The sequence below is a fragment of the Streptomyces sp. NPDC037401 genome, assembly GCF_055602345.1.
In genome coordinates this window covers 1-55,283 of record NZ_JBVJWO010000035.1, presented here as the reverse complement: position 1 = coordinate 55,283, position 55,283 = coordinate 1, and the positions used below count along the sequence as shown (strand labels likewise).

Annotated in this window: 54 protein-coding genes (1 of these 54 running past the window's edge); 26 read left to right on the top strand and 28 right to left on the bottom strand. The window is 74.2% G+C overall.

The features are described 5' to 3' along the window. On the bottom strand, positions 1-129 hold the 5' portion of the coding sequence (locus ACZ7H1_RS30000) for an ABC transporter ATP-binding protein (RefSeq protein WP_470790933.1). The gene continues 813 nt to the left of window position 1, outside the view; only the first 129 of its 942 coding nucleotides appear in the window; its start codon is at positions 127-129; the stop codon falls past the left edge of the window. Positions 130-237: 108 nt separating this feature from the next. Here ACZ7H1_RS30000 and ACZ7H1_RS29995 point away from each other — a divergent pair, with 108 nt between their 5' ends. The 3 genes from ACZ7H1_RS29995 to ACZ7H1_RS29985 all read left to right on the top strand — a co-directional run bounded on the left by ACZ7H1_RS29995 (position 238) and on the right by ACZ7H1_RS29985 (position 3,317). Continuing rightward, on the top strand, positions 238-1,422 hold the full coding sequence (locus ACZ7H1_RS29995) for a sensor histidine kinase (protein ID WP_470790932.1): 1,185 nt from the start codon (positions 238-240) through the stop codon (positions 1,420-1,422). Positions 1,423-1,426: 4 nt separating this feature from the next. Beyond that, positions 1,427-2,077 (top strand): response regulator transcription factor, encoded by a 651-nt coding sequence (locus ACZ7H1_RS29990; RefSeq protein WP_470790931.1) that lies wholly within the window; start codon positions 1,427-1,429, stop codon positions 2,075-2,077. 85 nt (positions 2,078-2,162) lie between these two features. Then, a complete protein-coding gene (locus ACZ7H1_RS29985) occupies positions 2,163-3,317 on the top strand; it encodes an ROK family transcriptional regulator (protein ID WP_470790930.1) in 1,155 nt (384 codons plus the stop codon). Between the two features lie 109 nt (positions 3,318-3,426). Here ACZ7H1_RS29985 and ACZ7H1_RS29980 read toward each other — a convergent pair whose 3' ends face one another. Further along, positions 3,427-4,197 carry a GntR family transcriptional regulator gene (locus ACZ7H1_RS29980; protein ID WP_470790929.1) on the bottom strand — a complete coding sequence of 257 codons (771 nt, stop codon included), beginning with the start codon at positions 4,195-4,197 and terminating at the stop codon, positions 3,427-3,429. Between the two features lie 260 nt (positions 4,198-4,457). Beyond that, positions 4,458-5,348 (bottom strand): RNA polymerase sigma-70 factor, encoded by an 891-nt coding sequence (locus ACZ7H1_RS29975; RefSeq protein WP_470790928.1) that lies wholly within the window; start codon positions 5,346-5,348, stop codon positions 4,458-4,460. A 125-nt stretch (positions 5,349-5,473) separates the two neighbouring features. Between ACZ7H1_RS29975 and ACZ7H1_RS29970 the strand changes: the two genes are divergently transcribed. The 4 genes from ACZ7H1_RS29970 (at position 5,474) to ACZ7H1_RS29955 (ending at position 11,391) form a co-directional block, all read left to right on the top strand. Next, positions 5,474-6,361, top strand: a complete 888-nt coding sequence (locus tag ACZ7H1_RS29970) for an alpha/beta fold hydrolase (RefSeq protein WP_470790927.1) — start codon at positions 5,474-5,476, stop codon at positions 6,359-6,361. 89 nt (positions 6,362-6,450) lie between these two features. After that, positions 6,451-8,070 (top strand): alkaline phosphatase D family protein, encoded by a 1,620-nt coding sequence (locus tag ACZ7H1_RS29965; RefSeq protein ID WP_470790926.1) that lies wholly within the window; start codon positions 6,451-6,453, stop codon positions 8,068-8,070. Between the two features lie 111 nt (positions 8,071-8,181). Next, positions 8,182-9,651: a GNAT family N-acetyltransferase gene (locus ACZ7H1_RS29960; protein ID WP_470790925.1), complete on the top strand. Its 1,470-nt coding sequence runs from the start codon at positions 8,182-8,184 to the stop codon at positions 9,649-9,651. Positions 9,652-9,699: 48 nt separating this feature from the next. Next, a complete protein-coding gene (locus ACZ7H1_RS29955) occupies positions 9,700-11,391 on the top strand; it encodes a DUF885 domain-containing protein (RefSeq protein WP_470790924.1) in 1,692 nt (563 codons plus the stop codon). Positions 11,392-11,483: 92 nt separating this feature from the next. Here the strand turns inward: ACZ7H1_RS29955 and ACZ7H1_RS29950 are convergent, their stop codons facing one another. After that, complete coding sequence (locus tag ACZ7H1_RS29950) at positions 11,484-12,002, bottom strand: rhodanese-like domain-containing protein (protein ID WP_470790923.1); 519 nt, start codon at positions 12,000-12,002, stop codon at positions 11,484-11,486. A gap of 94 nt (positions 12,003-12,096) precedes the next feature. Between ACZ7H1_RS29950 and ACZ7H1_RS29945 the strand changes: the two genes are divergently transcribed. Then, positions 12,097-12,543, top strand: coding sequence for an Lrp/AsnC family transcriptional regulator (locus ACZ7H1_RS29945; RefSeq protein WP_470790922.1), 447 nt, complete (start codon positions 12,097-12,099; stop codon positions 12,541-12,543). A gap of 25 nt (positions 12,544-12,568) precedes the next feature. Here the strand turns inward: ACZ7H1_RS29945 and ACZ7H1_RS29940 are convergent, their stop codons facing one another. Next, positions 12,569-15,589: an AAA family ATPase gene (locus ACZ7H1_RS29940; RefSeq protein ID WP_470790921.1), complete on the bottom strand. Its 3,021-nt coding sequence runs from the start codon at positions 15,587-15,589 to the stop codon at positions 12,569-12,571. Continuing rightward, the gene (locus ACZ7H1_RS29935) at positions 15,586-16,752 is read right to left on the bottom strand and encodes an exonuclease SbcCD subunit D (protein ID WP_470790920.1); all 1,167 of its coding nucleotides are present in this window, start codon (positions 16,750-16,752) and stop codon (positions 15,586-15,588) included. Before ACZ7H1_RS29935 ends, ACZ7H1_RS29940 begins: the two co-directional genes overlap by 4 nt. A gap of 84 nt (positions 16,753-16,836) precedes the next feature. Between ACZ7H1_RS29935 and ACZ7H1_RS29930 the strand changes: the two genes are divergently transcribed. Together ACZ7H1_RS29930 and ACZ7H1_RS29925 are read left to right on the top strand one after the other, a co-directional pair. After that, complete coding sequence (locus ACZ7H1_RS29930; RefSeq protein ID WP_470790919.1) at positions 16,837-17,892, top strand: enoyl-CoA hydratase/isomerase family protein; 1,056 nt, start codon at positions 16,837-16,839, stop codon at positions 17,890-17,892. An 85-nt stretch (positions 17,893-17,977) separates the two neighbouring features. Further along, entirely contained in the window at positions 17,978-19,258 is a 1,281-nt protein-coding gene (locus ACZ7H1_RS29925; RefSeq protein WP_470790918.1) for a vanadium-dependent haloperoxidase, read from the top strand. A 67-nt stretch (positions 19,259-19,325) separates the two neighbouring features. On the opposite strand, the gene ACZ7H1_RS29920 is transcribed toward ACZ7H1_RS29925, so the two are convergent. Then, entirely contained in the window at positions 19,326-19,955 is a 630-nt protein-coding gene (locus ACZ7H1_RS29920; protein WP_470790917.1) for a YigZ family protein, read from the bottom strand. A 99-nt stretch (positions 19,956-20,054) separates the two neighbouring features. Between ACZ7H1_RS29920 and ACZ7H1_RS29915 the strand changes: the two genes are divergently transcribed. Together ACZ7H1_RS29915 and ACZ7H1_RS29910 are read left to right on the top strand one after the other, a co-directional pair. After that, positions 20,055-20,462: a CoA-binding protein gene (locus ACZ7H1_RS29915; RefSeq protein ID WP_470790916.1), complete on the top strand. Its 408-nt coding sequence runs from the start codon at positions 20,055-20,057 to the stop codon at positions 20,460-20,462. Positions 20,463-20,610: 148 nt separating this feature from the next. Then, positions 20,611-22,398, top strand: coding sequence for an FG-GAP repeat domain-containing protein (locus tag ACZ7H1_RS29910; RefSeq protein ID WP_470790915.1), 1,788 nt, complete (start codon positions 20,611-20,613; stop codon positions 22,396-22,398). A 77-nt stretch (positions 22,399-22,475) separates the two neighbouring features. Here ACZ7H1_RS29910 and ACZ7H1_RS29905 read toward each other — a convergent pair whose 3' ends face one another. After that, the gene (locus tag ACZ7H1_RS29905) at positions 22,476-23,231 is read right to left on the bottom strand and encodes an acyltransferase (protein ID WP_470790914.1); all 756 of its coding nucleotides are present in this window, start codon (positions 23,229-23,231) and stop codon (positions 22,476-22,478) included. A 129-nt stretch (positions 23,232-23,360) separates the two neighbouring features. Here ACZ7H1_RS29905 and ACZ7H1_RS29900 point away from each other — a divergent pair, with 129 nt between their 5' ends. Continuing rightward, the gene (locus ACZ7H1_RS29900) at positions 23,361-23,906 is read left to right on the top strand and encodes a gamma carbonic anhydrase family protein (RefSeq protein ID WP_470790913.1); all 546 of its coding nucleotides are present in this window, start codon (positions 23,361-23,363) and stop codon (positions 23,904-23,906) included. 22 nt (positions 23,907-23,928) lie between these two features. Here ACZ7H1_RS29900 and ACZ7H1_RS29895 read toward each other — a convergent pair whose 3' ends face one another. The 3 genes from ACZ7H1_RS29895 to ACZ7H1_RS29885 form a co-directional block, all read right to left on the bottom strand. Then, on the bottom strand, positions 23,929-24,681 hold the full coding sequence (locus tag ACZ7H1_RS29895; protein WP_470790912.1) for a DedA family protein: 753 nt from the start codon (positions 24,679-24,681) through the stop codon (positions 23,929-23,931). Between the two features lie 72 nt (positions 24,682-24,753). After that, positions 24,754-27,387, bottom strand: coding sequence for a beta-glucosidase (locus tag ACZ7H1_RS29890; RefSeq protein WP_470790911.1), 2,634 nt, complete (start codon positions 27,385-27,387; stop codon positions 24,754-24,756). Positions 27,388-27,638: 251 nt separating this feature from the next. Further along, positions 27,639-28,076, bottom strand: coding sequence for a DUF4442 domain-containing protein (locus tag ACZ7H1_RS29885; RefSeq protein WP_470790961.1), 438 nt, complete (start codon positions 28,074-28,076; stop codon positions 27,639-27,641). Between the two features lie 110 nt (positions 28,077-28,186). On the opposite strand from ACZ7H1_RS29885, the gene ACZ7H1_RS29880 reads away from it, so the two are divergent. After that, complete coding sequence (locus ACZ7H1_RS29880) at positions 28,187-29,278, top strand: DUF8017 domain-containing protein (protein ID WP_470790910.1); 1,092 nt, start codon at positions 28,187-28,189, stop codon at positions 29,276-29,278. Between the two features lie 70 nt (positions 29,279-29,348). Beyond that, positions 29,349-30,701 (top strand): MFS transporter, encoded by a 1,353-nt coding sequence (locus ACZ7H1_RS29875; RefSeq protein WP_470790909.1) that lies wholly within the window; start codon positions 29,349-29,351, stop codon positions 30,699-30,701. Here the strand turns inward: ACZ7H1_RS29875 and ACZ7H1_RS29870 are convergent. The 4 genes from ACZ7H1_RS29870 to ACZ7H1_RS29855 form a co-directional block, all read right to left on the bottom strand. After that, a complete protein-coding gene (locus ACZ7H1_RS29870; protein WP_470790908.1) occupies positions 30,663-31,508 on the bottom strand; it encodes a spermidine synthase in 846 nt (281 codons plus the stop codon). The genes ACZ7H1_RS29875 and ACZ7H1_RS29870 overlap by 39 nt on opposite strands. 63 nt (positions 31,509-31,571) lie before the next feature. After that, positions 31,572-32,456: a patatin-like phospholipase family protein gene (locus ACZ7H1_RS29865; RefSeq protein WP_470790907.1), complete on the bottom strand. Its 885-nt coding sequence runs from the start codon at positions 32,454-32,456 to the stop codon at positions 31,572-31,574. 101 nt (positions 32,457-32,557) lie between these two features. Continuing rightward, on the bottom strand, positions 32,558-33,742 hold the full coding sequence (gene tuf / locus ACZ7H1_RS29860) for an elongation factor Tu (protein WP_470790906.1): 1,185 nt from the start codon (positions 33,740-33,742) through the stop codon (positions 32,558-32,560). Between the two features lie 261 nt (positions 33,743-34,003). Further along, positions 34,004-34,741 (bottom strand): DNA alkylation repair protein, encoded by a 738-nt coding sequence (locus ACZ7H1_RS29855; RefSeq protein ID WP_470790905.1) that lies wholly within the window; start codon positions 34,739-34,741, stop codon positions 34,004-34,006. 49 nt (positions 34,742-34,790) lie between these two features. On the opposite strand from ACZ7H1_RS29855, the gene ACZ7H1_RS29850 reads away from it, so the two are divergent. From ACZ7H1_RS29850 to lnt, 5 genes are all read left to right on the top strand, one after another. Beyond that, positions 34,791-35,495, top strand: coding sequence for a TVP38/TMEM64 family protein (locus ACZ7H1_RS29850; RefSeq protein WP_470790904.1), 705 nt, complete (start codon positions 34,791-34,793; stop codon positions 35,493-35,495). Positions 35,496-35,544: 49 nt separating this feature from the next. Then, positions 35,545-36,420, top strand: coding sequence for an undecaprenyl-diphosphate phosphatase (locus ACZ7H1_RS29845; RefSeq protein ID WP_470790903.1), 876 nt, complete (start codon positions 35,545-35,547; stop codon positions 36,418-36,420). A gap of 132 nt (positions 36,421-36,552) precedes the next feature. After that, positions 36,553-36,732 carry a hypothetical protein gene (locus tag ACZ7H1_RS29840; RefSeq protein ID WP_226737656.1) on the top strand — a complete coding sequence of 60 codons (180 nt, stop codon included), beginning with the start codon at positions 36,553-36,555 and terminating at the stop codon, positions 36,730-36,732. A gap of 69 nt (positions 36,733-36,801) precedes the next feature. Beyond that, positions 36,802-37,287 carry a nuclear transport factor 2 family protein gene (locus tag ACZ7H1_RS29835; RefSeq protein ID WP_470790902.1) on the top strand — a complete coding sequence of 162 codons (486 nt, stop codon included), beginning with the start codon at positions 36,802-36,804 and terminating at the stop codon, positions 37,285-37,287. Positions 37,288-37,326: 39 nt separating this feature from the next. Beyond that, the gene (gene lnt / locus ACZ7H1_RS29830) at positions 37,327-38,928 is read left to right on the top strand and encodes an apolipoprotein N-acyltransferase (RefSeq protein ID WP_470790901.1); all 1,602 of its coding nucleotides are present in this window, start codon (positions 37,327-37,329) and stop codon (positions 38,926-38,928) included. On the opposite strand, the gene ACZ7H1_RS29825 is transcribed toward lnt, so the two are convergent. Then, positions 38,852-39,757, bottom strand: a complete 906-nt coding sequence (locus tag ACZ7H1_RS29825; protein ID WP_470790900.1) for a Gfo/Idh/MocA family protein — start codon at positions 39,755-39,757, stop codon at positions 38,852-38,854. The two genes, lnt and ACZ7H1_RS29825, sit on opposite strands and share 77 nt — an antisense overlap. Before the next feature lie 116 nt (positions 39,758-39,873). Between ACZ7H1_RS29825 and ACZ7H1_RS29820 the strand changes: the two genes are divergently transcribed. After that, positions 39,874-40,392, top strand: a complete 519-nt coding sequence (locus tag ACZ7H1_RS29820; protein WP_470790899.1) for a DinB family protein — start codon at positions 39,874-39,876, stop codon at positions 40,390-40,392. Positions 40,393-40,465: 73 nt separating this feature from the next. Next, positions 40,466-40,978: a hypothetical protein gene (locus tag ACZ7H1_RS29815; protein ID WP_470790898.1), complete on the top strand. Its 513-nt coding sequence runs from the start codon at positions 40,466-40,468 to the stop codon at positions 40,976-40,978. 67 nt (positions 40,979-41,045) lie between these two features. Here the strand turns inward: ACZ7H1_RS29815 and ACZ7H1_RS29810 are convergent, their stop codons facing one another. The 8 genes from ACZ7H1_RS29810 to ACZ7H1_RS29775 form a co-directional block, all read right to left on the bottom strand. Further along, positions 41,046-41,561 carry a hypothetical protein gene (locus tag ACZ7H1_RS29810; RefSeq protein WP_470790897.1) on the bottom strand — a complete coding sequence of 172 codons (516 nt, stop codon included), beginning with the start codon at positions 41,559-41,561 and terminating at the stop codon, positions 41,046-41,048. 85 nt (positions 41,562-41,646) lie between these two features. Beyond that, positions 41,647-42,324, bottom strand: coding sequence for a uracil-DNA glycosylase (locus tag ACZ7H1_RS29805; protein ID WP_470790896.1), 678 nt, complete (start codon positions 42,322-42,324; stop codon positions 41,647-41,649). Positions 42,325-42,436: 112 nt separating this feature from the next. Next, on the bottom strand, positions 42,437-44,020 hold the full coding sequence (locus ACZ7H1_RS29800) for an ABC transporter substrate-binding protein (protein ID WP_470790895.1): 1,584 nt from the start codon (positions 44,018-44,020) through the stop codon (positions 42,437-42,439). A 152-nt stretch (positions 44,021-44,172) separates the two neighbouring features. Further along, a complete protein-coding gene (locus ACZ7H1_RS29795) occupies positions 44,173-44,967 on the bottom strand; it encodes an SDR family oxidoreductase (protein ID WP_470790894.1) in 795 nt (264 codons plus the stop codon). A gap of 14 nt (positions 44,968-44,981) precedes the next feature. Further along, positions 44,982-45,743, bottom strand: a complete 762-nt coding sequence (gene fabG / locus ACZ7H1_RS29790; protein WP_470790893.1) for a 3-oxoacyl-ACP reductase FabG — start codon at positions 45,741-45,743, stop codon at positions 44,982-44,984. Positions 45,744-45,900: 157 nt separating this feature from the next. Next, a complete protein-coding gene (locus ACZ7H1_RS29785; RefSeq protein WP_470790892.1) occupies positions 45,901-46,284 on the bottom strand; it encodes a DUF3037 domain-containing protein in 384 nt (127 codons plus the stop codon). Further along, complete coding sequence (locus ACZ7H1_RS29780) at positions 46,281-47,120, bottom strand: HipA family kinase (protein ID WP_470790891.1); 840 nt, start codon at positions 47,118-47,120, stop codon at positions 46,281-46,283. The genes ACZ7H1_RS29785 and ACZ7H1_RS29780 overlap by 4 nt, the downstream gene beginning before the upstream one ends. Positions 47,121-47,129: 9 nt before the next feature. Beyond that, positions 47,130-47,753, bottom strand: coding sequence for a cysteine hydrolase family protein (locus ACZ7H1_RS29775; protein ID WP_470790890.1), 624 nt, complete (start codon positions 47,751-47,753; stop codon positions 47,130-47,132). 76 nt (positions 47,754-47,829) lie between these two features. Between ACZ7H1_RS29775 and ACZ7H1_RS29770 the strand changes: the two genes are divergently transcribed. Beyond that, positions 47,830-48,288, top strand: a complete 459-nt coding sequence (locus tag ACZ7H1_RS29770; RefSeq protein ID WP_470790889.1) for a pyridoxamine 5'-phosphate oxidase family protein — start codon at positions 47,830-47,832, stop codon at positions 48,286-48,288. 28 nt (positions 48,289-48,316) lie between these two features. Here the strand turns inward: ACZ7H1_RS29770 and ACZ7H1_RS29765 are convergent, their stop codons facing one another. Continuing rightward, a complete protein-coding gene (locus ACZ7H1_RS29765) occupies positions 48,317-49,225 on the bottom strand; it encodes a LysR family transcriptional regulator (RefSeq protein WP_470790888.1) in 909 nt (302 codons plus the stop codon). A 73-nt stretch (positions 49,226-49,298) separates the two neighbouring features. Between ACZ7H1_RS29765 and ACZ7H1_RS29760 the strand changes: the two genes are divergently transcribed. Next, positions 49,299-50,288, top strand: a complete 990-nt coding sequence (locus ACZ7H1_RS29760; RefSeq protein WP_470790887.1) for a DMT family transporter — start codon at positions 49,299-49,301, stop codon at positions 50,286-50,288. A gap of 78 nt (positions 50,289-50,366) precedes the next feature. On the opposite strand, the gene ACZ7H1_RS29755 is transcribed toward ACZ7H1_RS29760, so the two are convergent. Beyond that, the gene (locus tag ACZ7H1_RS29755) at positions 50,367-51,698 is read right to left on the bottom strand and encodes an aminotransferase class I/II-fold pyridoxal phosphate-dependent enzyme (protein WP_470790886.1); all 1,332 of its coding nucleotides are present in this window, start codon (positions 51,696-51,698) and stop codon (positions 50,367-50,369) included. A 34-nt stretch (positions 51,699-51,732) separates the two neighbouring features. Here ACZ7H1_RS29755 and ACZ7H1_RS29750 point away from each other — a divergent pair, with 34 nt between their 5' ends. Continuing rightward, positions 51,733-52,413, top strand: coding sequence for a pyridoxamine 5'-phosphate oxidase family protein (locus ACZ7H1_RS29750; RefSeq protein ID WP_470790885.1), 681 nt, complete (start codon positions 51,733-51,735; stop codon positions 52,411-52,413). Positions 52,414-52,505: 92 nt separating this feature from the next. On the opposite strand, the gene ACZ7H1_RS29745 is transcribed toward ACZ7H1_RS29750, so the two are convergent. After that, a complete protein-coding gene (locus tag ACZ7H1_RS29745; protein WP_470790884.1) occupies positions 52,506-53,456 on the bottom strand; it encodes a DMT family transporter in 951 nt (316 codons plus the stop codon). 169 nt (positions 53,457-53,625) lie between these two features. Further along, positions 53,626-54,618: an EamA family transporter gene (locus tag ACZ7H1_RS29740; protein WP_470790883.1), complete on the bottom strand. Its 993-nt coding sequence runs from the start codon at positions 54,616-54,618 to the stop codon at positions 53,626-53,628. Positions 54,619-54,777: 159 nt separating this feature from the next. Between ACZ7H1_RS29740 and ACZ7H1_RS29735 the strand changes: the two genes are divergently transcribed. Continuing rightward, the gene (locus ACZ7H1_RS29735) at positions 54,778-55,206 is read left to right on the top strand and encodes a type II toxin-antitoxin system Rv0910 family toxin (RefSeq protein ID WP_470790882.1); all 429 of its coding nucleotides are present in this window, start codon (positions 54,778-54,780) and stop codon (positions 55,204-55,206) included. Positions 55,207-55,283: the final 77 nt, after the last annotated feature.

The following is a 55,283-nucleotide window of genomic DNA, read 5'->3' as shown; positions in this document are numbered from 1 at the left end:
GGACTTGCCTGCGCCGTTGGGACCGAGGAATCCGGTAACCCGGCCGGGCCGCACGCTGAACGTGAGGCGGTCCACGGCCCGGGTGGTGCCGTACTCCTTGGTGAGTTCGCGGATCTCGATGCTGTTCATGGCTCCAGCGTGGCCGCCGCCCCCGCCTCGCCTCCTCCCCCGCACGGGGGGATCGTCTCCCCCGTGCGGGGGAGACGATCGCGATCACGCGCCTGGCACGATGACGGCATGTCCCGATTCCTGCGTGCACCGGCCCGGCCGGTCACCTATGCCCGCTGGCTGCACCTGGTCATTCCGACGTTCTTCATGTCCTTGTGGATGTTCGTCTTCACGACGTGGCCGTCGCAGTTGTACCCCCTCTTCCTGCTGGCTCCTCTCGGTCTGGTGCCGTGGGCGCGGGTTGCCGAGGGGGTGCAGGCAAGGCTCCTGCTCACCCCGCACGGCTCAGGGGAGGGCACGGACATATCCGAAGCCCCCGCGCGCACGTGGGCGGATCGCTGGCGCACGGTGCTCTGGCTGGAGATACGGCTCCTCCTCGCGGGCGTCACGACGGCAGCCACGGTCTGGCTGCCGGTCCTCACCGTCGATCTCGTCTTCTTCGCGGCCGGAGGCGGCGGGCCGGACTCCGTGGTGCCCCAGTGGCTGCCGAGGTGGGCGGCCGGGGCCCTCGCGCCCGTACCGCTCGTGCTGCTGCTCGGCCTGGTGATACTCCTCGGCGAGGTCGTCACGGCCGTGGCGCAGAAGCTGCTGGGGCCTTCGGCCGCCGAGCGGCTCACCGCGCTGGAGGCCCGGACGGAACGGCTGCTGGAGCGCACCCGGATCGCGCGGGAGCTGCACGATTCGATCGGCCACGCCCTCACGGTCGCCGTGGTCCAGGCGGGTGCGGCGCGGGCGGCCGGCGATCCGGAGTTCACGGAGCGGGCCCTGGCCGCCATCGAGGACACCGGGCGGGCGGCCCTGGAGGATCTGGAGCGGGTGCTGCAGGTGCTGCGGGAATCGAACCCGGCGCCGTCGAAGGGGCCCACGCTCGCGGAGGCGGACCGTCTGCTGGAGTCCGCGCGCGGTTCCGGGTCGGAGGTGGCGGCCCAACTGTCCGGCCCGCTGGACCGCTTGCCCGGTGCGGTGAGCCGGGAGGGGTACCGGATCCTGCAGGAGGCGCTCACCAACGTCCTGCGCCACTGCGGACCGGTACCGGTCCGCGTGCGGGTGGAAGTGTCCTCCGGACAGCTGGACTTGGAGGTCACGAATCCCTTGCCACAGGGGGAGGAAGGAGACAGGAGCGGCGGCCGTGCGGGCAGCGGGCTGCGGGGAATGCGCGAACGGGCCGCGCTGCTGGGCGGGATGGCGCACACCGGGCCGGCCTCGGGCGAGTGGCGGGTGCATGCCCGGCTCCCGCTGGAGCGCATACCCTGACCGGATGCCGGTTACCGTTCTGCTCGTCGACGACGAACCCCTCGTGCGCGCCGGACTGCGCGCGGTACTCGAAGCACAGCCCGACATCGAGGTGGTGGGCGAGGCCGCCGACGGGGCGGCGGTGGTTCCGCTGGTGCGGCAGCTGCGGCCGGACGTGGTCGCGATGGACGTGCGGATGCCGCTGCTGGACGGCATCGAGGCCACGCGGGCGGTGCTGCGGTCGGTGGACGCGCCGCCGAAGATCCTCGTCGTCACGACGTTCGAGAACGACGAGTACGTGTACCAGGCGCTGCGGGCGGGGGCGGACGGCTTCCTGCTGAAGCGGGCCCGGCCGTCGGAGATCGTGCATGCCGTGCGGCTGGTCGCCGAGGGCGAGTCGCTGCTCTTCCCCGCGGCGGTGCGGGCGCTGGCGTCCGAGTACGGGAACAAGGCCGCCCGCGCGGCCCTGGAGCGGGCCGGCATGACCGAGCGGGAGGAGGCGGTGCTCAGGCTGATGGCGCGGGGCCTGTCGAACGCCGAGATCGCGGAGCAGATGTTCGTGGGCACGGAAACCGTGAAGAGCCATGTCAGCGCGGTGCTGGCGAAACTGGGGGCGCGCGACCGCACGCAGGCCGTGATCGCGGCGTACGAGTCGGGCTTCGTGGCACCGGCCTGAGCACGGCAGCACCCCTGCTCCTCGCCGCCGCCGCGGCGGCGCAGTACGATCCGGCTGACAGGTGCACGAGCTGGGAGGACACACGTTGGGGCAGCTGACCGGCGGGGATCCCTCTCTGCTCCGGCGGATCAATTCCGCCGTGGTACTGCGCGCACTGCGCGCGGCGGGTTCACCGACACTCACGGACCTGACCCGGGTGACGGGGCTGTCGCGGCCCACCGTCGAGGGTGTGGTCGAAGGGCTCATGGCCTCCGGGCTGGTGGTCGAGGCCGTCGCCGAGGAGGGCGCCCGCAGGCAGGGGCGGCCCGCGCGCCGTTTCCGGTTCCGGACCGAGGCGGGGCATCTGCTCGGCATAGAGATCGGCTCGCACCGGGTGGCCGCGCTGCTGTCCGGGCTGGACGGGCGGGTCATCGGCGCCGGGACCAAGGAGGTCGCGGAAACCGCCTCCAGCGACGAGCGGCTGGAGAAGGTGCGGGCGACCGTGGCCGACCTGCTGCGGCGCGCCGGGGTGCCCCGTGACTCGCTGCGCGCCGTCGGCGTCGGCAGTCCGGGCATCGTCGAGGCGGACGGCACGGTCCGGCTGGGCACGGCGCTGCCCGGGTGGACGGGGCTGCCGCTGGGCGACCGGCTGCGCCGGTCGTTCCGGTGCCCGGTGCACGTGGAAAACGATGCGAACGCCGCCGCGGTGGCCGAGCACTGGAAGGGCGCCGCCCAGGACACCGACGACGTGGTGTTCGTGATGGCGGGGCTCAGCCCGGGGGCCGGTTCGCTGATCGGCGGGCGGCTGCACCGCGGCTTCGGCGGGGCGGCCGGCGAGATCGGGGCCCTGCACCTGCTGGGCCGCGGGGTGACCCCGGAGCGGCTGCTGTCCACCACCGGTGAACCGCTGCACCCGCTCGACGAGCAGGCCGTCGCGAAGGTGTTCGCCGAGGCGCGGCGGGGTGACGAGCGGGCCGTGGCCGCGGTCGAGCGGTTCATCCAGCGGCTGGTGCACGACGTGGCGGCCCTGGTGCTCGCCATCGACCCCGAGCTGGTGGTGGTCGGCGGATGGGCCGCCGGACTGGACGGCGTACTGGAACCGCTGCGGCAGGAGCTCGCGCGCTACTGCCTGCGTCCGCCGCGGGTGGCCCTGTCCCTGCTGGGCGAGGCCGCGGTGGCCACGGGTGCGCTGCGGCTCGCGCTGGACCACGTGGAGGAAGAGCTGTTCGCCGTGGAGAAGACGGTGACGGCCCGCCGCTGAGTGCGGCGGGCCGTCGGGGTCCGTACCGGGCGGGCGGCCGGGCCGCCGGGAGTCCGCTGCCCCACGGCGGCACCCCGGAGGGTGCCGGTCCGGGGCCCTGCGGGCGCCTCTAGGAGGCGCGGCGCTCGTCGTGCTCGGCGTTGGCGTGGATCTCGACGTCGCCCGAGGCGCCGAAGGTGAGGCGGCAGGTGTCGGCGCGGTAGGTGGCGATGGAGACGGCGGCGGTGCCCCCGGCCGTGAAGTACCGGGTCGTCACCAGCAGGACGGGGGCTCCGGGCAGCCGGTCCAGTTCCTTGGCGTCGTCCGCGCGGGCGGAGCCGAGCTCGACGGAGCGGTCCTGGCCCAGCAGCTCCAGGCGCTGGAGTTCGCGGAGCACGGCGCGGGCGCGGGCCGGTCCGGCGGGGGCGTCTATCCCGGAGAGGCCGGGTACCGAGGCCGCGGGGACGTAGAGCAGTTCCGCGGCGACCGGCTGGCCCTGGGTGACGCGGGTGCGGCGGACCGTGTGGACGGCCTCGGCCGAGCTGACGCCGAGCAGCCGGGAGACCGCTGCGGACGGCAGGATCTCGGCGACGTCGACGGGCTGCCAGCCGTCGCCGGCCTCGCCGGGCCAGCCGTGCCGGGTGCTGCCGACGTCCACGCCGACGCGCGGCGGGGCGACCGTGGTCCCGACGCCGCGGCGGCGCTGGAGCCGGCCTTCCAGCTCCAGCTGCTCCAGGGCCTGGCGCAGCGTCGCCCGCGCCACGCCGAAGCGGGCGGCGAGCTCACGTTCGTTGGGCAGGACCTCGCCCACGGCGAAGTCCTGGTCGAGCGCCTCGCTGAGCACGGTCTTGAGGTGCCAGTACTTCGGCTCCGGTACCGATTCGAGCTGCGTGGTCCCCACCCTGACTCCTCCTGCAGTCGCCGTGTTCCAGCGGCAGTTTCGCGCCTTTGTTTATTAAAGGTTCCTGCACTATCCCTGCGACCTTAGGGCGGCGCACCCCCTTGGTCAAGACCAATCCTCATCCCTTTGCCGGGCAGACCGGGCATACGTATCAGGCCGTTCACAGGATGTTCTTACGGAGTGCAAACGTGTTGAAATCGCCGTGCCCTGCGTCACACGAGACGCAGGGCACGGCGCGGTTACACGAGCACAGGGGAGGATCACACGGCGATCAGCGCCAGCTTGTCCGGATTTCGCAGGATGTAGACACGCTGGATCCGGCCCTCGCCGATGTCGACCTGGAAGACCGTGTCGGGCTTGCCGCCGGAGAGCACGAGCACGGCCGGGCCGCCGTTCAGCTCCACGATGCGCAGCGACATGTCCGGGACGGGCCTGCCCGCGGCGCCCAGCAGGAAGCGTCCGACCTTGTCGGCGCTCTCGATGACGCGCAGCGGCGCCTTCGACTTGCCGCCGCTGTCCCCGACGAGGACCACGTCCGGGGCGAGGAGGGCCATCAGCCCCTCCAGGTCGCCGCCGCCGGCCGCGGCGAGGAAGCCCTCGGTCAGGGCCTGCCGCTGCGCCGGGTCCACGTCGAACCGCGGCTTGCGCTCCTCCACGTGCCGCCGGGCCCGGGCGGCGAGCTGCCGTACGGCCGGCTCGCCGCGGTCGAGCGCCGTCGCGATCTCGGCGTACGAGAACCCGAAGGCCTCGCGCAGGACGAACACGGCCCGTTCCAGCGCGGAGAGGGACTCGAGCACCACGAGCACGGCCAGCGAGACCGATTCTGCGAGGAGGGCCCGTTCGGCCCCGTCCGGCGCGGCCGCCGCACCGGACGCGTAGTCCGTGGCCAGCGGTTCGGGCAGCCAGGGGCCGACGTACGACTCGCGGCGCGACTGGAGCCGGCGCAGCCGGTCGATGGCGAGGCGGGTGGTGATGCGCACCAGGTACGCGCGCGGCTCGCGCACCTGCCCCCGGTCGGCGCCGGACCACCGCAGCCAGGCCTCCTGGACCACGTCCTCCGCGTCGGCCACGCTGCCGAGCATGCGGTAGGCGACGCCCGTCAGCAGGGGACGGTGCCCTTCAAACGAATCGGTCGCCGTGTCGATATCCATCCGATCATCCTGCCTCTTGTCGCCAACCTACCCAGCGGTAATCATTGTTGACGGTACGTATCACGCGGGCGCAACCGCCGCCGGCGGAGCCCCTCCCCCTTCTTCTCCCGCCGAGGAGCAGCAGCATGACCGCCACGGTTTCCTTCCCGATCGACTCCCCGCTCGGCCCCCGCACCGCGAAGGTCGCGTACGAGCGCCTCGGCTCCGGCGAACCGCTCCTGCTGCTGCACGGCATCGGCCACCACCTCCAGGCCTGGCACCCGGTGACGGACATCCTGGCCGCGGACCACGACGTGGTGGCCGTCGACCTGCCCGGCTTCGGCGCGTCCGACCCGCTGCCGCCCGGCGTGCCGTACGACCTGGAGACGGTGGTGCCCGCGCTCGGCGCGCTCTGCGAGGCGCTGGGCCTGGACCGGCCGCACGTCGCGGGGAACTCCCTCGGCGGGCTGCTCGCCCTGGAGCTGGGCCGGGCGAAGCTGGTCCGCTCGGTCACCGCCCTCTCGCCCGCCGGGTTCTGGACAGAGGCCGAGCGCCGCTACGCATTCGCCGCGCTGCTGACGATGCGCGCCGGGGCCAGGTCGCTCCCGCTGCCCGCACTCGGGCTGCTCGCCCGCAGCGCCGCCGGGCGCGCGGCCCTCACCGGAACGATCTACGCCCGGCCCGGCCGCCGCTCGCCCGAGGCGGTGATCGCGGAGACCCGCGCGCTGCGCGAGGCCACCGGTTTCGTCCAGACGCTCACGGCGGGCGGCTCCGTCCGGGTCACCGAGGACGTGCCGGGGCTTCCGGTGACCATCGCCTGGGGCAGCCGGGACCGGCTGCTGCTGCGCCGTCAGGGCGTCCGGGCCAAGCACACGGTGCCCGGCGCGCGGCTGGTGCGCCTGCCGGGCTGCGGCCACGTACCGATGAACGACGACCCGGCCCTGGTCTCCCGGGTCATCCTGGACACCGCGCGGGCGGCGGCGCTCCCCCGCACCGGGAGCCCGCGGACGGCCGGGGCACGGCACGCCGTCTGACGGGTGTTCACCTGAGGTTCGCGCGGGCGACGCGGAGCGCCGGGGGCGCGGCGGCAGACTGGGGCCAACCCGTCTCTGGAGGCGCCCCGATGACGCACCGCAGCCCCGACCGCCGTTCCGTCCTGCGCGGTTCCCTGGCCGGCTCGGCCGCCCTCGCACTGCCCGCCGCGCTCGCGGCCGCCCCGGCGCTCGCCCTGCCCGCGGGCCCGGGAGCGCGTCCGGCGGCTCCGGCGCTCGCCCTCGGCGGGCGCCCGCAGGCCCTGTGGGGCACCCAGACCGGCGCGGTCACCGCGCACTCCGCGCTGGTGTGGGTGCGCTCCGACCGCCCCGCCCGGATGGTGGTCGAGGCGGCGCCCAGCGAATCGTTCCGCCATGGCGTGCGGCGCTGGTACGGGCCGCTGCTCGGCCCGGGGACCGACTTCACCGGCACCACCGCGCTCCAGGGGCTTCCGGCCGGCCGCCAGGTCCACTACCGCGTCCTGCTCGCCGACCCCGGGGACCCGCGCCGCACCGGCGCGCCGGTGTACGGCACGTTCCGCACCGCGCCCGACCGGCGCCGCACGGGCGTGCGCTTCCTGTGGTCCGGCGACCTCGCGGGGCAGGGCTGGGGCATCAACCCCGAACTCGGCGGCTTCCGGGTGTTCGAGGAGATGCGCCGCCTCGACCCGGACTTCTTCCTGTTCAGCGGCGACACCGTCTACGCGGACGGGCCGATCCAGCCCGCCGTGACCCTGCGGGACGGACGCGTCTGGCACAACGTCACCACCGAGGAGAAGTCGAAGGTGGCCGAGACGCTCGCGGAGTTCCGCGGGGCGTTCCGCTACAACCTGCTCGACGCCTCGCTGCGCTCCTTCGCCTCCCAGGTCCCGGTGATCGCCCAGTGGGACGACCACGAGGTGCGCAACAACTGGTACCCCGGGCAGCTGCTCGACGACCCGCGCTACACCGTCAAGGAGGTGGACGTGCTGGCCGCGCGGGCGCGCCGGGCGTTCGGCGAGTACTTCCCCGTCCCGGCCGCCCTCCCCGGCGGGCGCGACCAGGGCCGGATGTACCGGGTGGTGCGGCACGGCCCCCTGCTCGACGTGTTCGTGCTCGACATGCGCACGCACCGCAACGCCAACTCCCCCGGCCGCCAGAGCGACGACCCGGTGGGCATCCTCGGCGCCGAGCAACTGGCGTGGCTCAAGCGGGAACTGCGCCGCTCGCGCGCGGTGTGGAAGGTGATCGCGGCCGACATGCCGCTGGGCATCGTCGTGCCCGACGGCGCCACGGACTTCGAGGCCGTCGCCCAGGGCGATCCGGGTGCCCCGCTCGGCCGCGAGCTCCAGATCGCCGACCTGCTTCGGTTCGTCAAGCACCGCCGGATCACCGGCACGCTCTGGCTGACCGCGGACGTGCACTACACCTCCGCCCAGCACTACGCGCCGGAGCGGGCTGCCTTCTCCGACTTCGCGCCGTTCTGGGAGTTCGTCTCCGGCCCGATCGGGGCGGGCGGCTTCCCGGCCGGCCGGCTCGACGCCACCTTCGGCCCCGAGCGGGTGTTCGTCGAGTCGGCCCCGCTCGCGAACATGTCCCCTGCGGAGCAGCCGCCGTACTACGGCGAGGTGGAGATCGACGGGGACAGCGGCGAGCTGACCGTGCGGCTGCGCAGCGAGGGCGGCCGGATCCTCTTCACCAAGGTGCTCCAGCCGGGGCGGGTAGGCCAGTAGAAACACGACAGGCCCATCGGAAAACGGGATGAAACCGGCCAGATCGACACTTAACCAGTCGGTCACAGTACGTTCGTGATCACGCAACACCACTCCCCCAGAGTGGTGTGCATGACTGACCGTACCCCTGCCGCCCCCGGCGCCTCCACCGCCTCGCGCATCCGCCGCCACCACTGGCGGCGTGATGTCGTCGAGCTCGCCGCCCTGTTCACGGCCGTCGCGGTCGCGGACGCCATCGCCAACACCGTCGCCCACGGCCCGAACGGCCCCGTCCTGCTCGTCGCCTCGGCCGTGGCCCTGCTGGTCACGGCCGGGTTCCACACCTGGTGGGCGCGCCGCCACAGCCATGCCCCGCCGCCCCCGACACCGGATACGGACCCGGCCGCACCGGCCGGTCCGCAGGCACTCGCCGCCCCCGGGGGACACACGGACGCCGCCCTGTGGCGGATGCGTACGACCGTACGGGACGAGCCGGGCAGCCTGGCCGCCCTGTGCGCCGCCCTCGCGGCCCAGGGCGCCGACATCCTGACCCTCCAGACGCACCCGCTCGCCGAGGGCACCGTCGACGAGTTCCTGCTGCGCGCCCCGCAGGCGCGGCCCGCGGCCGAGCTGACCCGCGCCGTCGCCAAGGCCGGCGGGCACAGCACCTGGATCGAGCGGGCCGACGCCCACGACCTCGTCGACGCCCCCACCCGGATCCTCGGTCTGGCCACCCGTACCGCCCTGGACGCCGCCGAACTCCCGCTCGCCCTGCGCCAGCTGCTGGGCCGCTGCACCATCCACTCGCTGCCCGCCACCACCCTCTCCGGCCGGCCGACCGGCGCCGACGCCCCCGTCGAAGGGGTCCTGGAGGCCACGGTGATGCGGCTGCGCGACCCGTCCGGCGGCGCGATCACCATCGAGCGCCCGTACCTGCCCTTCACGCCCACGGAGTTCGCCCGCGCCCGCGCCCTCGTCGAACTGGACGCCCGGCTCGGCCCCCGCGTGCCGCGCAGCCAGGACGTGCTGACCCTGCCCGAAGGCAACGAGATCACCGTCCGCCGCGCGGACACCTCCGACCTCACCACCGCCCGCGCCATGCACGACCGCTGCTCCGACCGCACCCTCGGCCTGCGCTACCACGGCCCGGTCTCGGACGCCGACCGCTACCTCTCGCACCTGCTCAGCCCGCGCTTCGGCCGCACCCTCGCGGCCACGACGGCCTCCGGCAAGCTGGTCGCCCTCGGCCACCTGCTGTGGGACGGCGACGAGACCGAGGTCGCCCTGCTGATCGAGGACGCCTGGCAGCGCCGCGGCATCGGGTCCGAACTGCTGCGCCGCCTGGTGGCACTCGCCGTCGAGGCCGGCTGCGACAGCGTCTACGCCGTCACGCAGTCCTCCAACACCGGCATGGTCGCCGCGATGCGCGGTCTCGGACTGCCCCTCGACTACCAGATCGAGGAGGGCACGCTCGTGATCACCGCCCGCCTGGACACCGCGCCGGCCCGCTCCCGGCTCGCGTGCGAACTGCCCCCGGCCCGGCCCGCCGTGCTCCCGGAGAACGCATACGAGACACGGCAGCGCCGCACGTCAGGCGGCTGAGCCCGGACGGTGGTGACGTGGGGGCACTCCTCGTACGAAGATGTCCCCATGTCAGACACCCACTCCGGCAGCCAGCTGCCCCGCCAGGTCGCGGACGCGTACGTCGACGACCTCATCGCTCTCGACCCGATCACCGGCACGTACCTCGGTGTTGCGGAGAGCTCCTCGAAGCTCCCCGACTTCTCCCCGGAGGGCCGCGAGGCCGTGGCCCTGCTGGCCCGGACCACCCTGGACAAGCTGACCGCCGCCGAGCAGCTGCCCGGCGCGGACAGCGACGCCGAGCGCCGGTGCGCCCGCCTGCTGCGCGAGCGGCTCACCGCCGAACTGGCCGTGCACGAGGCGGACGAGGACCTGCGGGCCGTCAGCAACATCCACTCCCCCGCGCACTCGGTCCGCGAGGTGTTCACCCTCACGCCCGCCGAGACCGACGAGGACTGGGCCGCCCTCACCGAGCGGCTGCGGGCCGTCCCCGCTGCGCTGGAGGGGTACCGCGCCTGCCTCGAACTCGGCCTGAAGCGCGAGCTGTACGGCGCGCCGCGCCCGACCGCCACCTTCGTCGGCCAGCTGGCCACGTGGGCGGGCGAGGACGAGGAGCCGGCGTTCTTCGAGGAGTTCGCCGCCGCGGGTCCCGAGGCCCTGCGCGCCGAGCTCGACACGGCGGCCGCGGGCGCGACCGCCGCGCTCAAAGTGCTGCGCGACTGGATGCGCGACGTGTACGCCCCCGCCGTCGAGGGCCGCCCGGAGACCGTGGGCCGCGAGCGCTACGCCCGCTGGTCGCGCTACTTCAACGGCACCGACCTGGACCTGGACGAGGCGTACGCGTACGGCTGGTCCGAGTACCACCGGCTGCTCGCCGAGATGAAGACCGAGGCCGGCCGGATCCTGCCGGGAGCGGGCCCCTGGGAGGCGCTGCGCCACCTCGACGAGCACGGCACCCACATCGAGGGCGTCGACGAGGTCCAGGCGTGGCTGCAGGGCCTGATGGACGAGGCCATCGAGGCGCTCGACGGCACCCACTTCGAACTCGCCGAGCGGGTCCGCAAGGTGGAGTCCCGGATCGCTCCGCCCGGCGGTGCGGCGGCGCCGTACTACACCTCCCCCTCGGAGGACTTCTCCCGTCCGGGCCGCACCTGGCTGCCGACCATGGGCCAGACCCGCTTCCCGGTCTACGACCTGGTCTCGACCTGGTACCACGAGGGCGTGCCGGGCCACCACCTCCAGCTCGCGCAGTGGACGCACGTGGCCGACCAGCTGTCCCGCTACCAGGCCACGGTGGGCATCGTCAGCGCGAACGCCGAGGGCTGGGCGCTGTACGCGGAGCGCCTGATGGACGAGCTGGGCTTCCTGAAGGACGCCGAGCAGCGGCTCGGCTACCTGGACTGCCAGATGATGCGCGCCTGCCGGGTCATCGTCGACATCGGCATGCACCTGGGCCTGGAGATCCCGGCGGACTCGCCGTTCCACCCGGGCGAGCACTGGACGCCGGAGCTGGCGCAGGAGTTCTTCGGTCTGCACAGCGGCCGTCCCGCGGACTTCGTGGAGAGCGAGCTGACGCGCTACCTGTCCATGCCGGGCCAGGCGATCGGCTACAAGCTCGGCGAGCGCGCCTGGCTGCTGGGCCGCGACAACGCCCGTGCGGCGCACGGCGAGTCCTTCGATGCGAAGGCCTGGCACATGGCCGCGCTGTCGCAGGGCTCGCTGGGCCTGGACGACCTGGTGGACGAGCTCTCGAAGCTCTGATCCGCGAGCGACTGACCCGCTGCCGGTGACGTGCGTACGGGCCGCCTGCTTCCCCGGGGGGAGCGGGCGGCCCGTACGCCGTCCGGCCGGTGTCAGCAGCCGCAGTCGTCGGAGTCGGTGGGCGCGGTCAGCGGGTCGGCCTCGGCGCGCTGCTGCGAGCCCTGCCAGGTCTCGACCTCGAAGCCCTCGCGGATCCAGTACTCGATGCCGCCGAGCATCTCCTTGACCTGGTAGCCCAGTTCGGCGAGGGCCAGGGCGGCGCGGGTGCCGCCGTTGCAGCCGGGGCCCCAGCAGTACGTCACCACGGGGACGTCCTTGTCGAGGAGCCGCTCCGCCTGTTCGGGGATGAGCGCCGTGGGCAGGTGGACCGCGCCGGGCACGTGGGCCTGGTCCCAGGAGGGGGTCGAGCGGGAGTCCACCAGGACGAAGCCGAGCTCGGCGCCCTGCTCGCGGTGGGCCTTGAAGGCTCCGGCGACATCCGAGACGTCCGCGTGGAAGGCCAGGCTCGCCGCGAAGTAGGCGGCGGCCGCGGCCGGGGCGGCCGGGGGGACCCGGAGTACGGGGTTGGTCGTCGTGGCGGTGGACTGCGTCTGCGGCTGAGTCGTCGTCATGGCCAGAAATCTACGGGCCATGATCACGACGAGGAAGCAGGATTCCCCGGCGTATCACTTGTTGAACCGGGGATTCCCCTGCTATTCCTGCCAGATGACCACGTATACCCCCGACGCCACGGACTGGCGCATCCTCGAGGTCCTCCAGGAGAACGGCCGGGCCGGCTTCGCCGAGCTCGCACGCGCCGTCTCCATGTCCGCGAGCGCCGTCACCGAGCGGGTCCGGCGGCTGGAGGAAGCCGGTGTGATCACCGGGTACACGGCCGTGGTCGACCCCGAGAAGCTCGGCAAGACCATCCTGGCGCTCGTGCGGCTGCGCTACCCGCACGGCAACTACAAGCCCTTCCACGACTTCCTCGACGTCACGACCGAGATCCTGGAGGCGCACCACGTCACCGGCGACGACTGCTTCGTGCTGAAGGTCGCCGCCCGCTCGATGGCGCACCTGGAGGAGATCACCGGCCGGATCGCCGGGCTGGGCTCGGTCACCACGAGCATCGTGTACTCCTCGCCCCTGCCGAGGCGGCCCCTCAGCCCGTGAGCCGGGGCCCGGGCCGGGCCGCGGCTCAGCCCGTGACCGCGGCCGGGCCACCACGCTGGCGCACCACCGATCCCCCGCGCTGCTTCACGATCTCCAGCTGGGCCTGGACCCGGGTGCGCAGGTCCGCGACGTGGCTGACGATGCCGACGCTGCGGTCGCGCTCGCGCAGCGAGTCCAGGACGTCCAGGACCTCGTCGAGGGCCTGGTCGTCCAGGCTGCCGAAGCCCTCGTCGATGAAGAGGGTGTCGAGCCGCATGCCACCCGCCTCGTCGGTGACCACGTCGGCCAGCCCGAGGGCGAGGGCGAGCGAGGCGAAGAACGTCTCGCCGCCGGAGAGGGTCGCGGTGTCGCGGGCCCGGCCCGTCCAGGCGTCGAGGACGTGCAGCCCGAGCCCGGAACGTCCCCGGCCGCCGGCGCGTTCGTCGGAGTGGACGAGGGTGTAGCGGCCGCCGGACATGCGCAGCAGCCGGACGGTGGCCGCCGCGGCGACCTGCTCCAGCCGGGCGGCGAGCACGTACGCCTCCAGCCGCATGCGGCGTTCGTTGTCGGCGGAGGTGCCCGCGGTGAGGGCGGCGAGCCGGGCCACCCGGTCGTACTTCTCCCGCAGCGGGCCCAGGGAGCGCAGCTCCGTGTCGGCCTGCCGGGAGAGCCGGTCGAGCTCCGCGCAGCGCACCCGGGCCGCGTCGGCGGCGGAGCCTGCGGTGCGCAGCCGGGCGGCGGCGCGGGCCGCCGCGGCTTCGGCGTCCCCGGGCCGGGCGGGCGGAAGGGCTGCGGCCGCCGCCGTCTCGGTCTCCCGGCGGCGCTCGGCGAGGGCGGCCTCCTCCGCCTGCCAGACGTCGGTCCGCCGCTGGTGCAAGCTGCGTTCCCGGTCGGACAGCACGGCGGCGGCCGCGGCGTCGGTGGTGTCGAAACCGGCCTTGAACGCCGCGTCGGCGAGCCGGTCGTCGGCCCCCTTGAGCCGCTGGGCGGCGGAGTCCGCCTGCCGGGCCGCGGCGCCCGCCTCGGCGACCAGGCGGATCCGGGTCCCCAGGGTGCGGGCGCGGTCGGCGACGCTGGCCGAGTCCGCCCGGACCAGGGCGAGTTCCTCCTCCAGCGCGCGCTGCTCCTTCTCCAGGGCCTCGCGGTGCGAGTGCCGGGCGGCGGAGCGCTGTTCGGCCTCGCGGCGGCTCTCGAGCCGGGCGTGGTGTTCGCGTTCGGCGCGGGCGAGGGCCTCCCGGGCGGGGTGCAGGGAAGCGGCGGCGGCGTGCGCGGCGCCGTGCTCCCGGGTCAGCTGCCCGGTCAGAGCGAGCAGTTCGGCCGTGGTGGCCTCGCCCGCGGCGGCGGACGCCTCGGTGCAGGCTTCGCGTACGGCGGCGAGGCGGCGCTCGGTCTCGGCGCGCCGCTCGTCTGCTTGTTCGTAGCGGGCGCGCGCGGTGTCCTCGGCGGCCTTGTCGACGTGCCCGGGGGCGGGGCGGGCAGGGTCCGGGTGGTCCGCGGACCCGCACACCGCGCAGGGCTGCCCGGCGGCAAGGGCGGCTGCCAGCTCGGCGGCGATCCCGCGCAGCCGGGCCTCCTTGAGCTCCAGCCAGCGTTCGCGCGCCGCGCCGGCCTCTTCCCGTACGGACAGCAGCGCCGCATCTGCGTCCGCGGCTTCCGCGGCGAGGGCGTCGCGGCGGTGGGCCGCGGCCAGCTGGAGCCGTGCGGGCTCGAGCCGGCCGGCGAGCTGTTCGGCGCGGGTGGCGGCCTGCTGGGCCTGCTCGACCCGGTCCTGGAGGCGGCCGCGGGCGGTCTCCCAGCCCGCCAGCCAGGCGGCGGTCTCGTGGAGCAGTTCCTCGGCGGCGCGCGCCTCCCGGTCGAGGGCGGACCGCTCGCGGGTGATCTCTGCGCTGCGCCGCTCGGCACGCTCGGCCGCGCCGAGGGCGCCGAGCTCCTCGCTCAGCCGCTGTTCCAGGGAGGTGAGCTGTTCGGCGCCGGCTTCGGCCAGCTGCGCGGGGAGCAGGGAGCGGCAGCGGGCGTCGGCGTCGACGGCGGCCCGGTGGGCGGCCGCGGCGGACAGCCGCAGGTCGAGGGCGGGGGTGACCCGGTCGGCGCGGCGGGCCCGGTCCAGCAGGTGCTGGACGCGGTCGCGTTCGGGCGCCTCGGCCGCGAGGGCCTCGGCGCGGCGCAGGGTCTCGGCGTGGCGGTGCTGGAGCCGGTCGAGTTCGCGGGCCTCCTCGAGGGCCCGCCGGGCCCGGTCGTGCCGCTGCTCGGCGGCGGCGAGCGCGCAGGCGGCGATGTCGAGGCGCTCGCGGGCGTCCGAGCGGGCCACGGCGGCCCAGGCCCGTACCTCCTCGGCGAGGCCGGGGTCGCCCGGGGAGAGCGGGGGCAGCGGGCGGCCGCGCAGGCCGGGGCTGTCCCCGGCCGCCTGGGCGAGGCGCTGTGCGGTGGCGAGCACCCGCTCGTCGCCCGCGCGGACCTTCTCCTCGGCGGCCCGGCGCCGGTCGGCGAGGAGCTTTTCGACGGCGGCGAAGCGGCGGGTGTCGAAGAGGCGGCCGAGGAGCTTGCCGCGGTCCTCGGCGTCGGCACGCAGGAAGCGCGCGAAGTCGCCCTGCGGGAGGAGGACGACCTGGCAGAACTGCTCGCGGCTCATGCCGAGGAGCTGTTCGACCTCCGCCCCGACCTCCTGGTGGGACTTGCCGAGCGCCTTCCAGCCGTCGGCTGCGGTGTGCTCGCGCAGCAGGCTCTGCGCCTTGTCCTTGGTGGTCCCGCTGCCGCGCTTCTTGGCGCGGAGCTGCTCGGGGCGCCGGGTCAGCTCGAGGCGGCGGCCGCCGACGGTCAGTTCGAGGGTGACCTCGGTGGCGGTGCCGGCGTCCGCGTGGTCGCTGCGCAGGGTCGTGCCCGGGCCCTGCCGGGTGCCGGGCACCGAGCCGTACAGGGCGTAGCAGACGGCGTCGAGCACCGAGGTCTTGCCGGCGCCGGTGGGCCCGTGCAGGAGGAAGATCCCGGCGGCGGAGAGGGCGTCGAAGTCGATCTCCTGGGTGCCGGCGAAGGGCCCGAACGCCGTGACGGTCAGCCGATGCAGCCTCATCGGTCCGTCTCCCGCAGCGTGTCGTCGGTGCGTACGTCGTCGAAGGCCTGGCGCAGCACGGTGCGCTCGTCCGGGTCGGGCGCACTGCCGCCGCGGACGTGGGCGACGAAGTCCTCGGCGATCTCCTGGTCGCTGCGGCCCTTGAGGCGCTCGGCGTAGGAGGCGGTCGGCCCCTCGTCCGCGCCTTCGGGTTCGAAGGCGAGGCTGAGCACGTGCGGGAAGCGCCCGGCGAGGCGGGCCATCGGCTCGGCGGGGCGCGCCGGGTCGGTGAGGGTGGCCTCGACCCAGGCGTCCTCGTGCACGGCCAGCCGGGGGTCGGCGAGCAGGTCGTCGAGGCGGCCGCGGATCCGGGCGAGCGGGCGCGGCACGGGGGTGTCGAGCCGCTCGGCGGTGAGCTCGCCGGCCGGTCCGAGTTCGACGAGCCACATCGTCTTGCGGTGGTCGGCCTCGGAGAAGGAGTAGGCGAGGGGGGAGCCGGAGTAGCGGACCCGCTCGCTGATGACCTGGCAGCCGTGCAGGTGGCCGAGGGCGGCGTAGTCCACCCCGTCGAAGACGCTCGCGGGGACGGCGGCGACCCCGCCCACGGTGATGTCGCGCTCGCTGTCGCTGCCCTGGCCGCCGGTGACGAAGGCGTGCGCGAGGACCACGGACCGGGTGCCGGGCGCGCGGCCCGCCAGGTCGGCGCGGATGCGGTCCATGGCGGCGCCGAGCACGTCCTCGTGTCCGGCCCGCTCGGCCCCCAACTCGTCCTTGACCAGGGCGGGTTCGAGGTACGGGAGGCCGTACAGGGCCACGGCTCCGTGGGCGTCGGCAAGGACGACGGGGTCGGCGCAGCCGGCCGGATCGGTCCTGAGGTGGATCCCGGCGCGGTCGATGAGGCCCGCGGCGACGCCGAGGCGGCGCGCGGAGTCGTGGTTGCCGGAGATCATCACGGTGGGCACGCCGAGCGCGGCGAGGCGGTGCAGGGCCCGGTCGAAGAGCTCGACCGCGGCGAGCGGGGGCACGGCCCGGTCGTACACGTCTCCGGCGACGAGCACCGCGTCCACGTCGTGGGTCTGCACGGTCTCGACGAGGTGGTCGATGTACGCGGCCTGGGCGTCGAGCAGGCCGACCCGGTGGAAGGACCGGCCGAGGTGCCAGTCGGAGGTGTGCAGAAACTTCACTCGACCCGCTCCGACCCTCCGCCTGCGCCCTGTGCCACCCCCTAAGCCTGCCAGACCCCGGGGGCCGCTCGTATGCTCGGCCGCATGTCCGTACTCATCCGCACGGCCGGCGCCACGGGGCGCATCACGCTCGACCGCCCGAGAGCCCTCAACGCACTCACCCACGAGATGGTGCGGCTCGTCGACGCGGCGCTCGACGCCTGGGAAGGCGATCCCGCCGTGACCGCCGTCGTGCTGGACGGGGCGGGCGAACGGGGACTCTGCGCAGGCGGGGACATCCGCGCGATCCGCGAGTCCGCCCTCGGCGACGGCTCCGCGGCGCTGGCCTTCTGGCGCGACGAGTACCGACTCAACGCGCGGATCGCCCGCTTCGGCAAGCCGTGGGTGGCGCTCATGGACGGCATCGTGATGGGCGGCGGGGTCGGCCTCTCGGCGCACGGCGGAGTGCGCATCGTCACAGAGCGCTCGCGGGTCGCCATGCCGGAGGTGGGGATCGGCTTCGTGCCCGACGTCGGCGGGACGTACCTGCTGAGCCGGGCGCCCGGCGAGCTGGGCACGCACCTCGCGCTGACCGCGGACGCCATGGGGGCGGGGGACGCCCTGCTGTGCGGATTCGCCGACCACCACGTGGCCGCCGCCCGCCTGCCGGAGCTGACGGCGGCGCTCGCGGAAGGCGGCGACCCGGAGCGGACGGTACGCGCGTTCGCCGCGCCCGCTCCGGAAGCGCAGCTCGCCGCCCACCGCGGCTGGATCGACCACTGCTACGCCGCGGACACGGTCGAGGAGATCGTCGAGCGCCTGTCCTCGTCCGGCGGGACGGCGGCCAAGGAGGCCGCGGAGCGGATCCTCGGCCACTCGCCCACCGCCGTGAAGGTCACGCTCGCCTCGCTGCGCCGGGCCCGCGCCCTGGCGACCCTCGAGGAGGTGCTCGCCCAGGAGTGGCGGGTGTCCACGGCCGCGCTGGCCGGACCCGACCTGCCCGAGGGCGTGCGCGCCCAGGTCGTCGACAAGGACCGCTCGCCGCGCTGGTCGCCCGGCTCCCTGGCGGAAGTGTCCGACGCGGCCGTCGAGTCCCACTTCGCCCCGGCCGGCCCGCTCTTCCCCACGGCCCCGGCGGGGCCGGCCGTTTCGGGTTCGTGACGCCGGCACGAAGGTCTCGTGGCCGAACTCCCCTGGCGCCCCGGCACACTTGTCGGCCGTTCGGCCGGCTGGCTAGCGTCGCCGCATGCCTCTTGCCCGATCCGCCCTGCTGTCCGTCGCCTCCGCCGCGCTGCTGGCCCTGACCGCCGCCGGCCCGGCCGCCGCACTGCCCGCCGCACTGCCCGCCGCACCGGCCGGCGCATCCCCGTCGGGTGCGCCGGCCGGGTCGGTCGTACTGGACTGGTACGACACGACCGCGCGGACCGTGGCCGCCGCGGGGGCGCCCACCCAGATCACGAACAGCCGCACCTGGGCGATCGGCTGGATCGCCGCCGCGCGCGCCGCCCGCGAGGCGCCGGCCGGCCCGGGTCGCCGGGCCTTCCAGGACGCCGCGGTCGCGTCCGCCGTGCACCACGCGCTGGTGGCCCTGGCGCCCTCCCGGACCGCCGACCTCGACGCGGCGCTGGCGAGCACGCTGGCCGGGGTGCCGGACGGCCGGGCCGAGGCCTCCGGGGTCGCGGCCGGGGCACGCCAGGCCCGCGCCGTGCTCGCCGACCGCGCCGGCGACGGGCTGGACCCGCAGTCCGTGAACGCGCCCTTCGCGGTCCCGCCGGCGGCGCCGGGTGTGTGGCAGCCCACTCCCGACGCGTACGCGCCGGCCGTGCAGTACGGCAACCGCCTCGCGAAGCCGTTCCTGCTCTCCCGCCCGGACCAGTTCCGGCCGGGGCCGCCGCCGGCCCTCGACTCCCGCCGCTACCGCGCCGACCTCGCCGAGGTGCGCGCGTACGGGGCCGCCGACAGCGCGGTCCGCACGCCGCGGCAGACCGAGACCGCCCAGTTCTGGTTCGGGTCTTCGCTGACGCTCTACACCGAGCCGCTGCGGGTGGCCCTGGAGCGCTCTCCGGGGCGCACCGCCGAACGGGCCGCGCTGGTGGCGCTCTTCCACGCCGCTCTGGTGGACACCCAGATCGCCACGTCCGACGGCAAGTACGCCTACCTGCGCTGGCGGCCGGTGACGGCGATCCGGACCGGCGCCATCGGCACCGACCCCGGCTGGACCCCGCTGCACCCGACCCCGGCGCACCCGGACTACCCGAGCGGGCACAACACGTACGCCGGCGCCGCCGAGGCCGTCCTGGAGGCACTGGCGGGGCCGCGGACGGCCCCCTTCTCGGTGACCAGCCCGACCGCGCCGGGCGTGCGCCGGACGTACACCGCCTGGTCCGGGCTGACCCGGGACAACGTGGAAGCCCGGATCCTGTCCGGCATCCACACCCGGTCCGCGGAGGAGGCGGGCGTGGCGCTCGGCAAGGCCGTCGGCCGGCACGCGCTGGCCTCGGCGGACCGGCTGCTGCGCGCCCGGTAGCCGCCGCGGGCGTCAGGGGCGGGGCGTCGGGCGTGCGGAGCGGGGGCGTGCGGAGGCCGGCGGCGGCTCAGGCGTCGCCGTACGCCTCGCCGCCCAGTTCGAACCCGGCGGTGCCCGCCGTGGTGTCGGCCAGCCAGGCCCGGAAGGCCTCGACGTCGCTCTCGGGGAGGCCGATCTCGATCGAGACGGCCTCGCCGTACCGCACGTCCAGGACCGCGCGGCCGGTCGAGCGCAGGTCGTTCTGCATCTTCCCGGCCCGCTGGTGGTCGACCGTGACGACGGCCAGCCGGTAGCGGTGGCGGGTGACGGTGCCGAGGGCGTCGAGGGCCTCGCCGACCACTCCGCCGTACGCCCGGATCAGTCCTCCGGCGCCCAGCTTGACGCCGCCGTAGTAGCGGGTGACCACGGCGACCGCGTAGCGGACCTCGCGGCGCATCAGCATCTGGAGCATCGGGACCCCGGCGGTGCCGCCGGGCTCGCCGTCGTCGCTGGCCTTCTGGACCGAGGCGTCGGCGCCGACGACGTACGCGAAGCAGTTGTGCGTGGCGGTCGGGTGCTCCTTGCGGATGCGGGCGACGAAGTCCTGGGCCTCCTGCTCGGTCGCCGCCGGGGCGAGCGAGCAGATGAAGCGGGAGCGGTTGATCTCGGACTCGTGCACGCCCTCGCGGGCCACCGTCACGTACTGGTCTGCCTTCACCCGTCCACCCTACGGGGAATCACCACGGGCACCCGCGCCGTTGATCCTCGTGTGCGCCGGCACCCGGCCGGGCGCAGGGACCGACCCTGGAGGCGGCACGTGTACGGCGATCCGGCAACCATCCGCAAGATCCTCACGGAGCTGGGCGACACCTGGGCCGTGGTCGGGCTGTCCGCCAACGAGGACCGGGCCGCGTACGGCGTGGCGCGGGTGCTCCAGCGCTTCGGCAAGCGGATCGTCCCCGTGCACCCGAAGGCGGAGACCGTCCACGGCGAGAAGGGGTACGCCACGCTGGCGGAGGTCCCGTTCAAGATCGACGTGGTCGACGTGTTCGTGAACAGCCGGCTGGCCGGTCCGGTGGCCGACGAGGCGGCGGCCGCCGGCGCCGAGGCCGTCTGGTTCCAGCTGGGCGTCGTCGACGAGGACGCCTTCCGGCGCACCCGGGCGGCCGGCCTGCACATGGTCATGGACCGCTGCCCGGCCATCGAGATCCCGGCGCTGGGTTAGGGGGTGCGGCCGGCGTGTGACGGCCGCATGGACGGATGACGACAACTCCCCTGACATTCTGGAGAGTTGACTGCAAAGCGCTCCCCCCGCGGGCGACTGCGCCGGTACGTTGACCGGATCGTGCAGGGATAAGTCCCGAGGGGGGACCTTGTTCTCACAGCAGCTCAGACGCGCCGGCCTGCTCGCGACCGCCACCGTGCTCGCGCTCTCCGCCACCGTGCTGACCGGGGGGAGCGCCGCCGCCGGGCCGCCCGGCCGGGCCCCCGCTCCGGCGCCCGTTCCGGCTCCGGTCTCCGGCGGCGCGCCGGCCGGTCTCGCCGGGCCACTGGCCGACGACGCCCGGCAGCAGCCGCCCGCGTCGCGCGTCACGGCCCGCATCGCCCGGCCGCACACCGTCGGCGGCACCGCGGCCGCGGCGGCCCGCGCCAAGCCCCGGCTCGACCTCGACCACGACGGGTACAGCGAGATCCTCGAGCAGGTCTACCGGCACGACAACGTCGTGTACCTGTCCTCGTCGGGCTACGACTACTCCTGGTACGCCATCGACGCGGCCGACCGCAACGAGGTCTTCGCCGACATCATCCCGACCGGCGACCTCGGCTCCGAGGCGCTGACCGACCTCGCGACGCTCTCCTCGGACGGGCGGCTCACGGTCTACACCGCCCTCCTCGACCGCACCACCAAGCCCCGCTGGACCGGGCGCGGCTGGCAGGTCTACAACCGCGTGCTGGGCGCCGGGGACCTGACCAAGGACGGCCGGCCCGACCTGCTGGCCCGTACGCACGGCGGCGACCTGTACCTCTACAAGGGCACCGGGAAGATCGAGGGCGGCCCCTTCGCCCCCCGCGTCAGGATCGGCGGCGGCTGGCAGGTCTACGACCAGCTCGTCGCCGCCAACGACGTCGACGGGGACACCATCGGCGACGTCGTGGCCCGCACCGTCGACGGCGTGCTCTGGTTCTACAAGGGCACCGGCTCGGCCACCGCGCCGTTCCGCCCCCGCGTCAGGATCGGCGCCGGCTGGAACGCGTACAACATGATCATCGGTGCGGACGACCTGAACAACGACGGCCGCAGCGACCTGCTCGCGCGCAAGTGGAACGGCGACCTGATGTACCACCTGTCCACCGGCGGCGGGAAGTTCTCCTCCCCCGCCCGGTTCGGTACGGGCTGGTACTACTCGCAGTTCCTCGTCGGCGCCGGGACCACCCACCTGTACGGCCGGGCCCAGCACATCGGGGTGACCTCCGACTGGCACTGGTCCAAGTACCTCAACCTCTACAACAGCGACCTCGAGGAAGAGGACCTGGGCACCACCGAGCCCCAGCCCCCGGGCATCCGCTACTACTACGCCGCCGCCCTGCACCGCAGCGACCACGCGGGCTTCGTGGAGGTCCTGGGCAAGAAGCTCACCATCAACAGCCGCGTCGCCAGCACCAACTGGGCGTACAACCACACGGTGGGCGTGGGCGACCTGACCGGCGACGGACTGGGCGACCTGCTGGCCCGCGACGGCGCGGGAGCACTCTGGCTGTTCCCCGGCAACGGCGCCTTCCAGACCGCGCTGGGCGCCCGGGTGAAGGTGGGCACCGGCTGGGGCGGGTACAACGCCCTGATCGGCGCGGGCGACTACAGCGGCGACGGGCGGCCCGACCTGGTCGGCCGCGACGGCGCGGGCAACGTCTACCTCTTCCGCGGCACCGGGAGGGCCACCGCCCCGTTCGCGGCCCGCACGCTGGTGGCCACCGGCTGGGGCGGCTACAACAAGCTCATCGCCCCCGGCGACCTCAACGGCGACAGCAAGGGCGACCTGCTCGCCCGGGACGCCGCGGGCAACCTGTTCCGCCTGAGCTCCACCGGCCGCGCGGGGACGGCCACCTTCGCCTCGCCGGTCAAGGTCGCGACCGGCTGGAACAAGTTCCGGGTGCTCTTCTGACCCGTCGCCGCACGCCGACCCTCCCGGCCGCAGAAGCCGGAGGGGATGCCCGTCCGGGCTTCTGCGGCCGGGACCGCTTAGCGTCCGGGAGGCGCCGCGGCGCGCTCGGCCTCCTCGAGGGCGACGAGCTGTTCCGGAGTGACGTGGTCCGGGATCGGTACGGGCGCAGGCGTGCGCAGCGGCGGCTGCCAGCCGTTCTCGGCGTCCCAGCGCCGCACGATCCGGGCCGGGGCCCCGGCCACCACCGCGTGGTCGGGGACCTCGCCGCGCACCACGGCGCCCGCGGCGACGACGACGTTGCGACCCAGCCGCGCGCCGGGCAGGATCACCGCGCCGGTGCCCAGCCAGCAGCCGGGGCCGATCTCCACGGGCGCGCTGCGCGGCCACTGCCGGCCGACGGGCTGGTGCGGATCGTCGTAGCTGTGGTTCGTGGAGGTGATGTAGACCCCGGGGCCGCAGAAGGTGTCGGAGCCGATGGTCACCCGGGTGTCGGCGATCACGTGGCTGCCGCGGCCCAGGACGACCCCGTCGCCGAGCACCAGCACCGGGTCCCGGCCGAGGTCGAGGTCGGGCATCATCCCGGCGGTCAGGGTGACCTGCTCGCCGATGATGCAGTGGCTGCCCAGGTGGATCCAGCGCTCGCCGAACACCGTGCCCTGCGGGAAGGCCAGCCGGGTGCCTGCGCCGATGGCGCCGAACCGCAGCCGCCCGGGCGCCTGAGCGGTGACGGCGCCGGCCTGCTGCATCCAGCGCCAGCCCGCGTGGACGGCCCGGGAGGCGGCCCGGCGCCGCCAGGCGGCCAGCGATGAGAACGTGTTCTGGTTCTTCGGCACCCGGCCACGGTAGTGCTCCGGGCCTGCGCCGTCCGGCCCGGCAGCCTGTGATCTTCACCCCATCGGCCACCGGTCGCGGCCGGTGGCCTACCGTGCTGGTGGCGCGGTACCGGAACCAAGGGAGAGATCATGACCAGTCAGGCCGAGCGGGCCCTCGTCGCGGGCGTCGGCGGGAAGTCCCCGCAGGTGGACCCGGAGGCGTTCGCCGCGCCCACGTCCGTCGTGGTGGGCGACGTCACCCTCGCGGCGGGCACGAGCGTCTGGTACTCCGCGGTGCTGCGCGCCGACTGCGGTCCCATCACGCTCGGTGCCGACAGCAACGTGCAGGACAACTGCACCGTCCACGTGGACCCGGGCTTCCCCGTCACCATCGGCGAGCGCGTCTCCATCGGCCACAACGCCGTCGTGCACGGCTGCACGGTCGAGGACGACTGCCTGATCGGCATGGGGGCGACCGTGCTCAACGGCGCCGTGATCGGAGCCGGTTCCCTGGTCGCCGCGCAGGCGCTCGTACCGCAGGGCATGCAGGTCCCGCCCGGCTCCCTGGTCGCGGGGGTCCCGGCGAAGGTGCGCCGGGAGCTGACCGAGGAGGAGCGCGCGGGCATCCGCCTCAACGCCTCGATGTACCTGGAGCTGGCGAAGCAGCACCGGGCTGCGGTGACCCCCGGCGCGTGACCGGGGGCCGGGCGGCCGCCGGTCAGTCGGTGGCCGCCGCCGGCACGCGCTGCGCGTCCGCGGAAGCCTCTCCAGGGACCTCTGCCGGGACGCCTGCCGGGATGCCCGCGGGGGATTCCGCCGGAGCGGGCGCGGCCGCCTCGGCGGCCGTCCCGGCGGCCTCGGCCTCGGCCGCCGCCTTCTTCGCCCGGCTCTTGAGGACCAGCATGGAGCCGACGCCGATCAGCACGGCCAGCACCAGGCCCAGCCAGGAGAAGCGCTTGAGCCAGGCCTCGGCGACCACGCCGACGTAGTAGATGACGGCGGTCGTGCCGCCCGCCCACAGGATGCCGCCGAAGACGTTGGCGACGAGGAACTTCCAGTACGGCATGTGCAGGACGCCGGCGAGCGGGCCCGCGAAGATCCGCAGCAGGGCCACGAAGCGGCCGAAGAAGACCGCCCACATGCCCCACTTCTCGAAGGAGCGCTCGGCCATCGCGATGTTCGACTCGCTGAAGTGCTTGGGGAAGCGCCTGCCGAGCCGGGCCAGCAGCGGCCGGCCGCCCTTGCGCCCGATCGCGTAGCCGATCGAGTCGCCGATGATCGCACCCGCGGTGGCGCAGACTCCGAGGATCACCGGGTCGATGTCGCCGTGCTGGGAGGCCAGCAGCGCCGAGCTGACGAGGATGATCTCGCCCGGCAGCGGAATGCCCAGGCTCTCCAGCCCGATCACCACGCCGACCAGGATGTAGATGCTGACCGCCGGGACGGTCTCGAGCCATTCCTGGATGTGCACTGGTGCGTCCTCCCGCGTCCCGTGCGCCCCCTGCGGCGCACGGCGGGCAGCCTACCCGTTCCGGGCCCGCGGTCAGTTCCCGCCCGGGGCCCTCACCACGGCCTTCGCCTGCAGCGGGAGGTCCCTCGAGGACCTGCCCACCCACACGGTCCGCGCTCCGGTGCCGAGCACCCAGCCGTGCCGCGCGGGGTCCCAGGAGGACAGCGTGCGGGCGTCGACGTCGACGGTGACCCGCTGGGCCTCGCCCGCGGCCAGCCGGAGCCGCCGGTACCCGGCGAGGGCCCGGACGGGCTGGTCGAGACTCAGGTCCGGCGACGGGCCGACGTACACCTGCGCCACCTCGGTACCGGCCCGCTTCCCGGTGTTCCGCACGGTGAACTGCACGCGCAGGCCGCCCTCGCCGGGCCGCACCGACGGCTTCTCGTAGCGGAAGGACGTGTACGAGAGGCCGTGCCCGAACGGGAACAGCGGGGCCACGCGCTCCTTGTCGTACCAGCGGTGCCCGACGTGCACGCCTTCGGTGTACTCCTGGCGCCCGCCGACGCCCGGGTAGCGCAGCGGGTCGCCCGCAACGGGGTGGACGTTCTCGGCGGCCGGGAAGGTCTGGGTGAGCCGCCCGCCCGGGTCGGCGTCGCCGAAGAGCACGGCGGCCGTCGCGGCCGCGCCCTCCTGGCCGGGGTAGTACATCTGGAGGACGGCGCCGGTCCTCTCCAGCCAGGGCATGGTGGTGCTCGACGAGGTGTTGAGGACGACCGTGGTGCGGGGGTTGGCCGCGGTGACGGCCTCGACGAGCTGCTGCTGCCCGCCGGGCAGGGCGAGCGTGGTGCGGTCGCGGCCCTCGGTGGCGTCCTCGTACGCGAAGAGCACGACACTGTGGGCCGCGCGGGCGGCGCGCACCGCCCGGTCCAGGTCCGCGGCCCGGGTGGCGCCGCTGGTGTGCTGCAGCCGGAAGCGCTGCCCGGACGGTCCGCCCGCAGCGGTGACCGAGAGCCGGTGCGCCCCCGCGGTCAGCTTCACGGTGGCGCGGCGCACGGTCATCCCGTCGGGTGCGGTGCCCAGCAGCCCGCCGGCGAAGTACTCGGCCACACCCGCGCGTACGGGGAAGAGCTCGCGGCCGTCGAGCAGGACGGCGGGCCGCTTGCCGGTGTAGTGGACGATCAGGGTCCACTCGTCCTCGGCGGGGAGCGTGAGGGTGCCCGTCCAGTTCCAGGTGCCGCCGGCGGCGACCGTGCGGTCTTCGAGACCGACGGCCGGGGCGAGGGCCCGCGCGGGCAGCGGCATCCCGTACAGGTCCTCGCCGGGCGCGTGGTCCACCCGGGCGCCCTTCCCGGCCCGGGCCCGGATCGCGGCGAGCGGGCTGTCGGCCCGGTCGGGGACCACGTGGGCGCTGCCGCCCCCGCTGACGAAGGGCACCGCGCCGGTGGGGCCGACGACGGCGAGCGAACGGGCCGCGGGCCCGGCCAGCGGGAGCGTGCGGCGCTCGTTGCGCAGCAGCACCGCCCCGGCCAGGGCGGCCTTGCGGGCGGTGGCGGCTCCGGCGGCGGGGTCGCGGGCGGGCCGCGGGGGCGCCGTGCCGTCGAGGAGCCCGAAGCGGTCGAGCGTGCCGAGGATCCGGCGGACCGCGCGGTCGACGGAGGCCACGGGGACCGTGCCGCCGGTGACGGCCTTGCGGAGGGCGTCGCCGTAGTGGCGGCCGCCGGGCATCTCCATGTCGAGGCCCGCGCCGATCGCGGCGGCGGTGCTGTGCGTGGCGTCCCAGTCGGACACGACCCAGCCGGCGAAGCCCCAGCGTGCGCGCAGCAGGTCTTCCAGCAGGGGCTTGTTCTCGCACGCGTAGGTGCCGTTGACCTTGTTGTACGCGCCCATCACCGAGCCGGCCCCGGCGGCCACGGCGGCTTCGAAGCCGCGCAGCTCCGTCTCGTGCAGGGTCTGCTCGCCCGCGACGACGTCGACGGTGGTGCGGCCTTCTTCCTGGTTGTTGAGGGCGTAGTGCTTGACGGTGGCGATCAGGCCCTCCTCCTGGATCCCGCGGATCACCTCGGCGACCAGGTCCGCGGTGAGCTTGGGGTCCTCGGAGAAGGTCTCGAAGTTCCGTCCGGCGTACGGGGTGCGGATGAGGTTCACCATGGGCGACAGGAGGACGTCCTGCCCGAGCGCCCGGCCTTCGCGGCCGATCACCCGGCCGTACTCGCGGGCGAGTTCGGGGTCGAAGGCGGACGCGAGCAGCACGGGCGCGGGGAGCGCGGTGGCCGGGCGGGCCACGCGCACGCCGGCGGGTCCGTCCGCGAGCCGCAGGGCGGGGATGGACAGGCGGGGTACGCCCGGGACGTATCCGGCCTGGCCGAGGGCGGCGGGGTCGCGGTCGCCGTGCAGCAGGCGGATCTTCTCGTCGAGGGTGAGGCGTTCGACCAGCGCCTCGACGCGTGCCTCGCTGCCGGGGCGGGCGGCCTGGCGGGCCGCGGGCGGGTCGGCGGGGGTGGGCCGGGCTCCGGTGCGCGGGCCGGCCCCGGCCTGCTGGGGAGCGCAGCCGGGCGTTCCCGCGACGACGGTGGCGGCACCGAGCAGGCGGATGGCGGTACGCCGGGACAGGGCCCCGGCGACCGGCCGGCCCCCGCTCTCCCCCCGGTCCCCGCCCGTCGGCCGGTCCTCGCCCGTCGGCCCGTACGCGCTCGTCGGCCGGTCCCCCGGCCGGCGGTCCTCGGTCATCGGCGGTCACTCCTCGGAGGGCGGCACCCGGCGCGCGCGTCCCGTGCGGGACGGCTTCGCGGCCACTGTGTGCCAGGCTTCCCCCGGATCCCCGCCGGACTCCCCGCCCGCCTCCGGGATTCCCCCGGCTGCGCCAACGCCGCACGCCCGCCAGGACACCCCGGACGGCGGGGGTGCCCGGACGGGCGTGCGGGTGAGTACCGGTGGTGGGCAGCTGCCCCGAAGGCCCCTGCCGGTCCGTGCCGGAACGGTCAGGCGTTGGGGCGCAGGGTCCAGACGACCGTCATCTCGCCGGTGACGGCCTCGTCCTCGCGCTGGATGCTGATCGAGACGGGGAACTCGGGGCGGCCGCCCGCGTCCAGCTCCGCGACGACCTCGGCGGCCGGGCGGCCGAGGGTGGCGGTCGCGGTGACGACGCCCTTGGCGAGCTTCTTGTAGCCGATCTCGGCCTTGACGGCGAGCGGCACGGCGCGCGAGAGCTGGTCGCCGAAGGCGGCGAGGACGATGGCGCCGCTCGCGGACTCGGCGAGGGTGAACATCGCGCCGGCGTGCGGGCCGCCGACGTGGTTGTGGTACGCGGCCTGGTCCGGCAGCCGCACGACGGCGCGCTCCGGGGTGGTCTCCAGGAACTCCAGGTTCAGGGTGCGGGCCATCGGCACCGTGGCGGCGAGCAGTTCGCCCACGTTCATCTGATCAGCGCTCATGGAGCATGATGTTACCCGCGAGTAGCCCGGCTTGGCCAGACCTGGCCGGGGGCGGCCGTGGCACCGCCGCCCGGTCCCCTTTATCGTTACTGGCCATGTGGCCAGAACAGCAGCCGCCCGGGGGCGAGCAGAACACGCAGAACGGGCAGCCGAACCCGTACCAGCAGCCAGGTGGTGAGCCGAACCCGTACCAGCAGCCGGCTCCGCCCCAGCCCGGTGGCTACGGCTACCCCCAGCAACCCCCGCCGCAGGGGGGAGGCTACGGCTACCCCCAGCAGCCCCCGGCGCCCCCCGGCGCCTACGGCTACGCCCAGCAGCCCGTCCCCGACGGCCAGTTCGGCTACCCGCAGCCGCCGACCGTCGAGTCCTGGGGGTACGAGCAGCCGCCCGCACCCCCCAAGCGCCGCAACACCACCACCCTCATCGCGATCGGCGCGGTCGTCGCCGTCGTCGCGGCCGGCTCGGTCACGGCGGGAATCGTCCTGAACAAGGACGACGGCAAGGGCGACCAGGCCGACTCCAAGCCGAGCGCCCCGGCGTCCAGCAGCGCCCCCGCCTCGCCGACCGCCAACCCGCGGGCCGGCGGCGACACCCCGCCCCAGATCCCGGGCTGGAAGGTCGTGGTCAACCCCAAGTACGGGGTGGCCTTCGACGTTCCGCCGGAGTGGAAGGTGGACGGCCCCACCGTCTCGCGGGGCTTCAGCGACGCCAAGAAGGCCGACGGCATGCCCGTCGTCAGCATGTCGGGCACGGCGACCTGGAAGGAGGAGTGGTGCACGGTCGACACCAACAAGGACGGCTACACGGAGAAGACGAGCCTGACCGACGCCGGCACCAAGGGCGGCCAGGGCGCCAAGAACACCGCCGAGGCAGCGCGTAACGAGGCCGGCAACTGGGTCTGGGCCGCCTATGCCCAGCAGGAGCCCAAGGGCACGGTGAAGGTCTCCAAGGCCAAGCCGTACACCACCACGTCCGGCCTCACCGGCCACGTCGCGACGGCCAACGCCAACGGCGTGAAGAAGAAGAACAAGTGCTCCACGGACGGCAAGGGGCTGGCCTTCAGCTTCAAGACCGCCAAGGGCGACTTCGCGAGCTTCGTGCTGTTCGGTCCCAACAACGTCAAGGAAGAGATCGCCCCGGCGGTCTACAAGAAGATCCTGAGCTCGGTGCGCCTGACCGCACAGTGATCGCGGGCCGCTCCCGCCCCGGCCGTAAATCCCATTTGGATTCCCGGCCGGGGGCAGGGATAGTCCCGGGGTGAGCTCTCGTACCGCCCTCCGCCGCCCTGCCTGGGCGGGACGCAACTACACCCTGCTGACGGCCGCCGCGGTCGTGACCAACCTGGGCAGCCACGGCGCCCTGATCGCGGCGGCCTTCGCCGTGCTCGACGCGGGCGGGTCGGGCGGGGACGTGGGCATGGTCGCCGCGGCCCGCACCCTTCCCCTGGTCCTGTTCCTGCTGATCGGCGGCGCGCTCGCCGACCGGCTGCCCCGGCACCGGGTGATGGTCGCGGCCAACGCCCTCAACTGCGTCTCCCAGGGCGTCTTCGCGGTCCTCGTCCTCGCCGGCGACCCGCAGCTGTGGCAGATGATGCTGCTCACCGCCCTGTGCGGCACCGGCCAGGCCTTCTTCAACCCCGCCGCCGAGGGCATGCTGCTCTCGAGCGTCTCGGGGGACCAGGCCAACCGCGCCTTCGCCCTGTTCCGGATGGCCATGAACGGCGCGGGCATCGGCGGAGCCGCCCTCGGCGGCGCCATGATCGCGGCGCTCGGGCCCGGCTGGGTGCTCGCCGTGGACGCCGCCGCCTTCGCCCTCGCGGGCGCCCTGCGGGCGTTCCTCGACGTCAGCCACATTCCCGAGCGCGCCCCCGGCGGCGGCATGCTGTCCGACCTGCGCGAGGGCTGGCAGGAGTTCGTCACCCGGCCCTGGCTGTGGGGCATCGTGCTCCAGTTCTCCGTCGTGGTCGCGGTCGTGGGAGCGGCGGAGTCCGTGTACGGGCCGCTGGTCGCCCGGGACCAGCTCGGCGGCCCCGCCCCCTGGGGACTGGCGCTCGGCGCCTTCGGCGCGGGCACCCTCGCCGGCGCGCTGCTGATGATGCGGTGGAAGCCGCACCGGCTGCTGCTGTTCGCCACCTTCTGCGTGTTCCCGCTGGCCCTGCCGTCGGCGGCGCTCGCGGTGCCGCTGCCGACCTGGGGGCTGTGCGCGGTCATGTTCGTCAGCGGCGTGGCGATCGAGGGCTTCGGCGTCTGCTGGATGACGACCATGCACCAGGAGATCCCCGAGGAGAAGTTCTCCCGCGTCTCCGCCTACGACTGGTTCGGCTCGGTGTCGATGCTGCCGCTCGCCACGGCGCTGGCGGGCCCCGCGGAGTCGCTGTTCGGGCGTACCACCGCGCTGTGGGGCTGCTCGGCGCTGGTCGTCCTGGCGACGGCGGCCGTGCTGGCCGTCCCCGACGTACGCCGGATGACCCGGCGGCCCACGGGTCCCAGGGCCGGGGCCGTGGCGGGCTCGGCGGCCGGGCCGGCAGCCCCTGCCCTGTCTGCGACGCCTGCAACGACGGGGCCGGGGGCGTCAGCCGAGGCTGAACGCCCCGTCGGGCGGCTGGGGTGACGGCACGGCGTCCGCGTCCCCCACGGGCCGCGCGGCGCCGGTGAAGCGGGCCAGCGCCGCCCCGTGCTCGACCCGCGCCGGGAAGGGGTCGGCGGCGCACCGCCGAGCCAGCGGCCCGGGGTCGAACTCCGTGTGCGAGGCGAGCAGGACGGCGTTGCCGAACCGCCGCCCGCGCAGCACGGACGGCTCCGCGACCAGGGCGAGCCAGGGGAAGGCTGCGGCGAAGTTCGCCAGCTGCGAGCGGAGGAACGCGAAGGGCGCGCCGTCGGCGAGGTTCGCGGCGTAGAGCCCGCCGGGCCGCACGACACGGGCCGCCGTCCGCGCGTACTCGGCGGAGGTCAGCTGTGCGGGCACCCGGGAGCCGCCGAACACGTCCCCGATCAGGACGTCGGCGCTGTGGTCGGGGGCCGCTTCCAGCCAGGCCCGGGCATCGGCGGAGTGGACCGCGATGCCGGCGTCCGCGGGCAGCGGCAGCTGCTCGGCGACGAGCTCCAGCAGCTCCCGGTCGGCGTCGACCACCTGCTGGCGGGAGCCGGGCCGGGTGGCGGCCGCGTAACGCGCCAGCGTGCCGGCGCCGGCGCCGAGGTGGACGAGGTCCAGCGGCACCGCCGGTTCGGCCGCGCAGTCCAGTACGTGGCCCAGCCGCCGGACGTACTCGAACTCGAGGTGCCCGGGGTCGTCGAGGTCCACGTACGACTGGGGTGCGCCGTCGACCGTCAGCAGCCAGGCCCGCGGCCGGTCGATGTCGGGCATGAGCTTGGCGGTCCCGCCGCCCACGTCCCGCATCACGGGCTTCGCTTCGTCCACGGGTCCATTGTCGCCGCTGTGCAGCGGCCCGGGAGCCGCGGGCGGGCCGGCGGGGCGGGAGCCTCAGCCGGACCAGACGGCCGCCGCGGCCTCCGCGTGGGCCGCCGCCTGCGCCAGACCCGCCCGCGCGGCGGGCGCCCGGCGCGCCGGGTCGAGGACGTTGCGGCCGAACGCCTTGCGGGCCGCCCGGTCCGGCGTGATCAGCAGCACCTTCGCGCCGTCGGCCCGCAGCCGCTCGGCCTGGGCGCGGGCCGTGGGCACCACCCCGGCGCCGACCCCCATCGGCGCGATGATCACCACGCGCTCGCAGCCTGCGGCCAGGTCGGCGTTGGCGGACGAGCGCATGCCGCCGTCGATGAACCGCCGGCCTCCGATGGTGACCGGCGGCCACACGCCGGGCACGGCGCAGCTCGCCGCCACCGCGTCGACCAGACCGGGCCCCTGCTGCCCCTCCTGTGCCCGCGCGTCCTGCCCGTCCTGCCCGTCCTGCCCGTCGAAGGCGCGCAGCCGCCCCGTCACCGCGTCCACCGCGGTCACGAGCAGCCGCCGCTGCGGCCACGTGTGCGAGACCAGTCGGCGGGCCAGCACCGCGCGCCGCTCCGCCTCGTCCCCCGTCTGCGCCGCCAGCGCGAAGGCGCCCATCCGGCGGCCGTAGTCCTCCTGGTCCTTCGCCCGGAGCATGGCGAGGCCGTAGCGGGCGATCAGTCCCGGGCCGAGGGTGGCCGCGGTCTCCCCGGCGGGGTCCACGAGCTGGCGCTCGTACAGTTCCGCCGCGGTCAGCAGCCCGGAGGTGAGCTGGGCGCCCACGACCGAGCCTGCGGAGGTCCCGACGACCAGGCCGGCCGTGCCCAGGTCGATGCCCGCCGCCGCCAGACCGTGCAGGATGCCGGCCTCCCAGCCGATCCCCGTGAGCCCGCCGCCGCCGAGCACGAGTGCCGTGCCGCTCATCTCTGCCTCCCTGGCCCGCGCCGCGGCCCGGTGGGGCGCGGCTGTGGTGACGGCAGTCTGACGCAGACCTCCCGCCGTCACCACGCCCGGGTCCCCTCCGCTCAGAGCAGCTCGGTCACCGTGCCCGCGCCGACCGTGCGGCCGCCCTCGCGGATCGCGAAGCCGAGGCCCGCCTCCAACGGCACGTCACGACCGAGCTCGACGGTCATGGTGACCGTCTCGCCGGGCCGGGCGGCCGCGGCGGCGCCCAGGTCCACCCCGCCGACCACGTCCGCGGTACGGATGTAGAACTGCGGCCGGTAGCCGCTGGTCAGCGGGGTGCTGCGGCCGCCTTCCCGCCCGGACAGCAGGTACACCCGCGCCCGGAACCGGCGGCTCGGGGTGACGCTCCCGGGCGCGGCCACGACATGGCCGCGCCGCACGCCGTCGCGTGGCACGGAGCGCAGCAGCAGGGCGACGCTGTCGCCCGCCTCGGCGTGCTCCATCGGCCTGCCGAAGGTCTCCAGACCGGTGACGACCGTCTCCACCGGCTCGCCGCTGCCGCTGCCGCCGAGCAGGGCCACGCGGTCGCCGGTGCGGACCGTGCCGCGCTCGACCGCGCCGGTGACGACCGTGCCGCGCCCGGTGATGGTGAGGACGTTCTCGACGGGCAGCAGGAAGGGCGCCTCCGTGTAGCGCACCGGCACCGGCACGTACGTGTCGACCGCGTCGAGCAGGGCCTCGACGGCCGCGGTCCACTTCGGGTCGCCCGCCAGCGCGCCGAGCCCGGAGACGCGTACGACGGGCAGCGCGTCGCCTCCGTAGCCGTGGGCGGAGAGCAGCTCGCGGACTTCCAGTTCGACCAGGTCGGTGAGCTCGGGGTCCGCCGCGTCCGTCTTGTTGAGGGCGACGACGACGTGGTCGACTCCGACCTGGCGGGCGAGCAGGACGTGTTCGGCGGTCTGGGGCATGACCCCGTCGAGCGCGGAGACCACGAGGATCGCCCCGTCGAGCTGGGCCGCGCCGGTGACCATGTTCTTCACGTAGTCGGCGTGGCCGGGCATGTCGACGTGGGCGTAGTGCCGGGTGTCGGTCTCGTACTCGACGTGGGCGAGGTTGATGGTGATCCCGCGCCGGGCCTCCTCGGGGGCCCGGTCGATGCGGTCGAAGGGGACGTAGGCGGCGGCGCCGCGGGCGGCGAGGACCTTGGTGATGGCGGCGGTGAGGGTGGTCTTGCCGTGGTCGACGTGGCCCATGGTGCCGATGTTGAGGTGCGGCTTGGTGCGCACGAATGCCGTCTTGGGCATGGCGGAGCGTGTTCCTTCCCGGAACTCGAAGCGTGGCGGGGACCCCCGGGCCTGGCCGACCCTCCCCCTGTGGGGTCCGCCGGACGGTCCGGGAAGGGTCAGCTTCGTGCGCCGCCGACGGGCGCTGCGGCCGCGGTCTCGGCGGTGAGGGCAGCCTTCGGCGCATCCGCGACTGCGGACGGCTCGGTGGGGAAGGCGTACCGGGACATGTCCACGATCGTGCCGCCCGGGCGGCCGGGAGTCGAGTGAATTTCCGCGCGCTCAGCGCGGCTTGGGGGTTCTGAGCGCCTCGCGGACGGACAGCGGCGCCAGGCGGTCCCGGGCGCCGTCGACGAAGGCGCGGACCGCCTCCGGGTCGGTCTTGGCGTACTCGCGCAGGCTCCAGCCGATGGCCTTGCGCACGAAGAAGTCCGGATGGCCGGCCTGGCGCAGGCAGTAGCCGAAGAGCCGGTCCGCGTCGGTGGCGTCCTTGTAGCGCAGCTGGTGCAGGAGGGCGGTGCGGACGAGCCAGAGGTCGTCGTCCCCGATCCACTCGTCCATCACGGCGGGCAGCGCGGGGTCCGCGGCGACCAGCGGGCCGACGGTGTGCGCGGCCAGCAGGTCGACCGTGTCCCACCAGGGGTCGGTGACGAGCAGGTGGCGGACCACCGGCAGCAGGCCGGAGGAGCAGCGCCGTACATGGCGGCGCAGGTAGTCGACGGCGAAGTACCGGTACTCGCGCTCGGGCAGCTGCCAGCAGCGCAGCGCGAGGGCGGCGCAGTCCGCTTCGGCGGGCACGGCCGTGCCCCGGGTCACCTCGCGGTCCAGGGCCCGGCGGACCGGTGTGGCGAGGCCGAGGAAGGGGGCGACGTTCTTCATGTACGCGGCGGCGCCGACGGCCCTGGCGGGGTCGGCGGCCGGGGCGTACGCGGCCGTGAGGCGCCCGACGAGCAGTTCGGCCAGCGGGCTCGGCGGGGCCATGGGCGGTTCACCGGGTCGTCGTCGGTCGTCGGTCCGCATGAGGTCCAGATTACGGCGGCCGGACAGCGGGGTCGGTTAGTCTCGCCGGATGTCTCTCCTGCTCGCGCCGTGGACCCGGCTGGCGCTGCTGGCCGTGCTGCTCGTGGCGGCCGGTGCCTGCGTGCTGGCCTTCGAACCGCAGCGGCTGCTGTCCGAGGGCCGGCCGCCCGCGCTGCCCCTCGCCCCGGCGGTGCTGCTGTTCGCGGCGCTGTACGGGCTGTGCACGGCGGCGTTCGTGCCCCGGCCGCTGCTGAACCTCGCGGCGGGTGCGGTGTTCGGCAGCCAGCTGGGGGTGGTGGCCGCGGTGGGCGGCACGGTGGCCGGCGCCGCGATCGCCTTCGGGCTGGGCCGCGGGCTGGGACAGCAGGCGCTGCGTCCGCTGGTGCGCGGACGCTGGCTGGAGGCGGCGGACGGGCAGCTCAGCCGGCACGGCTTCCGGTCGATGCTGGCGGTGCGGATCTTCCCCGGGGTGCCGTTCGCGGCGGCCAATTACTGCGCCGCCGTGTCCCGGATGCGGTGGACGCCGTTCCTGCTTGCCACGGCGATCGGCACGGTGCCCAACACCGCGGCGTACGTCATCGCGGGGAGCAGTGCCTCCTCCCCCACCTCGCCCGCGTTCCTGGCGTCCTTCGGGTTCATCGCCGTGTCCGGCCTGGCGGCCGGAGCCGTGGCCTGGCGCAAGCGCCACCGGTTGGCCGGAAGGCCGTCCCCGGTCCACCCCCCTGTGGTCAACGGCGTCACCTACGGGCCCTAGCATCGGACCCGACCTGCCCGACGATCACTAAGGACGAGCGCACCCCGACATGAGCTGGTTCGAATCCCTAATTCTCGGTCTCGTCCAAGGGCTCACGGAGTTCCTGCCGATTTCCTCCAGCGCGCACCTGCGGCTGACCGCGGCGTTCGCGGGCTGGGAGGACCCGGGTGCCGCCTTCACGGCGATCACCCAGATCGGTACAGAGACGGCCGTTCTCATCTACTTCCGCAAGGACATCGGCCGCATTCTGACGCAGTGGTGGCGTTCGCTGTTCAAGTGGGCCCTCATCCGCACCGACCACGACGCGCAGATGGGCTGGCTGGTCATCGTCGGCTCCATCCCGATCGGTGTCCTCGGCGTGACGCTCAAGGACCAGATCGAGGGTCCGTTCCGCGACCTGCGGCTGATCGCCACCACGCTGATCGTCATGGGCATCGTCCTCGGCATCGCCGACCGGCTCGCGGCGCGCGACGAGATCGGCGGCAAGCACCGTGCGATCCGCGAGCGCAAGACGCTCAAGGAGCTCGGCGTCAGGGACGGCCTGATCTTCGGTGTCTGCCAGGCCATGGCGCTGATCCCGGGCGTCTCCCGTTCGGGTGCCACCATCTCCGGCGGTCTGCTGATGGGCTACACCCGCGAGGCGGCGGCCCGCTACTCCTTCCTCCTGGCCATCCCGGCCGTGCTCGCCTCCGGCGCGTACGAGCTGAAGGACGCGGGCGAGGGGCACGTCTCCTGGGGCCCGACCATCTTCGCGACGTTCATCGCCTTCTTCGTCGGATACGCCGTCATCGCGTGGTTCATGAAGTTCATCACCACGAAGAGCTTCATGCCGTTCGTGATCTACCGGATCCTGCTCGGCATCGCCCTGTTCGTGCTGGTCGGCACCGACACCCTCAGCCCGCACGCGGGCGAGTCGGGCCACTGACGGCCGCAGTCGCGCCCCCGCGGGGCCCGCCCGGGAACGTTCCCGGGCGGGCCCCGCGTCGTTGTGCCTGGAGAGCCTCCTCCGAACGAGGCGGAGCGGGGCCGCAGGACGCGCATGAGCAGGGGGTGCCCCATGGGCCGACGAGTGGTGCTGGAACGGTTCCCGGCAGGGAGTCCGCGCGGGAGCTGGCCCGCGGAGGAGTACGCGGCGGAACGGCTGCGCGAAGGGGTGGCGGCCGAGGTGGTGATGGACCTCGCCTCCGACGCGTTCCTGGTCGTCGTACGCCAGCGCGAGGCGCATTCCGGCCACTGAGCGCCGGCGCGGAGATCCGGTGCCCGCACGGCCCTTGGCCTGGCGGGCCCGCTCGCCCACACTGACCCGATGACGCAGCGTGTGGATCTCGCGACGGTAATGGACCGGCTGGCCGTGGATGCGGTGGTCACCGGGTACGCGGTGGCCGTCGACGACGGGGACTGGGCCGCGTACCGGGAGCTGTTCACCCGGGACGGGCGTGCCGACTACAGCTCCGCGGGCGGGATCGAGGGGTCCGCGGCCGTGGTCGCCGACTGGCTCGCGGAGACGATGCGGATGTTCCCGGTCCGCCAGCACCTCATCGTCAACCGCCGGATCACCCTGGAGGACCTCGGCGGGTCGCCGGGCGACCGGGCCGAGGTCCGCGCGGACTTCGTGAACCCGATGCGGCTGACGGACGAGGCCGACGCCTCGACCGCGCCGAACTTCGTCGCGGGCGGCCGGTACGCCTTCGACCTGGCCCGCACCTACGACGGCTGGCGGCTGCGCAGGGTCACCGTCCACGAGAAATGGCGCCACTTCTCCGCCCAGGAGGCCCCGGCCTCCCAGCGCTGATCCGCGGCGGGCACCCCACACTGGAAGCGGAGGCGTGTCATGCGAGACCTGGCCGGCCCGGGGGACCCCGCACGCAGCCGGTGGCGCCTGGTCGCGGCCCCGGCTGCCGGAGCGCTGCCCGCCCTCGCGTTCCCCGCCCCGTCCCTGTGGTGGTTCGCGTACGCCGCCCTGGTCCCCTGGATGCTGCTGCTGCGCTCCGCGTCCACGCCCCGCCGGGCGGCCCTGGAGGGCTGGCTGGGGGGCCTCGGGCTGATCCTGGCGCTGCACCACTGGCTGCTGCCGAGCCTGCACGTGTTCCTGCTACCGCTGGCCTCGCTGCTGGGTCTGCTGTGGATCCCTTGGGCCGTGCTGGTGCGCCGGCTGCTCGGCGGCGCTCCCGGGCCCGGGCAGGGCGCCCGCGCGGGCATCGCCCTGCTCGTGCTGCCCGCGGCGTGGCTGCTCCCGGAGCTGGCCCGGTCCTGGGAGGGGCTGGGCGGGCCGTGGGGGCTGCTGGGGGCGAGCCAGTGGCAGGTGCCCGCGGCCCTGAGGCTGGCGTCCGTCGGCGGGGTCTGGCTGGTCACCCTCGTCGTGGTGGCGGTGAACTGCGTACTGGTGCTGCTGATCGCCGTTCGCCCGGCCCGGCGGGCGGCCGCGGCCGGCGCGGCGGGCTGCGCCGTGCTCACCGGCGCGGTCTGGGTATGGGCCCCGCGGCCCGAGGCCGTCGGCACGCTGCGCGTGGCCGTGGTCCAGCCCGGGGTGGTCGCCGGCCCGGACAGCGTGGACCGGCGCTTCGCCACGGGTGAGCGGCTGACCCGGCGGACGGCGCCGCTCAAGCCCGACCTGGTGGTGTGGGGCGAGAGCAGCGTGGGCGCCGACCTGGCGGAGCGCCCGGACCTGGCGCGGCGGCTCGCGCTGCTGTCCGCCGAGGTGGGCGCACCGCTGCTGGTGAACGTGGACGCGCGCAGCAGGACCGGCGCGAACCGGCCGCCGGGCATCTACAAGAGCGCGCTGCTGATCGGGCCGGACGGGCCGACCGGGGACCGGTACGACAAGATGCGGCTGGTGCCGTTCGGCGAGTACGTGCCGGCCCGGGGGCTGCTGGGCTGGGCGACCTCGGTGGGCAAGGCGGCGGGTGAGGACCGCCGCCGCGGAACGGTTCCGGTGGTGATGCCGCTGCCCGGGCACGGGGGCGTCCGCTTCGGCCCGCTGGTGTGCTTCGAGTCGGCGTTCCCCGACATGAGCCGGCGCCTGGTCCGGGACGGCGCCGCGCTGCTCGTCGCCCAGTCGGCGACGTCGACGTTCCAGGACAGCTGGGCCCCTGAGCAGCACGCCTCGCTGGCCGCGCTGCGCGCCGCCGAGACGGGCCGCCCGATGGTGCACGCGACGCTGACGGGCGTGAGCGCGGTGTACGGCGCCTCCGGCGAGCGGATCGGCGCCGCACTGGGCACCTCGCGCAGTGCGGCCGCCGTGCACGCCGTACCGCTGGTGCGGGGCGTGACGCCGTACGTCCGCTTCGGCGACTGGCCGGTGTACGCGGCGCTCGCCGTCCTCGCCGCGTACGGCGCCGCCGAGGCCGTACGGGCCCTCAGGAAGCCTGCTCCAGCGCCGTCAGCACCACCCGCTCGCACAGTTCGTGGGTCAGCAGGGCGTCGCGGGCGCTGAGGGTCCTGCCCACGGTCACGGCCTCCAGGAAGGAGTCCACGACCTGCTCGATGCCGCGCTGGCGGGCGACGGAGACCCAGTCGCCGCGGCGCCGCACCGAGGGCTGGCCCTTGTGGTCGATCACCTCGGCCAGGTTGAGCACCTGGCGCTTGGTGTCCTGGCCGGACACCTCCAGGATCTCCTCGGTGGAGCCGGAGAGGCGGTTCATGATGCCGAGGGCCGTGAAGCCGTCTCCGGACATCTGGAGCACCACCTGCTCCATCAGCCCGTCCCGGACCCGGGCCCGGACGTCGATGTGGTCGGCCTCGCCGGGGAGCAGGAAGCGCAGGGTGTCCACGACGTGGATGAAGTCGTCGAGGACGAGCGTGCGCGGGTCCTCGGGCAGCCCGACCCGGTTCTTCTGCATCACGATCAGCTCGCGGGGGTGCTCGGCGCACTGCGCGTAGCCGGGCGCGTGGCGCCGGTTGAAGCCGACGGCCAGCGACACCCCGCGCTCCTCGGCGAGTTCGACCAGCCGCCGCGATTCTGCGAGGTCGTAGGAGAGCGGCTTGTCGACGTACGTCGGAACGCCGGCCTCCAGCAGCCGGGTGACGATCTCGGGGTGCGCGGCGGTCGGGGCGTGGACGAACGCCGCGTCGAGGCCCTGGCCGAGCAGCGAGTCGAGTCCGGTGTGGCAGCGCTCCGCGGGGACGTGGTGGCGGGCGGCGACCCCCTCGAGGGTGGCCGGGGTCCGGGTCTGCAGGTGCAGTTCGACTCCCGGCCGGGCCGTGAGGACGGGCAGGTAGGCCTTCTGCGCGATGTCGCCGAGTCCGATGCAGCCGACCTTCACCGGGTGCCTCCCTGTCCTGCCGCCGAGTACGTGCCCGCCGCCGGTCTCCCGGGGCCTGTCCTCGCAGCTTAGGGCCTTTCCTTAATCCCTGGTGCCGGGCCGGGCGTTGAATGAGGATGTCCGGCATGACGATCGACGAACGCCCCGAACCCTCCACGACCGCCGGTGAACGCGAGATGCTGGAAGGGTTCCTGGACTTCCACCGGGCCACCCTCGCGATGAAGTGCGCCGGACTGGACGACGCCCGGCTGCGGCGCGCGGCGCTGCCGCCCTCCGAGCTGACCCTGCTGGGTCTCGTACGCCACCTGAGCGAGGTGGAGCGCTGGTGGTTCGCGGAGGTCACCGAGGGCCTGGAGCTGCCCCCGCTGTACTCCACGGAGGAGGACCGGGACGGGGACTTCCACGTCACGGAGGAGCACACCTTCGCCGAGGCCGAGGCCGTCTGGCAGGCGGAGATCGCCCGCGCCCGGGAGATCTCGGCGCGGCGCTCGCTGGACGACGTGTCGGAGCGCGGCCGCAGGGGCGAGCACTTCAGCCTGCGCTGGGTCTACACCCACATGATCGAGGAGTACGCCCGGCACAATGGGCACGCGGACCTCCTGCGCGAGCAGATAGACGGCGTCACCGGCGAATGACCGGTCACCCGTGCGGGGTCAATTTCGCGTCCTGGTTTCCGCAACCGGGGCGAAGCACAGCAGAGTTGCGCGAGTGCATCGAAACCGAACCACGACAACGCTGCTGCTCGGAGTGGCCTGCGCGGTCTCTGCCGTCTCCGGCTGTGTGAATGTGAACCCCGTCGCGGTGCAGCCCGCGGCCTCGGCCGAACCGCCGCGGCACGATCCGCGCGGCGGCCCCGCGCCCGCCCCGGTACTGGTGCAGGCGCCCGCGCTGGAGGCCCTGGAGGCGGTGCCGGCCGAGGAGCCCGAGCGGCCGCGGGCCGCGGAGGGGGCCCGCGGGGAGCCCGGGCGGCGGCCCGCGCCGGAGATCCCGCCCGCTGCGCTGCCGGACGATCCCGAGCCGCCCTCGGCGGTGCGGGCACCGGCGGCCGACCGGGTCCGCCCGAAGCCGCCGGGCCACGCGAAGGAGCGTCCGCCCCGCCTGAAGGACCTGCCGAAGGTGCCGGTGGAGGCGGCGGACGTGTGCGCCCTGGGCCGCAAGTACGGCAAGTGGCACAAGGACAGTCCCGAGTCGCGGATCTGCTCGGGCGTCTACGGGGAGTGAGCCCGGCGGGAGCCGGCCGGCCCGTGCCTTCTCCCGCCGGGGCATCGGCCCGGGCTCGGGTTCGGGCTCAGGAGAACCGGCCCGGGAGGGATCCCGGGCCGGTGTCTCCGCCGTCCTGCGCGAGCCGGTGCTCCAGCCGGTCGATGGCGGCGCGTACGCCGTTGCCGTAGCCGTCGTCGGCCAGTGCGCCGGTGGCGGCGCGGGCCCGGGCCAGGTGGACCCGGGCCGCCTCCGGGCGCTGGAGCTTGACGTAGTCGGCGGCGAGATTGAGGTGCAGGGACGGGTAGAAGGCCCGGACGGCCACCGAGGGCTCGTGGCGGGCGAGGCGCCCGTCCGCGAGCCCGTCGGCGGCGTTCAGGGCCCTCAGGTCCCAGGCCAGTTCGTCGGCGGGGTCGTCCTGCGCGTCGGCCATGTAGTGCGCCAGCGTGCAGCGGTGGAGGGCGTCGCCGTCCTCGCCGATCTCCGACCAGATCAGCCCGAGGCGGTTGCGGGCCTCCTCGCGGTCTCCGGCGTGGAGCAGCATGATCGCCTGGCCGATCCTGGTCATGACGGCGTCTTCCGACGCCTTCTGCCGCTCCGTCAACGAAGCCTCCCGTGCCGAGCACCCGATGTGATCATCCAGACGCTAACCGGAGGCACGGACATTCACGCTCAGGCGCGTGGCGCCGTCAGCCGAGGTCCGGGATCCGCCAGTCGATCGGCTCATGCCCCTGGGCCGCGACGGCGTCGTTGATCTGCGTGAACGGCCGGGAGCCGAAGAACTTCTTCGCGGACAGCGGGGACGGGTGGGCACCCTTGACCACGACGTGCCGCTCCTCGTCGATCAGCGGCAGCTTCTTCTGGGCGTAGGCGCCCCACAGGACGAAGACGGCCGGGTCCGGGCGGGAGGCGACGGCGCGGATCACCGCGTCGGTGAACGTCTCCCAGCCCTTGCCCTTGTGCGAGTTGGGCTCGCTCTCGCGGACGGTGAGCACGGCGTTCAGCAGCAGGACGCCCTGCTTCGCCCACGGCATCAGGTAGCCGTTGTCCGGGATCGGCAGGCCGAGCTCGGCCTGCATCTCCTTGTAGATGTTGCGCAGCGACGGCGGGGTCTTGACCCCGGGCTGCACCGAGAAGCACAGGCCGTGGCCCTGGCCGGGGCCGTGGTACGGGTCCTGGCCGAGCACCAGGACCTTGACCTTGTCGTACGGGGTGGCCTCGAGCGCGGCGAACACCTGCTCGCGCGGCGGGTACACCGGCCCGCCGGCCCGCTCCTTCTCGACGAACTCGGTGAGTTCCCTGAAGTAGGGCTTGTCCAGTTCCTCGCCGAGGACGGGGAGCCAGGACTCGGGCAGGATCTCGGTCACGTCAACAACCTCCGGTAGCACCTTCGACGCGTTCTGCACGCGTGTGAAAGAACCTACCGGCGGCCACTGACAGCGCCGCACCCGCCGCCGTCCCGGCCACCCGGCACCGCGGTTACCAGCTGGTCTTGCGGTACAGCACCCACATCTGCATGACGGTCTGCGGGTCGAGGGCCCGCTCGGCGCCCGCGATGTCCTCGCCCGCGGCGACGTACAGCTTGCCCTGCCACAGGGGCAGCAGCCGGACGTCCTCGGCGAGGATCTCCTGGGCCCGTGCGAAGTGGCCGTCGACGGCCCCGCGGTCGCTCTCGCGGCGCGAGCGCGGCAGCAGGTCGTCGGTGATCTCCTTGGCCGTGTACGGCGTACCGACGGCGTTGTTCTTGCCGACGAACGGCGCGATGAAGTTGTCCGGGTCCGGGAAGTCGGGGAACCATCCGCGGCCGAAGACCGGGTACTCGCCGTTCTTGTAGCCCGCCTGGAAGTCCTTCCAGGGCTCTCCGCGCAGGGTGATCTTGAAGAGGCCGCTGGCCTCGAGCTGGCGCTTGAGCTCGGCGAACTCGGGCGCCGTCGAGGAGCCGTAGCGGTCCGTGGTGTAGTAGAAGTTCAGCGAGACCTTCTCGGTGATGTCCGCCTCGCGCAGGATCTTCTTGGCCTTGGCGATGTCCGGGTGCCCGAAGCGGTCGTAGAACGGCGTCTTGTGGCCGGCCACGCCCTTGGGGACCATCGAGTACAGCGGCTCGGCCATGCCCGGGTAGACCTTGGAGACGAGCGCGCCGCGGTCGACGATCTGCGCCACGGCCTCACGGACGGCCGGCTTGGCGGCGGCTGCGTCCGCGGGGTTGAAGACGAGGTAGCGGATCTCCGAGCCGACGTTGTCGACCAGCTGCACGCCGGCCTTGCGGGACTCGGTGCTCTTGAGGTCCTTGATCTCCTCGGCCGTCAGACCGCGGTACGTCGCGTCGATGTCCTTGTTCTTGAGCGCGGCGACCATCGGCTCGGAGTCCGTGAAGTACCGGATGGTCACGGCTTCGTTCTTGATGTCCGCGAAGCCCTTGTAGTCGGGGTTCCGCTTCAGCTCGGCCTGCTTGCCGTCCTCGTAGGACTCCAGCAGGTACGGGCCGGAGCCGGTGACCTTGCCGTCCTCGCGGAGCTTGTCGGCCGGGTACTCCTTGGGGGCCACCAGCGAGGCGGCCGGGGAGCCGAGCACGAAGGGGAAGGTCGCGTCGGGCGTCTTGAGGTGGAAGACGACCGTGAGGTCGCCGTTCGTCTCGACCTTGTCCAGGCTGCCGAAGAGGTCCTTGGGGCCGACCTTCGACGCGATGTTGAAGATCCGGTCGAAGGAGTGCTTGACGGCCTTGGCGTCGAGCGGCTCCCCGTTGGAGAACTTGAGCCCCTTGCGCAGGGTGCACCGGTACGACTCGTTGCCGGAGTCGGTGAACTCGCAGCTCTGCGCGGCGTCCGGACCGGGCTTGGCAGCGCCGGTCGGGAAGCTCAGCAGGGTCTGGTAGACGTTCCGGTACAGCTCCCAGGAACCGTCCCACGCCGCGGCTGGATCGAGGGTGGTGGGCTTGCTCGTCGTACCGACGACGATCTTCTGATTTCCCTTTTCGCCATCGTCCGAAAGCAGGCCGCAGCCGGCGAGCAGGGATATGGACGCAAGGGCCGCAGCGGTCTGCAGACATCTGGTCCGGTTGAACACGTGCACGCTCCTCGATCAGCCATGGGATCGGCGAACGATACCGCAGTGCCCCACGAATCCAAGGGGGAGGATGCGTGGGGCACTTGACCGGTTCCATGCCCATTAGGGATGCATTTGGCACCGGCCGGGACTGCAATTCGTCCGAATATCGGTCACCCAACTCCGGCATTCAGAAAAATTCCACCGTCAACAATCAGAGTCTGACCTGTGATCCATTCGGCCTGCTCGGAGGTGAGAAATGCGGCGGCACCTCCGATATCGGCCGGTACGCCCAGTCTGCCCAGCGGATAGGCCGCGGCGGCCTCCGCTTCCCGGCCTTCGTAGAGGGTCTGGGCGAACTTGGTCTTGACCACGGCGGGGGCGATGGCGTTCACCCGGACCCCCGGCGCCATCTCGTGGGCGAGCTGGAGGGTCAGGTTGACCATGGCCGCCTTGCTCATGCCGTAGGCGCCGATGAAGGGCGACGCGGAGACGCCCGCGATGGACGCGATGTTCACGATCGCGCCGCCGTGGTCCTTCTGCCAGGCGTGCCAGGTCCGCTGCGCGAAGCCGAGCGCCGAGATCACGTTGGTCTCGTAGACCTTGCGGGCCACTCCCAGGTCCAGGTCCGCGAGCGGGCCGAAGACCGGGTTGGTGCCGGCGTTGTTCACGAGGAAGTCGACCCGGCCGAAGGCCTCCATCGTGCGCTCCACGGCCACGGCCTGGTGGGCCTCGTCGTGGGCCTTGCCGGCCACTCCGATGACCCGGTCCGCGCCGAGCCGCTCGACGGCCTCCTTGAGGGATTCCTCGTTGCGTCCGGTGATGCACACGCGGTCGCCGCGGGCGACGAGCGCCTCGGCGATCCCGTACCCGATGCCGCGGCTGGCCCCCGTGATCAGGGCGACCCTTCCGCTGTCGGGGACGGGCCCGGGAGCGGGCGCGCCGGTGCTGTCGGTCGTACCAGTCATGGTGGCGCCTTTCGTCAGTTGAGCGGGCCGCCGGCGACGTACAGGACCTGGCCGGACACGAACCCGGCCGCCTCGCCCGTGAAGAAGGCGATGGCGTTGGCGATGTCCTCCGGCCTGCCGACGCGCTGGACGGGGATCTGGGTGGCCGCGGCCGCCTGGAAGTCCTCGAAGCCCATGCCGACGCGGGCGGCGGTCTGGGCGGTCATCTCGGTGACGATGAAGCCGGGGGCGACGGCGTTGGCGGTGATGCCGAACTTGCCCAGTTCGAAGGCGAGGGTCTTGGTGAAGCCCTGGAGGCCCGCCTTGGCGGCCGCGTAGTTGGCCTGACCGCGGTTGCCGAGGGCCGAGCTGCTCGACAGGTTGACGATCCGTCCGAACTTGGCGTCCACCATGTACTTCTGGCAGGCCCGGGACATCAGGAAGGCACCGCGCAGGTGCACGTTCATGACGGTGTCCCAGTCGGAGTCGCTCATCTTGAAGAGCAGGTTGTCGCGCAGGACGCCGGCGTTGTTGACGAGGACGGTGGGCGCGCCGAGCCCGGCGGCGATCCGCTCGACGGCCGCCGCGACCTGGTCGCTGTCGGAGACGTCGCACCCGACCGCGAGCGCCCTGCCGCCCGCCGCCGTGATGGCCTCCACGGTGTCCTTGCAGGCCGCCTCGTCGAGGTCGAGTACGGCGACGGCGCGGCCTTCCGCGGCCAGGCGTACGGCGGTGGCCGCGCCGATGCCCCGGGCCGCCCCGGTGACGACCGCGACGCGCTGCTCGGTGGTGGACATGCTGGATCTCCTCGCCCTTGAAGTGCTCTGACCAGCGGTCGCCCGTAGATGAGCAACCGCTTAGTAGCTTCAGCGCTGGAGACGCTAGAAGCCCTGGCACCCGGTGTCAACGGCACCGGGCGGCCAGGGCTTTGGCGGCGGACTCCCGTCCGCCGGATCAGCGCACCAGGAGGTCGAGCAGGCGTTCCACCTCGGCCGCGGGATCGGCCGTCAGTCCGGTGTGCACCGGGCCCGGCTGGACGACCGTGCTGCGCGGCGCGATCAGCCAGCGGAAGCGCCGCCCGGCGTCGTCCCCGGCGGCCGCTCCGGCCGCCTCGCCGCCCGTGCACACGCCCTGCACGGCGTTGAGGGCCGCCCGTACGCCCGTCACGTCGGCCTGCGGGTCCAGGGCGCGGAGCCGGTCCTCGTCCAGGTGGGTGCGGGCGGCCACGAAGGACCGGGCCCGGCAGTAGACGATCACTCCGGCGTTGATGCACTCGCCGCGCTCCATCCGGGGCACGACGCGCACCAGCGCGTATTCGAAGACGTCCCGCTTGCTCACTCGCTGTCGCTCTTCTTCTTGTGGGGCCAGTCGGTCAGGTGCCCGGTCAGCCAGCCCGGAGGCTGGGAGGCGGCCTTGACCGGGGCCTCCATGGAGATCCGCTCGTGGATCGCGGCCGCCCGCGGCAGCAGCGTATCGACGTATGCGCGGCGAACGGCGTCGGTGGAGTCGAAACCGGGCTCGTCGACGAGCCATTCGTCCGGTACCTCGGCGGCGATCTCGGTGAGGAGCTCGCGGGTGACCATCGGTGCCAGCTCGGCGGCGGCCGCGGCGACGTCCGGGGCGAAGGGGGCCAGCACGTGGTCCGAGGCGTTGTACGGCTTGGCGGCGGCGGTGGCGGCGCCGGGCCAGTTGTGGTGCCAGATCATCGTGGCGCCGTGGTCGATGAGCCACAGCTCGCCGTGCCAGACGAGCATGTTCGGGTTGCGCCAGGACCGGTCGACGTTGTTGATCAGGGCGTCGAACCACACCACGCGCCCGGCCTCGGCCGGGTCCACCTGGTAAGCGAGCGGGTCGAAGCCGATCGAGCCGGGGAGGTAGTCCATGCCCAGGTTGAGGCCGCCGCTGGCCTTGAGCAGCTCCTGGACCTCCTGGTCCGGCTCCGCGAGGCCGATGACGGGGTCGAGCTGGATCTGCACCAGCGCGGGGACCCGCAGGCCCAGCCGCTGGGCGAGCCGACCGCAGACGACCTCGGCGACCAGGGTCTTGCGGCCCTGGCCGGCTCCGGTGAACTTCATGACGTAGGTGCCGAGGTCGTCGGCTTCGACGATTCCCGGGAGCGAGCCGCCCTCACGCAGCGGCGTGACGTAGCGGGTCGCGATGACTTCGGACAGCATCAGCCCAGGTTACGGCCGCGCGGCGGACGGCGACCAGTGGCTTTCGACCTCTGCCGCGGTGGTGACGGTGGCCACGAGCGCGAGGGAGTTGCGCATCACCTGTGCGGTGTACCCGGCGGGGACGCCCGCGACGGCGTCGGCGGGCACCACGACGGTGTAGCCGCGGTTCACGGCGTCGAAGACGGTGTTGGGGATCGCGATGTTCGAGGAGACCCCGGTGACGACGAGTGTGCGGCAGCCGAGGTTGCGCAGCAGCGCGTCGAGGTCGGTGCCCGCCATGGGCGAGAGCCCGTGCAGACGGCTGACCACCAGGTCCTCCGGCGCCACCTCGATCGGCGCCGCGACGCGGACCGCCGGGGTGCCGGAGAGCTGCTGCACCGGCAGCCGGCCGGCTGCGCGGAACAGCCGGGCGTTGGAATTGGCCCCGCGGCCGTCCGGGCGCCGCTCGGCGACGGCGTGCACCACCTGCACCCCGGCGCGGTGCGCGGCGGCGACGAGCCCGGCCACCCGCCCGAGCATCCCGGAGGACTGCGCCTCCTTGGCCAGCTCGGGCAGGGCGCTGTCCTCGCCCACGACGCCGTTCTGGCACTCGACGGTGAGCAGCACGGTGGTGGCGGGATCGAGGTCGGCCATGACTCCCCCTGGCGTGCGGACGGAAGAGCCCTCATGATTCCTGACACACAGTCAGATGTGAAGGGGTGCGGGACCGATGGACGTGACGCAGCGGCGTGGCCGCCGGATCATGATGACGAGCGGGGAAGTGGACGCCTTCCTGCGCGAGCAGCGCACATGCCGGGTGGCGACGGTCTCCCCCGACGGCCGGCCGCACGCGGGTGCGCTGTGGTTCGCCTGGGACGGCACCTCGCTGTGGCTGTACTCGATCACGCGCAGCCGCCGCTGGGCGGACCTGCGCAAGGACCCGCGGATGTCGGTGGTCGTGGACGCCGGCGAGTCGTACGACGAACTGCGCGGCGTGGAGCTGTCGGGCACGGCGGTCTTCGTGGGCGAGGCGCCCCGCACGGGCGAGCCGTGCCCGGAGCTGGAGCTCGTCGAACGCCTCTTCCCGGCCAAGAACTTCGGCATCGACGAGATGCCGCACGACGGCCGCCACGCCTGGATCCGCCTGACCCCCGACGCGGTGGTCTCCTGGGACTTCCGCAAACGCTAGGTCGCGTCGGCCGCAGGTCGGACCGCCGCTATGCGGCTCCGTACGCCGCGCCCGCCGCCTGGAGGGCGGACACGGCCGCGCGGACCGACGGGCGGCGGTCGGCGTCCGCGCGCCACACGGCGTAGATGTGGCGGCGGACCGGGTCGCGCACCGGCAGGAGCCGGACGCCGGCCGGCACCGGGCCGCGGCCGAGCCGGGGCGCCACGCACACGCCGAGCCCCGCCTCGACGAAGGCCAGCTGGGTGTGGTGCTCCTCGGCGATGTGCTCGATGCGCGGCTCGATGCCCTCGCCCCGCAGGGTGAAGACGAGCCACTCGTGGCAGAACTGGCCTTCGTTCCAGGAGATCCAGTCGTCGTCGGCGAACTCGGCGAGCGACACTTCCGTACGGTCCGCCAGCGGATGACCGGCCGGGACCGCGACATCGGCCGCGTCGTCGAGGAGCGGCGCCCGCAGCAGCTCGCCGGGCACCGGCATCCGCTTGTTGTACCAGTCGATGGCGACGGCCAGGTCGAGGTCGCCGCGGACGACGGCCGCCATGCTCTCCTCCGGCTCGGTCTCCACGGTCCGCACCCTCAGGTCCGGGTGGTCCCGGCGCAGCGCGGTCAGGGCCGCCGGCAGCAGCCCCCGCAGCGCGGTCGGGAACGCCGCGATGCGCAGCTCGCCCACCACGTGGCCGCGCTGGGCCTCGACGTCCGCCTGGGCCAGTTCCACCTGCGAGATGATGCGCGCCGCATGCCCGGCCAGCAGCTGGCCCGCGTCGGTCAGGCGGACGCCGCGGCCGTTCCTGGCCAGCAGCGGCTGGCCGACCTCGCGCTCCAGCTTCGCCATCTGCTGCGAGACGGCCGACGTCGTCACGTGCAGCCCTTCCGCCGCGCCGCTGACCGAGCCGTGGCGGGCGAGGGCGTCCAGGGTACGCAGGCGCTCCAGGTTCAACATGTAAGCAATGCTACGCGGTTCGGTCCACGGATTCTCGATTGTGCTAAGAAGTTGCGCCCAGCAGAGTGGGGGCATGAGCGCACCCGCAGCCCCAGGCCACCACCCGGCAGCCCCGGCCGCCCCGGCCACAGCCCCCTCCCCCGCCGGATCCGCCACCCACGCAGCGGCGGCCCGCCGCCCGGCACTGGACTGGCGGGTCCGCTTCGCGATCCTCTCCGTCGTCTGGGGCTTCAGCTTCCTGCTGATCAAGGTGGGCACCGAGGCGTACGCGCCGATGCAGGTGAGCCTCGGCCGGGTGTTCTTCGGTACGGCCGTCCTCGCGGCGGCGCTGCTGGTGCGGCGCGAGCGACTGCCGCGCGGCCTGCGCACCTGGGGTCACCTCGCCGTGTCCGCGGTCCTGCTCAATGCCGCGCCGTTCACGCTCTTCGCGTACTCCGAGCTCACCATCCCCTCCAGCCTCGCGGGGATCTGCAACGCCACCTCGCCCCTCTGGGGGATGGCGCTCTCGCTGGTGGCGCTCTCCGAGGACCGGCCCACCCGCCGCCGCGTCGCCGGACTGGGCCTCGGCTTCCTCGGCGTCCTGACCGTGCTCGGCGCCTGGCAGGGCTTCTCGGGGCTGGACGCCGCCGGGACCGCGATGGCCCTGCTGGCGTCTCTCTGCTACCCGGTCGGCTGGATCTACGTCCGCCGCACCCTGGCCGGCAACCCGAGCTCCCCGATCGCCCTCACCGGCAGCCAGCTGGGCCTGGCCACCCTGCAGCTGGGCCTGGTGACGCCCCTGTTCACCTCCGCGCCCACGTCGTTCCCGCTCTGGCCGACCCTCTCCGTGCTCGCCCTCGGCGCCCTCGGCACCGGTCTCGCGCTCCAGATGCAGTACGGGCTGGTCACCGAGGTGGGCCCGACCACCGCCCAGATGGTCACCTACTTCATCCCGGTGGTCGCGACCGCGGCCGGCGTCCTGGTCCTGGACGAGGCCGTGCACTGGAACACCCCGGTGGGCGCCGCGATCGTCCTCGCGGGCGCGGCCCTGACCCAGAGCCGCCCGAAGCCCCGCACGCGCTGACCGGCGCGGGACACCCGGCGGGACACGCAGCGGGACACGCGGCCGGACGCTCACTCGGCGGGGCGCCCGGCGGGCCGCTCAGTCGAAGCGCATCCGCGACGCCGTCCGCGCGGCAGCCGCCACCGCATCGGCGAGCGGCTCGATGTCCCGCGCCGTGAGCGTCGAGACGGTCAGCCGTACGCCCGGTGCGCTGGCCACCCGGAACCGCGCCCCCGGCGCCACCGCCCAGCCCGCCTGGAGCAGCCGGGTGGCCGCCCCCGTCTCGTCGGACACCGGCACCCACACGTTGAGGCCGCTGCGCCCGTACGCCTCGATCCCGCGCCGTGCCAGCGCCGCGATCAGCGCGTCGCGCCGCGCGGCGTACGACCGTGCCACGGCCGCGGTGTCCACGGCCTTCTCCGACCACAGGTGCACGACGGTGTGCTGGAGCAGCCGGCTGACCCAGCCGGGGCCGAGCCGGTAGCGGCCGCGGACCCGGTCGAGGGTGGTGTGGTCCCCGGTGAGCACGGCGAGCCGCAGGTCGGGGCCGTAGCCCTTCGCCGTGGAGCGGACCAGGGCCCAGTGCGCGGTGGACCCGGCGAGCGTGTGCAGCGGCAGGTCGACGATGGCATGGCCGTGGTCGTCGTCGATCACCAGCACCCGGGGGTGCCCGGCCAGCAGCGCCCGCAGCTCGGCGGCGCGCGCCGCGGTCACGACGGCCCCCGTCGGGTTCTGCGCCCGGTCGGTGACCACCAGCGCCCGCGCCCCGTCGGCGAGGGCCCGCTCCACGCTCTCGGGCCGCGGCCCGTCCTCGTCGACGGCGACCGGCAGGATCCGCAGGCCCATGGCCGGGACCAGGTCGAGCAGGCTGGTCCAGCCCGGGTCCTCGACGGCGACGGCGTCGCCGGGCTTGAGGTGGGCGGCCAGGACCCGCTCGATCGCGTCCAGGGAACCGCAGGTCACCGCCACGGGACCGGCCGGGACGCCGTCGGCCTCGAAGCCCTCGCGGGCCAGCGCCGCCAGCTCGGGCAGGATCTCGTCAGCCCCGTACAGGCCGGGCGCGGCGGCATGCCGGGCGGCCGTGGCGGCCAGGGCCTGCGTGAAAGAGGGCAGCAGGGCCACGTCCGGGTTGCCCGTGGCCACGTCGCGGACACCGGGCAGCACCTCGACCCGTACGGCGTCGCGCGGGGCCGTCGCGGGCCTGGCCCGCACCCGGCTGCCCCGGCGTCCGGCCGTCTCGATGACGCCGCGCTCGCGCAGGCTCCGGTAGGCCGCCGCGACGGTGTTCGGGTTCACGCCCAGGGCCGCGGCCAGCTCCCGCATGGGGGGCAGCACGGCGCCCGGCGCCAGCTCCCCGGAACCGACTCCGTGCTCCACGCTCGCGGAAATCTCCGAGGCGCGGCGTCCTGTGATCCTGTAATCTCCTAGCACAAACACAATTATGCACTAGTGCAATGGAGAGCACATGTCCGTCGCCGACGCCGACACCACGACGGCCGCCGTCTACGAACCGACCGGCCGCACGGTGCCCACCCGCGGCCGCGAGCGCGCCGCGTACGACAGGGAGACGGTGCACGCGATCCTCGACGGGGCCGGCATCTGCCACCTCGGCTTCGTCCGCGACGGCCTGCCGGTCGTGCTGCCGACCCTCTACGCACGGGTCGGCGAGACCCTCTACGTGCACGGCTCGACCGGCTCGCGCCCCCTGCGGGCGGCGGGCGGCGACCCGGGCCTGGCCGTGTGCGTGACCGTCACCCACGTGGACGGCCTGGTGCTGGCCCGCTCCGCCTTCCACCACTCCCTCAACTACCGCTCCGTGGTGGTGCACGGCACGGCCCGCCAGGTGACCGACGAGGCCGAGCGCAGGACGGCCCTCGACGCCCTGGTCGACCACGCGATACCGGGCCGCTCCGCCGACTCCCGCCCGGCGAACGCCAAGGAGCTGGCCGCCACCGCCGTGATCCGCCTGGACCTGGAGGAGGTCTCGGCCAAGATGCGCACGGGCGGCCCCAACGACGACCCCGAGGACCTCGCGCTGCCGTTCTGGGCCGGCGTGGTCCCGGTGTCGCGTACGTACGGGCCCCCGGTGCCGGCCGCCGACCTGGCGCCCGGCACCGCGGTACCGGCGTACCTCGGCGCGCTCTGAGCAGCGCGCCCCGAGGGGTGCGCCCGATCGGCGCGCCGCACGCCGGGGCGCTGTACACCCGAGCCCTGCCCGGGCCGCCGTACGGGGGTCGGCTACCCGGGCAGGGCCACGGGCCTGCGGGCCTCCGCAAGCGTCAGGGCGACCACGGCCGCGAGCAGCAGCAGCGTGCCGCCCACCGTCGCGGTGGTGAGCTGCTCCCCGAGCAGCAGCACGGCGATGACCGCGGCGCCCACCGGCTCGATCAGCATGATCACGGAGACCGTGGCGGCCCTTACGGCGGCCGCGCCCGTGAAGTACAGGGCGTACGCCAGCGCGGTCGGCACGGCCGCGACGTACACCAGCAGCCCCACCACCCGGCCCGGCTCGGCCGTGTGCGGCAGCAGTCCCTCCAGCAGGCCCAGCGGCAGCAGCGACACCGCCCCGACGGCCAGCGACCAGGCGGTCGTCACCAGCGGGTCGCCCGCGGCCCCGCGCCGCCCCAGCGCCCGCGTCCGCAGGGTCATCCCCGCGTACCCGGCCGCGGACAGCAGGGCGTAGCCGACGCCGAGCGGCCGTACGGCGCCCCCGCCGCTGCCCAGTACGAGGACGCACAGCCCCGCGAGCGCCCCGCCCACCGCGAGGACCCCGCCGGCGCCGAGCCGCTCCCCCATGCCGAACCGCGCCCCGAGGGCGATCAGCACGGGTCCGGCGCCCAGGCACACCACCGTGCCGACGGCCAGCCCGGTTTCCAGCACCGCGGCGAAGTAGGCGGCCTGGAACAGCGTGAAGAGCAGCCCCGTGACGATCATCGAGCGCGTACCGGGACCGGGCGCGGAAGGGGAACCAGCGGGGTTCGCCCGCCGGGACCTCAGGGCGAGCGCGCCCAGCAGCAGGACGAGACCGCCCGCGCACCGCCAGAAGGTCAGCGCGAGCGGACCGAGGTCGGTGGCGAGGAACAGGAGCGAGGCCGCGGCTCCGGCGGTGCCCCAGGCGGCCCCGGCCACGATCAGTGACAGCAGGCTGCGCCCCAGGGGCGAAACGGACAGGGTGAAGGTCTTCGACACGGGTGCTTCTCCGCAGATCAGGAAGGCAGGGACAGGACGTCGCTGGGTTCCGGACGCGGGCAGCATCGACCCGCCCGGGGGCGTCCCCGGCAGGTCCCGATGGCGGCTGGCCTGCCGCCCGCGCTATGCGGCGGGCGGCGGAAGCACGGTCGAATGCATGATCGTCACCCTACGTGGAGCTGGTCTGGCGGTCCAGGGCGGACCGGTCGGTGCCGGGCGCGGCCGGGCCGCCCCCGGCCACCGGCTCCGCGGGCGAGGCCGCGGGCCGGGAGGTCTGGGCGATGAAGGCGCCGAACAGCACCAGCGCGCCGCCGACGATCTGCCAGGTGGAGAGCACCTCGCCGAGCAGGATCCAGCCGAAGACGACGGCCGTGACCGCCTCCAGGAAGGCCACGACTCCGGCCACCTGCGGGGACAGCCTGCGCACCGAGACCACTCCGGTGACGTACGCGAACACCGTCGCGATCAGTACCACCCAGCCGAGCAGCACCAGCGCCGGCACTTCGGTGCCGTTCATCGACGCATCGCCCGCGAGCACGCCCCAGTCCATGCCCCAGGGCCGGGCGATCACCGTCAGCACGAGCATGCCGATGAGCATGCCGTACGCGATCACGCCCAGCGGGTCCGGCGCGTCCTCGCCCGCGGAGCCCTGGTCGGCCAGGACGAAGTAGCAGGCCTGGCAGCAGGCGGCGGCGAGGCCGAGCAGCACGCCGAGCAGGTCCAGGCTCAGGCCGGCCCAGATCTCGACGACGAACGCCAGCCCCGCGACCGCGAGGGCAGCGCCGCCCGCGGCGGCCCGGCTGACGGGCTTGCGCTGGACGAAGCGGATGTAGCCCAGCAGCAGGGCGGGGCCGAGGTACTCCAGGAGGAGGGCCACGCCCACGGGAATCCGGGATATCGAGGCGAAGTAGAAGGCCTGCACGCCCGCGACCGCCAGCAGGCCGAAGCCCGCGAGCAGTGCGGGCCTGCGCAGCACGAGGCGGCGGTGCTTCCAGGCCAGCGGTGACAGCACGAGCGCCGCCCCGGCCACCCTGAGCCAGACCACGTGGAGCGGGTCGAGACCCGCCTCGATCAGCGGCTTCGCCGCAACCCCCGAGCCACCGAAGGCGAGGGCCGAGACCAAAGCGAGGCCCAGCCCGGCATTTCTCCCTGACGCTTGCATCCGGCCATCATGACAGCCGCAGTCAGCACCGTCACCCCTGTCACACCTGTTGAGACGGCCGCCCCGGACCCCGCCGATTTCTGACAGGTCGTCAGTATTGAATGTTCCGGCCGTGCACACTACGTTCCGCCGCACGAACCGTCGAGAAGGGGTGGTCGCATGGCCGAAGTCACCGCGGAATCACGCATCGAGGCGCCCGCCGCGAAGGTGTGGTCGCAGCTGACCGACTGGGGCGCGTACGGCCAGTGGAGCCAGACCCACACCAGCTTCCCCAAGGGCGGCCCCGAGACCCTGGCGGTCGGCAGCACCTTCGAAGAGAACATGAAGATGATGGGCTTCCCGGCCGAGGTGACGTGGACGGTCGAGGCCCTCGAGGACGAGCGGGTGCTGGCCATCCGCGGCAAGGGCCCGATGGGCGTCGTCGTCGGCACCCGCTACACCCTCACCCCCGACGGCGAGGCGACCACGGTCCGCATCGACGGCGACTTCACCGGCGCCGCCGTCTCACTGATGGCGGGCAAGCTCAAGGACTCGGCCACCGCGGCCCTCAACGAATCGCTGCGCAAGCTGGCCGGCCTGGTGACCTGACCCGGGCGGCCGCACGGGGGGGGGGGGGGGGGGGGGGGGGGGGAGGTGGGGGGGGGGTGGGGTGGTCGGGCTATCTT

What these genes read in the sequence shown, in the direction of transcription:
- ACZ7H1_RS29995 (WP_470790932.1), top strand. Translation starts at nt 238, where the DNA reads ATGTCCCGATTCCTGCGTGCACCGGCCCGGCCGGTCACCTATGCCCGC.
- ACZ7H1_RS29990 (WP_470790931.1), top strand. Translation starts at nt 1,427, where the DNA reads ATGCCGGTTACCGTTCTGCTCGTCGACGACGAACCCCTCGTGCGCGCC.
- ACZ7H1_RS29975 (WP_470790928.1), bottom strand. Translation starts at nt 5,348, where the DNA reads ATGGATATCGACACGGCGACCGATTCGTTTGAAGGGCACCGTCCCCTG.
- ACZ7H1_RS29970 (WP_470790927.1), top strand. Translation starts at nt 5,474, where the DNA reads ATGACCGCCACGGTTTCCTTCCCGATCGACTCCCCGCTCGGCCCCCGC.
- ACZ7H1_RS29965 (WP_470790926.1), top strand. Translation starts at nt 6,451, where the DNA reads ATGACGCACCGCAGCCCCGACCGCCGTTCCGTCCTGCGCGGTTCCCTG.
- ACZ7H1_RS29960 (WP_470790925.1), top strand. Translation starts at nt 8,182, where the DNA reads ATGACTGACCGTACCCCTGCCGCCCCCGGCGCCTCCACCGCCTCGCGC.
- ACZ7H1_RS29955 (WP_470790924.1), top strand. Translation starts at nt 9,700, where the DNA reads ATGTCAGACACCCACTCCGGCAGCCAGCTGCCCCGCCAGGTCGCGGAC.
- ACZ7H1_RS29950 (WP_470790923.1), bottom strand. Translation starts at nt 12,002, where the DNA reads ATGACGACGACTCAGCCGCAGACGCAGTCCACCGCCACGACGACCAAC.
- ACZ7H1_RS29945 (WP_470790922.1), top strand. Translation starts at nt 12,097, where the DNA reads ATGACCACGTATACCCCCGACGCCACGGACTGGCGCATCCTCGAGGTC.
- ACZ7H1_RS29940 (WP_470790921.1), bottom strand. Translation starts at nt 15,589, where the DNA reads ATGAGGCTGCATCGGCTGACCGTCACGGCGTTCGGGCCCTTCGCCGGC.
- ACZ7H1_RS29930 (WP_470790919.1), top strand. Translation starts at nt 16,837, where the DNA reads ATGTCCGTACTCATCCGCACGGCCGGCGCCACGGGGCGCATCACGCTC.
- ACZ7H1_RS29925 (WP_470790918.1), top strand. Translation starts at nt 17,978, where the DNA reads ATGCCTCTTGCCCGATCCGCCCTGCTGTCCGTCGCCTCCGCCGCGCTG.
- ACZ7H1_RS29900 (WP_470790913.1), top strand. Translation starts at nt 23,361, where the DNA reads ATGACCAGTCAGGCCGAGCGGGCCCTCGTCGCGGGCGTCGGCGGGAAG.
- ACZ7H1_RS29890 (WP_470790911.1), bottom strand. Translation starts at nt 27,387, where the DNA reads ATGACCGAGGACCGCCGGCCGGGGGACCGGCCGACGAGCGCGTACGGG.
- ACZ7H1_RS29885 (WP_470790961.1), bottom strand. Translation starts at nt 28,076, where the DNA reads ATGAACGTGGGCGAACTGCTCGCCGCCACGGTGCCGATGGCCCGCACC.
- ACZ7H1_RS29880 (WP_470790910.1), top strand. Translation starts at nt 28,187, where the DNA reads ATGTGGCCAGAACAGCAGCCGCCCGGGGGCGAGCAGAACACGCAGAAC.
- ACZ7H1_RS29865 (WP_470790907.1), bottom strand. Translation starts at nt 32,456, where the DNA reads ATGAGCGGCACGGCACTCGTGCTCGGCGGCGGCGGGCTCACGGGGATC.
- tuf (WP_470790906.1), bottom strand. Translation starts at nt 33,742, where the DNA reads ATGCCCAAGACGGCATTCGTGCGCACCAAGCCGCACCTCAACATCGGC.
- ACZ7H1_RS29855 (WP_470790905.1), bottom strand. Translation starts at nt 34,741, where the DNA reads ATGCGGACCGACGACCGACGACGACCCGGTGAACCGCCCATGGCCCCG.
- ACZ7H1_RS29850 (WP_470790904.1), top strand. Translation starts at nt 34,791, where the DNA reads ATGTCTCTCCTGCTCGCGCCGTGGACCCGGCTGGCGCTGCTGGCCGTG.
- ACZ7H1_RS29845 (WP_470790903.1), top strand. Translation starts at nt 35,545, where the DNA reads ATGAGCTGGTTCGAATCCCTAATTCTCGGTCTCGTCCAAGGGCTCACG.
- ACZ7H1_RS29840 (WP_226737656.1), top strand. Translation starts at nt 36,553, where the DNA reads ATGGGCCGACGAGTGGTGCTGGAACGGTTCCCGGCAGGGAGTCCGCGC.
- ACZ7H1_RS29835 (WP_470790902.1), top strand. Translation starts at nt 36,802, where the DNA reads ATGACGCAGCGTGTGGATCTCGCGACGGTAATGGACCGGCTGGCCGTG.
- lnt (WP_470790901.1), top strand. Translation starts at nt 37,327, where the DNA reads ATGCGAGACCTGGCCGGCCCGGGGGACCCCGCACGCAGCCGGTGGCGC.
- ACZ7H1_RS29820 (WP_470790899.1), top strand. Translation starts at nt 39,874, where the DNA reads ATGTCCGGCATGACGATCGACGAACGCCCCGAACCCTCCACGACCGCC.
- ACZ7H1_RS29795 (WP_470790894.1), bottom strand. Translation starts at nt 44,967, where the DNA reads ATGACTGGTACGACCGACAGCACCGGCGCGCCCGCTCCCGGGCCCGTC.
- fabG (WP_470790893.1), bottom strand. Translation starts at nt 45,743, where the DNA reads ATGTCCACCACCGAGCAGCGCGTCGCGGTCGTCACCGGGGCGGCCCGG.
- ACZ7H1_RS29780 (WP_470790891.1), bottom strand. Translation starts at nt 47,120, where the DNA reads ATGCTGTCCGAAGTCATCGCGACCCGCTACGTCACGCCGCTGCGTGAG.
- ACZ7H1_RS29775 (WP_470790890.1), bottom strand. Translation starts at nt 47,753, where the DNA reads ATGGCCGACCTCGATCCCGCCACCACCGTGCTGCTCACCGTCGAGTGC.
- ACZ7H1_RS29770 (WP_470790889.1), top strand. Translation starts at nt 47,830, where the DNA reads ATGGACGTGACGCAGCGGCGTGGCCGCCGGATCATGATGACGAGCGGG.
- ACZ7H1_RS29765 (WP_470790888.1), bottom strand. Translation starts at nt 49,225, where the DNA reads ATGTTGAACCTGGAGCGCCTGCGTACCCTGGACGCCCTCGCCCGCCAC.
- ACZ7H1_RS29760 (WP_470790887.1), top strand. Translation starts at nt 49,299, where the DNA reads ATGAGCGCACCCGCAGCCCCAGGCCACCACCCGGCAGCCCCGGCCGCC.
- ACZ7H1_RS29750 (WP_470790885.1), top strand. Translation starts at nt 51,733, where the DNA reads ATGTCCGTCGCCGACGCCGACACCACGACGGCCGCCGTCTACGAACCG.
- ACZ7H1_RS29740 (WP_470790883.1), bottom strand. Translation starts at nt 54,618, where the DNA reads ATGCAAGCGTCAGGGAGAAATGCCGGGCTGGGCCTCGCTTTGGTCTCG.
- ACZ7H1_RS29735 (WP_470790882.1), top strand. Translation starts at nt 54,778, where the DNA reads ATGGCCGAAGTCACCGCGGAATCACGCATCGAGGCGCCCGCCGCGAAG.